The organism is Rhizobium sp. Nf11,1 (genome assembly GCF_050587665.1).
Taxonomy (GTDB): Bacteria; Pseudomonadota; Alphaproteobacteria; order Rhizobiales; family Rhizobiaceae; genus Rhizobium.
In genome coordinates, this window is record NZ_JBOBHU010000001.1 from 1 (window position 1) to 54,100 (window position 54,100).

A 54,100-nucleotide genomic window follows, 5' to 3' on the forward strand; every position below is an offset into this window, starting at 1 on the left:
GCGGCAGCCGGATGAGGGGCGAGTCACAAGGAAAACGTCAATGAGAGGCCCCAAGCCCAAAACCACAACACGAGCGCGATCCCTGCGCCAGTCGGATAACGACGCAGAGGACAAATTGTGGAAGGAACTGCGCGACCGCCGCCTCAACGGAAACAAGTTCGTGCGACAATTTCCGATCGGTCCCTATTTCGCAGATTTCGCCTGTCGTGAATTGCGGCTTGTCGTCGAGATCGACGGCAGCCAGCATGCGGACAGCCGACGGGATGGAATCCGGGATGCCTTCATGACCGGCAATGGCTGGTCGGTGGTTCGTTTCTGGAATGTAGATGTACTGAGCGCGCTGCCATCCGTGCTGGAGACGATCGTTGCGATCTGCGACGGGCGGCTGGTCGAACGCGTCGAGGCAATGGATTTGCGGTTCTTTCCAGCCGTGCGTGAATAACGATGGCGTGCCGTGCGATTGCCCCTCACCCTAACCCTCTCCCCGTAATGACGGGGAGAGAGGACGTGCCCTGTCGAGAGTTTTGGGCGGGACGGAGAGGTCGCGGCATATCCCCTTCTCCCCGTCAAAACGGGGAGAAGGTGCCGGCAGGCGGATGAGGGGCAGATCCCACGGGCGGACCTGAATGAAAGAGCGGGAAGGGCCAGGATGCCTTGCCGCAACCGCCGGGCCACGTGCGGTAAACTTGCAATGCAAGGTCGAGCTCGGATCCAAACTTTCCCGATCGTCGGCACTTTGGAGCGGCATCCATAAAATTTATCGTTATAAAACAGAAGCTTAACCTGTCACAAATGTTTCACGGATTTGACATAAAAGGACGGTGCTTACAGCGTTAAGAGAGTCCCGCCGATGAAAAAAGGCATGCGAGGGCCTCTCTATAGGCCGCACTCACACAAGCCCAATGCGGGAGATTTCTAATGAACACCTTCAAGCTCACCGTTGCCGCGCTCGCTGCAACTGCCGCTTTCGCTGGCGCAGCCGTCGCTCGCGACCAGATCCAGATCGCTGGTTCGTCCACCGTCCTGCCTTACGCCAAGATCGTTGCCGAGTCCTTCGGCGAGACCTTCACCAACTTCAAGACGCCGGTCGTCGAATCCGGCGGCACGGGCGCTGGTCTGAAGGAATTCTGCAAGGGCGTTGGTGAAGACACCATCGACATCGCCAACGCCTCGCGTCCGATCAACAAGAATGAAGCCGAAGCCTGCAAGGCCGCCGGCGTAACCGACATCCAGGAAGTCAAGATCGGTTATGACGGCATCGTCTTCGCAACCGACTCGTCCAACCCGGATGTCGCTTACGTTCCGGCCGACATCTACAAGGCCCTCGCTGCCCAGGTCGTCGTCGACGGCAAGCTCGTCGCCAACCCCTACAAGAAGTGGTCGGAAGTCAACCCGAAGCTCCCGGCCGTTGATATCGCCGCCTATATCCCGGGCGAAAAGCACGGCACCCGCGAAGTCTTCGAACAGAACGTTCTTGCCGCCGGCTGCAAGGCTTCGGGCGCTCTCGACGTTATCGCCAAGGAAATCACCGACAAGGCTGCCCAGACCAAGGCTTGCGTCGCAGTCCGCAAGGACGGCGCTGCAGTCGACATCGACGGCGACTATCCGGAAACCCTCGCACGCATCGCCGCCAACAAGACCGGCGTCGGCGTATTTGGCCTTTCCTTCTATGAAAACAACGCCGACAAGCTCAAGGTCGCCAGCGTGAACGGTATCGTTCCATCCACCGAAACGATCGCCAACGGCACCTATCCGGTTTCCCGCCCGCTGTTCTTCTATGTCAAGAAGGCACATCTCGGCGCCGTTCCGGGCCTGAAGGAATATGTCAACTTCTTCGTATCCGACCAGATGATCGGCCCCGACGGCCCGCTGGCTGAATACGGCCTCGTTGCCGCTCCGGATGCCGAGCGTGATGCGATCCGCAAGGACGTCGAAGCCGGCAAGTCCATGTAATGATTTTGCCGGCGCGGTGCTTCAAAGCCCGCGCCGGCATCGTTAATGTCCCTGCGTGGCGGTCTTTCCGCTGCAGGGTTGAATTCCTTCTCCATGATTGGAAGCCGAAGGCAGGCTGATGAAGCCGCCGCGCTTTTTGGGGGCCACGGGCCTGGGGACGTAACGAATGAGCACATCCGTCATACTTCTGTGCCTTGTGGTGATCGGCGCCGCCGCCTATCTGGTCGCGCGCAGCCGTGCCACGGCCCTTGCCGGAGGCAGGTCCTCCGCACTGCATTCCCGGCCGGCCTATTACGGCGCCTATGCCGCGATCTGGACGGTTCTTCCCGCCCTCATCGTCCTCTGCGTCTGGCTCTCCGTCAGCCCCGGCATCATCCAGTCCTCGGTTCGGGGAGCTTTCCCTGCTGACGTCAAGGCTCAGGCCGCAGTCGAACAGGATCTGAGCTATTCGATGGTGGCGACGGTCGCGCGCGGGCTGACGATGCTGACATCGGACGAAGCCGCCGCGGTGGCAAACGATCCGGCCGCCCTGCAGGCCAAGCTCAGCGAAAAGGGCGTGCCGCTCGCCGGCCAGCCGCAGCCTTACATGGTCGAGGCCGCCAAGACGCTGAATGCCATGAGCATGACGAGCCGCCTCGCCATGACGGCGATTGTCTTCATTCTGGCCGTTGCCGGCGCCCTTTATGCGCTACGCGCCATCGCGCCGCGCTTCCGCGCCCGCAACCGCGTCGAGCGCGTCATGCTCTGGGGCCTGCTGCTCGCCTCCTCGATCGCCATCCTGACGACGGTCGGCATCGTGTTGTCCATGCTGTCGGAAGCCGCCCGCTTCTTTGCCGTCGTTCCCGCCGGCGAATTCTTCTTCGGCACCGTCTGGGATCCGCGCTTTGCCGGCGCCGGCAGCTCCTCCTTCGGCCAGTTCGGCCTGATCCCGCTCCTACTCGGCACGCTCTATATCGGCCTCGTCGCCATGCTGGTCGCGGTTCCGGTCGGCCTCTTCGCCGCCATCTATATGGCCGAATACGCCTCGCCGAAGCTGCGTTCCGTCTCCAAGCCTCTTCTCGAAGTGCTGGCCGGCATCCCGACGATCGTCTACGGCTTCTTCGCGCTCGTCACCGTCGGTCCATTCCTGCGCGATTTCTCCGCACAGATCAGCGGCCTGCTCTCCGGCAGCTACACCAATTTCATCCAGGCGCAGAGCGTTCTGACGGCCGGTATCGTCATGGGCATCATGTTGATCCCCTACGTCTCCTCGCTGTCGGACGACATCATCACCGCCGTGCCGCGGGCACTGCGTGATGGCTCGCTCGGTCTCGGCGCCACACGCTCCGAAACCATCAAGAAGGTGGTCCTGCCGGCCGCGCTTCCCGGCATCGTCGGCGCGCTGCTGATGACCGCCTCGCGCGCCATCGGCGAGACCATGATCGTCGTGTTGGCCGCGGGTGTCGCCGCCCGCATTCAGATCAACCCTTTCGAGCCGATGACCACGGTGACCGTCAAGATCGTCAACCAGCTGACGGGCGACCTTGAGTTCACCTCGCCGCAGACGCTGGTTGCCTTCGCGCTTGGCATCACGCTGTTCTGCATCACGCTTTGCCTCAACATCTATGCGCTCTACATCGTGCGCAAATACCGGGAGCAGTACGAATGACGAATATTGTTTCTCCCGCCATCGGTGCCACCGTTTCCAAAGCGCCGGCCCGCCGTGATATCGGCATCAAGCGCCGCTATGCCGCCGAGCGCCGGTTCCAGGCCTACGGTATCGCCGCCATCGCCTTCGGCCTTATCTTCCTCTTCGTCCTGCTGTGGACGGTGATCGGCAAAGGCTACACCGCCTTCCAGCAGACGACGATCACCCTGCCGATCGAATTCGCCGAAAAGACCATCGATCCGAACAGCAAGCGGGCGACCGATCCTTCGGTGCTGATTGCCGCGAACTATCCGGTTCTGCTGCGCGACGCCATCGTCAAGCAGCTGAACATCAATGCATCGAGCCGTCCGGATGTGCGCGATGCAACCGCCATGCTCTCCAAGAGCGCGCCGATCCAGCTGCGCGATCTGGTGGTCGCCGATCCCTCGATCATCGGCAAGACCGTCAACGTCACCCTGCTCGCCGATGCCAATATCGATAGCGCCAACAAGGGCCAGATCGATCTTTCCGTCGATGAGAAGAACCGCAAGGTCAACGACAAGCAGGTCAACTGGATGAACCAGCTGAAGGCGAGCGGCGCTCTTCAGAAGCAGTTCAACACCGGCCTCTTCGTCAACGGCAATTCCAGCCGTCCGGAAGCCGCCGGTCTCGGCGTCGCCCTCATCGGCTCGCTCTACCTGATGCTGATCGTGCTGGTTCTGTCGCTGCCGATCGGCGTCGCCGCCTCGATCTATCTCGAGGAGTTTGCGCCGAAAAACAGGCTGACGGACCTGATCGAGGTCAACATCAACAACCTCGCAGCCGTCCCGTCGATCGTCTACGGTCTGCTCGGCCTTTCCGTCTTCATCAACTTCATCGGCCTGCCGCGCTCGGCTTCGCTGGTCGGCGGCCTGGTGTTGACGCTGATGACCCTGCCGACGATCATCATCGCCACCCGCGCGGCCCTGCGCGCCGTGCCGCCCTCGATCCGCGCTGCAGCTCTTGGCCTCGGCGCCTCGAAGATGCAGATGGTGTTCCACCATGTCCTGCCGCTTGCCATGCCCGGCATCCTCACCGGCACGATCATCGGCCTGGCGCACGCGCTCGGCGAAACCGCGCCGCTGCTCTTGATCGGCATGGTCGCCTTCGTCGCCAATGCGCCCGCGACACCGCTCGAGCCCTCGACGGCCTTGCCCGTGCAGGTCTATATGTGGGCGAACGAGGCCGAACGTGCCTTCGTGGAGCGTACTTCGGGTGCCATCATCGTCCTGCTCCTGTTCCTGGTCGTCATGAACATGGGCGCCATCCTCTTGCGTCGTCGCTTCGAGCGCCGCTGGTAAACGGAGTCAAACATCATGAACATGCTGACGGAAGCTGCAGTTGAAAAGGCGCTGGATCAGAAGATGAGCAACGTCCCGTATAAAATGATCGGACAGGATGTCTCCGTATACTATGGCGAGAAGCGCGCGCTTTTCGACGTGAACCTGAACATCCGCGAAAACACCGTAACCGCCCTGATCGGCCCCTCGGGCTGCGGCAAGTCGACCTTCCTGCGAAGCCTGAACCGCATGAACGACACGATCGAGGGGTGCCGCGTCACCGGCAAGATCACGCTCGACAGCGACGATATCTATGATCCGGATATCGACGTCGTCGAACTTCGCGCCCGCGTCGGCATGGTTTTCCAGAAGCCGAACCCGTTCCCGAAGTCGATCTATGAAAACGTCTCCTACGGCCCCCGCATCCACGGTCTCGCCAAGTCGAAGGCCGATCTCGACCAGATCGTCGAGAGCAGCCTGCAGCGCGCCGGGCTCTGGAACGAGGTCAAGGACCGCGTGCACGAATCCGGCACGGGCCTCTCCGGCGGTCAGCAGCAGCGCCTGTGCATTGCCCGCGCCGTTGCCGTCAGCCCGGAAGTCATCCTGATGGACGAGCCCTGCTCGGCCCTTGACCCGATCGCCACCGCCAAGGTCGAGGAGCTGATCCACGAACTGCGCGAAAACTATACGATCGTCATCGTCACCCACTCCATGCAGCAGGCCGCGCGCGTCTCGCAGCGCACCGCCATGTTCCACCTCGGCAATCTTGTCGAGGAGAACGACACCGACAAGATGTTCACCAATCCGGACGATCCCCGTACCCAGGACTACATCATGGGTCGCTTCGGCTGATCACGGCCATCCGAAGCCTTCCCCTTATTCGAGGACAAAGCCCCATGGCATCGACACATATTTATTCTGCCTATGATGATGATCTGAAGTTCCTGTCCAGGCGGATTTCCGAAATGGGCGGCCTGGCCGAACAGATGGTCGCCGAATCCGTCCGGGCGCTGGTCAACGGCGATACCGCGCTGGCGCAGAAGGTCATCTCAGACGACGTGATCCTCGATCACACCGAGCGCGAAATCGGCGACAAGGCGATCGTCACCATCGCCCGCCGGCAGCCGATGGCCGCGGACCTGCGCGAAATCATGGGTTCGATCCGCATCGCCGCCGATCTCGAACGCGTCGGCGACCTCGGCAAGAACACCGCCAAGCGCGTCATCGCCGTGCAGAGCACCGGCGTTCCCCGCAAGCTCGCCCGCGGTCTCGAGCATCTCTCCGAGCTGGCGCTTGTCCAGCTCAAGGAAGTGCTCGACGTCTATACGACACGCGCTGCCGACAAGGCGACCGCCATCCGCGAACGCGACAACGAGATCGACGCCATGTACACCTCGCTGTTCCGCGAGCTCTTGACCTACATGATGGAAGATCCGCGCAACATCACGAGCTGCACGCATCTGCTCTTCTGCGCCAAGAACATCGAGCGCATCGGCGACCATGCCACCAACATCGCCGAGACGATCTACTACATGGCGACAGGCGCCCAGCCGGAAGGCGATCGTCCGAAGGATGACAGCGCCAACACCGTTGGCGCCGCGACGGAATAATCCTTCCAAGATTGCGTGCGCGCCCGTTCGGGGCGCGCAAAGAGGTCGCAGCCAATTTCTGAATTTGCGCAGGACGCCTGCTTAGAACCCCGGTTTAAGGCTTGTGCGCGAGGAGACGGACACGCATGATCCCGAGAGTCGCAGTTGTTGAAGACGAGGAAGCCCTCAGCGTGCTCCTTCGCTATAATCTCGAAGCCGAAGGCTTCGAGGTCGATACCATCCTGCGCGGCGACGAGGCCGAAATCAGGCTTCAGGAGCGCACGCCCGACCTGCTCATCCTCGACTGGATGCTGCCCGGCGTCTCCGGCATCGAACTCTGCCGGCGCCTGCGCATGCGGCCGGAAACCGAGCGACTGCCGATCATCATGCTGACGGCGCGCGGCGAGGAGAGCGAGCGTGTGCGCGGACTGTCCACCGGCGCCGACGATTATGTCGTCAAGCCCTTCTCGACCCCCGAGCTCGTCGCCCGCGTCAAGGCGATGCTGCGCCGTGCCCGTCCCGAGGTGCTGTCCTCGGTGCTGAAATGCGGCGATATCGAGCTCGACCGCGAAACCCATCGCGTCCACCGCAAGAGCCGCGAAGTCCGCCTCGGCCCGACCGAATTCCGCCTGCTGGAATTCCTGATGTCGTCGCCGGGCCGGGTCTTTTCCCGCTCGCAGCTGCTCGACGGCGTCTGGGGCCACGACATCTATGTCGACGAGCGCACCGTCGACGTCCATGTCGGCCGCCTGCGCAAGGCGCTGAACTTCTCCAACATGCAGGACGTCATCCGCACCGTCCGTGGCGCCGGCTATTCGATGGAAGCCTGAGGGTTTCTACTGCTGCTAAAGTCAAAGATTTGCCCCTCACCCTAGCCCTCTCCCCGTTCTGACGGGGAGAGGGGACGTGCCCTGCGAAAGGTCGGCGGGGAACGGAGAGGTTGCGGCATGTCCCTTCGCCCCGCGTGCGGGGAGAAGGTGGCGGCAGCCGGATGAGGGGCAACCCCAGCGCTTCCACTCCAATCATAAAAAACGGGCCGCTCGGCCCGTTTTTTATGTCCGGCGATGTCGCCTTCTCAGCTGACCCGTGCCGCGGCCCGGCGCCTTTCGTTGATCGGCTGATAGGCAAGCTTCTGATGATAGCTGCAATAGGGAGAATTGTCGGGGGACTCGCAGCCGCAGAAATGGAAATCTTCCTTGAGCGGGTCGCCGACCGGCCATTTGCAGGTGCGTTCGGTGAGCTCCGTCAGGCCGAGGCGGCGAGAAATCGGCACGACCACATTGCCGGCCGGCACATATTCCATTTCGTCGACGGCATCGACCTCGATCTCTTCCTTCAGCATCGTTGCGCCCTGTTGACGGGTCACGGTGCGGGTGGTGATCCGGGAGGCGTAATTCGGCGCGCGCGGCGCGGACGTCTGGCGCTTCGGCGTGCGCGCCGCGGTGGCCGTGCCGCCGGCTTTGGCGCGGCCGGGAAGGCTGAGCCTGTGCACCTTGCCGATAACGGCGTTTCGGCTGACGCCGCCAAGCTGCGCAGCAATCTGGCTGGCGCTCAGTCCTTCGGCCCAAAGCTTCTTGAGTTTCTCGACCCGCTCGTCTGTCCAGTTCATGCCCTGTCTCCACCTTTTGCGTTGGTGATGGCAGAATCCCTCACCGTTGTCCCGGAAGCCTCCGAAACAAGAAACGCTTGATCAATTTTGGTGACTAGTTCCGCCGCATGCAGTCTAGTAATTGAACTTTAACCTAGTGTGAGGCTGACTCCGTGACAAGAGTCGCGGGAATCCGGATGAATCGAATTTCAAGTTTTCCCCAACTTGCTGCCTCTGCGTGGCATTTCTGCAATAATGCCTGTTGAAGGCCGAAAGTGCCGCTGTACAAGCTTGCTGCATAGGCTAAGGCGGCAGTTTTGTTGACATTGCAGCGCGAAAAGGAAATAGTACCGCTCGCCGCCGAAAGGCGGCATTTTTGATTTTTTGGACCTGGTTTTGTTAGCCGGAGTCCGTGCAAGACAACATTGAACGGGAGACCCGCGCCATGGCTGAAGCCGCGCCGCTTTATGACACCTATTCTCGCGCCCCGCTGCGGTTCGAGCGAGGCGAGGGCGTATGGCTGATCACCGAGAGCGGCGAGCGTTATCTCGATTTCGGCGCCGGTGTCGCCGTCACCTCCGTCGGCCATGGCAACCCGCATGTGGTCGCGGCGCTGAAGGAGCAGGCCGACAAGGTCTGGCACCTCTCCAACATCTATGAGATCCCCGGCCAGGAGCGCCTCGCCAAGCGCCTGACGGACGCTACCTTCGCCGATAAGGTGTTCTTCACCAATTCGGGCGCCGAGGCGCTCGAATGCGCCATCAAGACCGCGCGCCGCTACCAGTTTTCCAAGGGCCATCCCGAGCGGTTCCATATCATCACCTTCGAGGGCGCCTTCCATGGGCGCACGCTCGCGACGATTGCCGCCGGCGGTCAGGAGAAATATCTCGAAGGTTTCGGCCCCAAGGCTCCGGGTTTCGATCAGGTGCCGTTCGGCGACATCGAGGCCGTCCGCGCCGCCATTACCGATGCGACGGCCGCAATCCTGATCGAGCCGGTGCAAGGCGAGGGCGGCGTGCGTCCCGCCACCGGCGAATTCATGAAGGCGCTTCGCCGGATCTGCGACGAAAACGGCCTGCTGCTGATCCTCGACGAGGTCCAGACCGGCGTCGGCCGCACCGGCAAGCTCTTCGCCCATGAATGGTCCGGCATCACGCCCGATATCATGGCCGTTGCCAAGGGCATCGGCGGCGGTTTCCCGCTCGGCGCCTGCCTTGCCACGGCCGAGGCTGCCTCCGGCATGAAGGCCGGCACGCATGGTTCGACCTATGGCGGCAATCCGCTGGCCATGGCGGTCGGCAGTGCCGTGCTCGACGTCATCCTCGCCGATGGCTTCCTTGAGCATGTGCGCGACGTCGCGCTCGTCTTCCGCCAGGGGCTGGCCTCGCTCAAGGATCGGTATCCCGATGTGATCGAGGATATCCGAGGCGAGGGGCTTCTGCTCGGCGTCAAGGCTGCGGTTCCCTCGGCCGAGTTGCTGCAGGCGATCCGCGCCGCGCATCTGCTCGGCGTGCCGGCCGGCGACAACGTCATCCGCCTTCTTCCGCCGCTGGTGGTCACTGCCGAAGAAGCCCGCGAGGGGCTCGTGCGCCTCGAGCGCGCCGCCGAGAGCATCCGCGCCGCCAAGATCAAGAAGACGGCTTGAAGGGATCGCCGCCTTCGGGCGCACGACAGGTAAGAACATGGCTCCTAAACATTTCCTCGATCTTTCGGCCGTCACCTCGGCCGACCTCAGAACTATCATGAACGACGCGCTCGCCCGCAAGCAGGCCTTCAAATCCGGCAAGGGCGACAAGCCGCTCGCCGGCAAGATGCTGGCGATGATCTTCGAGAAGCCGTCGACCCGCACCCGCGTCTCCTTCGACGTCGGCATGCGCCAGCTCGGCGGCGAAACGCTGTTTCTCTCCGGTACTGAAATGCAGCTCGGCCGCGCCGAGACGATCGGCGACACCGCCAAGGTGCTGTCGCGTTATGTCGATGCGATCATGATCCGCACCACCGAGCATTCCAGGCTTTTGGAGCTCGCCGAGCACGCGACCGTGCCTGTGATCAATGCGCTGACGGACGACACCCACCCCTGCCAGATCATGGCCGATATCATGACCTTCGAGGAGCATCGCGGCCCGATCAAGGGCAAGACGATCGCATGGACCGGCGACGGCAACAATGTGCTGCATTCGCTGGTGGAAGGGGCTGCGCGCTTCGGCTACCGCATGAACATGGCCGTGCCTCTTGGTTCCGAGCCCAAGGATCACTATCTGAACTGGGCCCGCAATGAGGGCGCCGAAGTCATGCTCTGCCATGATGCCGACCGTGCGGTCGAAGGTGCCGATTGCGTGGTGACCGATACCTGGGTCTCCATGAATCAGGAACATCGGGCCCGGGGTCACAACGTCTTCCAGCCTTATCAGGTCAATGCGGCCTTGATGGCCAAGGCCGGCAAGGATGCATTGTTCATGCATTGCCTGCCGGCGCATCGCGGTGAGGAAGTGACGGACGAGGTGATCGACGGCCCGCAATCCGTGGCCTTCGATGAAGCGGAAAACCGTCTTCATGCGCAGAAGTCGATTCTTGCTTGGTGCCTGGGCGCGATCTGAACCATAATCGGATGTTGCGAGTCATAAGCTTGCGGCCCGACTGCGCGAGCGCCGGACACTTTGGCCGCCGCTCCAGAAACCAGGAGTAAAGCCATGGCAGAAGCTGCAGCCGCCCTCGGCCAGTTCGATTTCGCCGGCGATGATCATGTCGTCCCCTTTCAGGTGGAGGGTCTGGATGTGCGCGGCCGCGCCGTCCAGCTCGGCCCCATGCTCGATGCGATCCTCGAGCGCCATCATTATCCCGCGCCCGTCGCCCGGCTGCTCGCCGAAGTCGTCGTGCTGACGGTGCTGCTCGGCACCTCGCTGAAGTTCGACGGCAAGTTCACCGTGCAGACCAAGGGCGACGGCCCGGTCGATCTGCTCGTCGCCGATTTCTCGACGCCGGAGAACGTGCGTGCCTATGCCCGTTTCGACCGGGCGCTGCTCGACCAGGCGATTGCCTCAGGCGAGACCGAGCCGGAGCAGCTGCTCGGCAAGGGCGTGCTTGCCTTCACCATCGACCAGGGCAAGTTCGCGCAGCCTTACCAGGGCATTGTCGCCCTCGACGGCACGTCGCTCGAGGAGATCGCCGGCGTCTATTTCCGCCAGTCGGAGCAGATCCCGACGCGCGTGCGCCTGGCTGCGGCCGAACTTTTCGACCGTGACGATACCGGCAAGCCGCGCCATCGTTGGCGGGCAGGCGGCCTCGTCGCCCAGTTCCTGCCGGAGGCACCGGAGCGCATGCGCCAGCCTGATCTCCACGGCGGCGACGGCGATAACGGCGACCGTCCGCATGGCGAGGATGACGCCTGGACCGAAGCGCGCTCGCTGGTCGAGACCATCGATGCCGACGAGCTGACCGATCCGCAGGTCGGCACCGAACGTCTCTTGTTCCGCCTGTTCCACGAGCGCGGCGTGCGCGTCTTCGAGCCCCGCGCCGTCTTCGACCGCTGCAGCTGCTCGCGGGAAAAAATAGGCAACGTGCTGAAGGGGTTCACCGCCGAGGAGATCGAGGCCAGCCAGGAAAACGGCGAGATATCCGTCACCTGTGAATTCTGCTCGACCACCTACCGCTTCGAAGCAGCCGAGCTTCAGCCGGCGGAATAACATTAGTCGCGCTTGGCGCGAAAAAGATGCGCATTGCAGCGGCACAGTGACTCGACTTTTAGTAGTCACTGTGCACCTATTATCCCAACTGGTTCTGGGGGCGGGACGTCAATGCGGCTTTTGTATTTTGTATTCGCATTCATTGCTGCGATGCCACGGATTGTCCTGGCTGATGACGAAACAATCAAATGGAAAGAGGTTGGCGGCTGGACCGTGGCTGTCGACCCGACCTTGGGCAACGGCTGTTTTGTTCTCACTTCATTTGATGACGGCACCGTTTTTCGTCTGGGCTTTAATTTTACAAAAAAGGAGAGCCCTTTTTACATTGTGATCGCAAATCCGAACTGGAAATCCTTGGAAGTGGGAAAGCAATATCCCATCGAACTGTCGTTAGATCGTTCTCAATGGACGGCGAATGCGAGCGCTCTCGATCTTGATGGCTTCAAGGGATTATGGATCGATTTTAAGGATTCCAGTCTGATTGCCGAGTTCGCTCGTAAACTGGGTTTTCGCGCCACCTTCAACGGAAAGCAGATTGTTGCGCTGAGTTTAAAAAATTCCGTCAGGGCAACGGATGAGATGCTCACCTGCCAGAAGGCGGTAAACGCTGCAGTCGCTCAGCGGCCAGCCACGCCCCAATCAAAGGATCCGTTCGAAGCAAAGCCGGATACCCGGACGGCCTCGGATCCTTTTGATCTCTGATGCATGTCATCTGGGGGTGAATCGGGCATATCCACTTTGGGGCCGGCGCTCAGTTCAGCACGCGCAGCAGCCCCGGCGAATCAAGCGAGAAGGCGGGGATGTCGACGTCGAATAGCTCGCCTTCATCCGTTTCCATCTGGTAATGGCCGAACATCAGGCCTGAGGGCGTGTCGAGCGGACAGCCGGAGGAATATTCGTAGGTGTCGCCCGGGCTGAGCCGCGGCTGTTCGCCGACGACGCCGGGGCCGGTCACCTCGTCCACCACCCCGTTCTGGTCGGTGATGTTCCAGTAGCGATTGATGAGGCGAACGGCGACGCCGGAATTGTTGCTGATGACGATCCGGTAACCCCAGACATAGCGATCGTCTTCCGGATCGGATTGCTCCTCCAGATAGAACGGTTCGACCACGACTTCGATATCTCTTGTGAGGGCGCGATACATGCCTTGCACCATAGTCAAGATATGTTACCCGTATCTTATAAAGAGGCCCCGTCCGTCAAGAAACGGAACGTTGATCAGCGGTCAAATGGTGATCATCGTATGGTTTTCGATCGTTAAGCCTAATCGTCAGCGTTAATTTTACTTCGCAACGCCGGCGCGCGGGTACTTGTTCCCGCAGATCGGCGGCCGGCTCCTCATTGAAGTCCGGCCGCTATTCCAGTCGATCAGGCCGAAACCTTGGAAAGCGCCTGCGCGAAATCCTCGATCAGGTCGTCCGTGTCCTCGATGCCGGCCGAAAGCCGCACCGTGCCCGGAGAAATGCCGAGTTCGGCACGCGCCTCTTCCGTCAGGTTCTTGTGCGTCGTCGTTGCCGGATGGGTGATCAGGCTTTTGCTGTCGCCGAGATTGTTGGAGATCTTGATGATCTCAAGCGCGTTCTGCAGCGCGAAGGCCGCCTCCTTGCCGCCCTTCAGCTCGAAGCAGACGAGCGTCGAGCCGCCGGTCATCTGCTTGGCGATGATGTCAGCCTGCGGGTGATCCTTGCGGCCGGGATAGATCACCTTGGCGACCTTGCCCTGCTCTGCCAGGAAATCGGCGATCTTCGCCGCATTCTCAGTCTGCTGCTTGACGCGCAGCGGCAGCGTCTCGATGCCCTTCAGAAGCGTCCAGGCATTGAACGGCGACATGGCCGGGCCGGTATGGCGGAAATAGTCGTGCAGGTTCTCGTCGATCCATGCCTTGTCGGCGAGCACCACGCCGCCGAGGCACCGGCCTTGGCCGTCTATGTGCTTGGTGGCGGAATAGACAACGATATGGGCGCCGAGTTCGAGCGGCTTCTGAAAGAGCGGCGTCGCGAAGACGTTGTCGACGATCAACTTGGCGCCGACCTGGTTGGCGAGCCTGGCGACGCCCGCGATATCGATCACTTCGAGCGTCGGGTTGGTCGGGCTCTCTAGGAAGAATACCTTGGTATTCGGGCGGACCGCCTTTTCCCAGTTGGCGAGATCCCGGCCGTCGACCAGCGTGCACTCGATGCCGTATTTCGGCGCCAGCGTTTCCACGACCCAGCGGCAGGAGCCGAACAGCGCGCGGGCCGCGACGATATGGTCGCCGGCCTTGACCTGGCAAAGGACGGCGGCGGCGACGGCCGCCATGCCGGAGGCGGTGGCGCGGGCATCTTCAGCGCCTTCCAATGCGCACATGCGCTTTTCGAACATGTCGTTGGTCGGGCTGCCGTAGCGGGCATAGATGAAGCCGTCCGTTTCGCCCTTGAAGCGGGCTTCTGCCGCTTCCGACGTGTCATAGACGAAACCCTGGGTGAGATAGATTGCCTCGGATGTTTCGCCATATTGCGAACGCAGCGTGCCGCCATGGACGAGTTGGGTTGCCGGGCGCCAGGTCTTGCTCATGCCATCACCTTCACATAACAAAAAACCGGCCGCAAAAGCAGACCGGTTTCATAACCCGGTCTTTTTAGCCACTTGTTTAACGTGGCTGCAAGCCGACCGGCCAAATCACCACGGGATAATTCTGCAATACTGCTGTTAGCTGCTTGCGTCAATTCCCCGAGTTTGGTTTTGTCGGCGGCAAAATGATGGATGGGGCATGATGGCTCGCGAAACTGGAATTCTGGCGGACCGCGCGATTGCGGCACTGTTCGAAACGGGGCGTCTGAACTCCGAGCGGGAGCTCGACCGCGATCAGATCCAGCCGGCGAGCCTCGACCTGCGTCTAGGAAGCAAGGCCTTTCGTGTGCGCGCTTCCTTCATGCCCGGCCCCTCGCATCTGGTCTCGGACAAGCTCGATCGGCTGAGCCTGCACGTGATCGACCTTTCCCAGGGCGCGGTGCTCGAAACCGGCTGCGTCTATATCGTACCGCTGATGGAGAGCCTGGCGCTGCCTGCCGACATGTCGGCTTCGGCCAATCCGAAGAGCTCGACCGGCAGGCTCGATATCTTCACCCGCGTCATCACCGACTACGCCCAGGAATTCGACAAGATCCCGCCGGGCTATTCCGGCCCGCTCTATCTCGAAATCAGCCCGCGCACCTTCCCGATCGTCGTGCGCCGCGGCTCGCGCCTGTCGCAGATCCGCTTCCGTGTCGGCCAGTCCGTGCTCGGCGAGCCGGAACTTCTGAGGCTGCATGAAAGCGAAACGCTCGTTGCCAGCAAGCAGCCGAACGTCTCGGGCGGCGGCATTGCGCTGTCGATCGATCTCACCGGCGACAAGGACGGCCTGATCGGTTATCGCGGCAAACACCATACCGCCGTCGTCGACGTCGATGAAAAGGACCAGCACGATATTTTTGATTTCTGGGAACCGCTCTACAGCCGCGGCCGTAACGAGCTGATCCTCGATCCCGACGAGTTCTATATCCTTGTCTCGCGTGAAGCCGTGCATGTGCCGCCGGATTATGCGGCCGAGATGACCCCCTTCGATCCGCTGGTCGGCGAATTCCGCGTCCACTATGCCGGCTTCTTCGATCCGGGCTTCGGCCACGCGCCGGCCGGCGGGCGCGGCAGCCGCGCCGTGCTCGAAGTGCGAAGCCACGAAGTGCCCTTCATCCTCGAAGACGGGCAGATCGTCGGCCGCCTGGTCTACGAGCACATGCAGGAAAAACCGGCCAGCCTATACGGCTCCGGCCTCGGCTCCAACTACCAGGCCCAGGGCCTCAAGCTCTCGAAGCACTTCCGGATCTGAAACGCGACTTGACAGCCGCCCCCATCTGTTGGAAATCTCAGCGCATCGCGGGTGTAGCTCAATGGTAGAGCAGCAGCTTCCCAAGCTGAATACGAGGGTTCGATTCCCTTCACCCGCTCCAGCTGCCTTTCCAGCGATGTCCTTCTAATCCCCGAAAAACCGGATCGGCTTATACCGGCGGTGTGCGATGATCAGGCTGCGGTCGGGCTGGATGATGTAGGTTTCCTCCACCTGTCGGCCGTACTGGTCGATAAAATCATGCGGGAAGGAGGAGCCGGGTGGCGATTTGGTGAGCTTGGTGCGCGGCTGGCCTTGATAGGTGATGCTGCCTGGGATGGGTTCGAGGCCCGGGCCGCTGTAGCTGACGGTGTTGCATCCCGCCAGAACGAGTGTGCCGATGAGGCCGATGATTGCCGGTTTCATATCCATCCCTTCCGATGCGCAGAACGTTGCGATCTTACTCCCGATCGCAACAGACGCACCAGATGAAACGGCGTCTCCGCCTTCACTCGTTCGAGAGGTGCTGCCCGGAGCGCAGGAAATCCATGCGTTGCCGAAACCGGCGGTGTCTGCTAGATCGGCAGTGTCGAAAAAGGCAGGATCGGTTGAGGTAAGCCCGATCCCTTCCGTTGGAGCGTCGTGAGCGCTCTCAAGAAGCTCTGCTCCGTGGCCTATGGCACGAGAACCCGCGACGTGATCCGCATCAAGATGCGGGATCCCGGCGGCGTGCGGAGACGGCAAAAGGCAGTCCCGGGATTTTTTCAGACGGAGACTGTCATGCGCCTGAACCATCTCGATTTTCACGTTCCCGATATTACCGCGACGGCGGATTTCTTCATCCGCCACTTCGGCCTGATGCTCAAGGATATGCGGGGCCAGAATGGCCTGGCGATACTGACCGACGACGCCGGCCTCGAAATTGTCCTCAGCCACGCGATCGCCAAATTCGGCACGTCAGACCAGGTCGAATTGCAGCGTCAGACCTATCATATCGGCTTCATTCTGGCCGATAGGGCGCATGTCGATGCTGTCCACGCCGGGCTCGTTGCTTCAGGTGCAGACCTGTCCGGCCCACCGGCCGCCATGCGCGGCGGCTGGCTGTTTTATTGCACGGCTCCTGGAAATATTCTGGTCGAGGTTGGGTGGCGGCCGGAGTAGATGAGATCCTAAAAGGAAGGGTACGGCCCGTAGCCTGCCCCTCATCCGCCTGCCGGCACCTTCTCCCCGCTTGCGGGGCGAAGGGACCGTGCCGCGACCTCTCCGTTCCCCACCAATCTCGCGCTGGGCACGTCCCCTCGCCCCGTTCACGGGGAGAGGGCTAGGGTGAGGGGCAATTTTGGGTGGGAGCTAAACAGTCGTGGCTCAGAACTCCGTCCAGTCGCCATCCTGGCTTTTCGGCGCGCTGCCGGCGCCGAAGGCGTTGGCGAGGGTCAGGCCGAGGGCGCGCGCCGGTGAGGCGGCGGGGCGGGCCGTGCCTTCCTTGGCGACGCGGATCGAGGCTGGCCTGGCGGCCGGGCGCGGGGCAACACGCGGTGCTGCGGCCGGCGGCCGGGTCGAGGCGATCGGTGCGGCGGCGGCAAAGCCGCCGGTGCCGGTCAATCGGAACTGGCCGAGCAGGGTGTTGAGTGCTGCCGCTTCCGTGGCGAGGCTGCGGCTGGCGGCCGTCGATTGCTCGACCATCGCCGCATTCTGCTGCGTGCCCTGGTCCATGGTGTTGACGGCGGTGTTGATCTCCTGCAGCCCGATCGACTGTTCGCGCGAGGCTTCGGCGATCGCGTGGACGTGCTGGTTGATTTCCTGCACCTCGGTGACGATCACATCGAGCGCCTTGCCGGTCTCGCCGACCAGCGTGACGCCGGTCTGCACATGCGTGCCGGAATTGGTGATCAGCGACTTGATCTCCTTGGCGGCATTGGCCGAGCGCTGCGCGAGCTCGCGCACTTCCTGGGCGACGACCGCAAAACCCTTGCCGGCTTCACCGGCGCGCGCGGCTTCGACGCCGGCATTCAAGGCCAAGAGGTTGGTTTGGAAGGCGATGTCGTCGATCACGCCGATGATGTTGGAAATTTCGCCCGAGGACTTTTCGATCTCGTGCATGGCGGAGATGGCCTTGCGGACGATCTCGCCGGATTTTTCGGCGCCGAGACGGGTGCGGGTGACGAGCTGGCTCGCCTCCTCGGCGCGCTTGGCGGCATCGCGCACCGTCGTGGTGATTTCTTCCAGCGCCGCTGCAGTTTCTTCGACGGAGGCCGACTGCTGTTCCGTTCGCCGGGAAAGCTCGTCGGCGGAGGAACGAATCTCGTTGGCGCCGGCGCCGATGGCCCGCGCATTGGCCCCGACCGCCTGCATGGTCTCGTTGAGCTTCTCGACCGAGTGGTTGAAATCTTGGCGCAGCGCGTCGAGATGGGCGACGAAAGGCTCGTCGATATGCGAAGCGAGATCGCCGGCGGCAAGGCGGCGCAGGCCGTCGCCGAGGGCTGCGGCGGCGCGTTCGAGCTCGGCTGCCTCGCGGGCTTTCTGCGCCTCGCGTTCGCGGCGCTCGCCGTCGCTGACGCTGCGGTCTGCCTCGGCGCGCGCCTCGATCTGGCGACGCTCGATCGCGTTGTCGCGGAAGATCGAGACCGCCTTTGCCATCTGGCCGACTTCGTCGCGGCGGTCGAGACCACTGATATCGCTATCGGTGTCGCCCTCGGCAAGGCGCGTCATGCGCAGGCTGAGCTTCGTCATCGGGCCGGCAATGCCTTTCTGCGCCATGGTGACGCCAAAGCCGATTGCGGTGAGAACAGCGGTGCCGATCAGAGTGAGACAGAAGGTGATCCGGCCGTTGACGGATGCTGAGAGGCCGTCGCCGCCATCGTTGAGCATCGCCATCATCGCATCATTGTTGGCGATCATCTTCGGCGTCAGCGCATCGAGCTTGGCATTGATCACGGCGACGTTTGCGAGTGCGCCCGCGCTGTCCTTGCCCTTGCTCTGCTCGATGATCTTATTGGCCAGAGTTTCGATTTCATCGATGCCGGCCTGGATTTCGTCTATCGCTGCCTTGCGGCTCGGAACCAGGGCGAGGGCCTGTTTCATCCGGTCGCGGGCCTGCGGCAGCTTGCTCGGTGTGGCAAGCGCCGTCTGGTATGTCGGCGTATCGGGCTGCATCTCGGCAACCAAGGTGACCTGCAGCACCGAGGCTACGACCGAGGCGCTGGCACGTGCGCTCAGCATCGAGGCCTGCGCCTCATGATCGATAAAGGCGCTATAGGCGGCGTCGGCCCGGCGGAATTCGGAGATGACATAGACCAGCCCCGCCGTCGTGATCAGCCCGAGCAGCGCCACGAGCGATATGATTTTGGTGCGGATTTTCAGATGCTTCAACATGGAAATGTCACCCGATCTGGCCGGGCGCGCCGCGCGTCCGGTGTTTGGAAATCAGTTGTTGCAAACAGAGCGCTGTTCTTAGGAAATGTGGATTGACGTATGCATCATGCAATCGGCTTGGCGGGGTCCGTATCGTCGCAGCAAAATAGAGGCGATATTCTTTAATTCTGCGCTAACGCTCAGGCGCGGACACACCGGTAAATTTGGGGGCAAGAGGTTCGCGCCGACATCCAGGAGAGTCTGCCAATGCCCAAGAGAGCCTCATCCTGAAGTGCCCCGCAGGGGCCTCGAAGGGCGAGGCAGGTGCGCCGGCGTCAGGGGGATGCAAGAAGCAACGTTGCAGCGTGCTTCGAGGCTACGCCCTATGGGCTTCGCACCTCAGCATGAGGGACGTTGGAGGATGCCGCGCTCACAACTGCAGGCGTGGGAGGTGCGGGGCCCTCAAGAGAGCCTCATCCGCTCCCTCGTTCCCATAGATATTCCCCGCCGGGCATCACTCTGTTACATCTCGTCCCCGCAGTGCTTCGCGCTCAAACCGAGACTGGAATCACGATGAAGCTATCCAAGCTGGCATGCCTGACTCTAAAGGGGTTTTTCGCGTTCGGCCTGTTTCTGACAGCGCTGTTTTCGAGCTTTGCGGCATCCGCCCAGCAAGCTGCCCCTTCGCTGCCGTTGCTCTTCGATGCCCGCGAGCGTCTCGCCAGACCGGATCTCTCGTCGCTGGTCCGCCTGCGCTTTCTGACGTCGGTTGATTTCCCGCCGTTTAATTTCACCGATCAGAACGGCAAGCTTTCCGGCTTCAACGTCGATCTCGCCCGCGAAATCTGCGGCGAGCTGGAGATTTCGGATAAGTGCCAGATCCAGGCAATGCCTTTCACCGATCTCAAGGATGCCCTCGCCGCCTCGCAGGGCGATGCCGTCATCGCCGGCCTTGCGGTCACCCCGGAGCTGCGCCGGCAATTTCTCTTCTCCCGGCCATATCTGATGCTGCCGGCGCGCTTCGTGCGCAATCTCGCCGCCCCGCTTGATGGAAAGACCGCTGCTGCGCTCTCCAACCATTCGGTCGGCGTCGTCAAAGGCACGGTGCACGAGGCCATGCTGGCAGCCTTTTTCCCGGCGCTGAAAGCGCAGGCTTTCGACACGAAGGACGCCCTGCTTGCGGCGCTGAAGGAGCGAAAGGTCGATGCTGCCTTCGCCGACGCGCTGCAGCTTTCTTTCTGGGTCTCGTCCCCGGCCTCCGACAAATGCTGCGCGCTGTTCGACGGCCCCTACCTCTCCGAACATTTCCTCGGCGAGGGCATGACGATCATGCTGCGACAGAAGGACAGCGTGCTGACATCCGCCATTGATCATGCGCTGGCGGCGCTGTCGCGCACCGGCCGTCTCCAGGAGATCTATCTGCGCTATTTTCCCTACGGGCTCTACTGAGCCTCAAGGATTATCCCTTGCGGAAACGGGCAATGGCGCTCCGCTCGATCGCCGCGCAGGTGAGCTTATCGAGGCCGAGGCGGTCCCGCAGCAGGCTGAGCAGTCGCAGTTCCTCTGCCTTGACCGAAAGATCGGCGGAGGCCACCTCGACGGCAAGCGCATAAGCGGTGTCATAGAGTTTTGCCGGCAAGGTATCGCGGACCGTTTCAAGGACCACGTCGAGGCCTTCGGGCCCAGCCAGCAGCGCGGCGCAGTCGCGTGCTATCGGAATGAGCTTGTCGTCATCAAAATCCCTGAAAACCGGCAGGAAGCCGATCAGCTGACCGATCCTTTCCATCTCCCTGTCGTTCATGGTGCTGTCAACGGCGGATGCCATCACCATCACGTAGATCAGCGCATCATGGGCGGAAAGCGGCTTGTTCATCTCTGATTCCTTGTTGATCAGCGCAGATTAGGAATTGGCCGCGGCCTTTACAAGAGATCGGCAGCTCTCCCCCGGCGGGCGGCCTGTCAATTGCGGCGCGGATCACCGCCGTAAACGCCTTTCTGCGCCTGTTTAGCCTTGTCGGCGACGGATGCAAGCGGCGAACCCGCCTCTGCTTCCGCCCAGCCGCTTTCGGCAAGCCACGCGCCGAGATCCTGCGTACCGAGCCGACAGGCGGCGATCGCCGTTCCCTTCCATTCGACCGTGTCGAGATCGCAGGTGATGCTGCGGTTGCGCAAGAGCTGGCGCAGCGCCGTCTTCGCCATCATGCCGCAGGGCCATTGCCGGCCTGCCGGCCCGCATATCCTGTCGGCCGGCGTGGGGGCGATGCCGGCAAGCTGGAGCCTGCGCTCCCCGAAGGAAAGAATGCCCGCGTTTTCGACTAGTGGCCGCGGCAGCTCCATGGCCTTTTTCTCGGCCGGCCCTGTCGTTTGGCTGGATGTCGGCGCCGCTTGTTGCGGGATGGTGGCGGCTCTGGGCGCCGCGCCTTCAGTCGCCGCCGCTGGGTGCGGGACCGCCGGTTCCACAGAGCGGGCGATCATTTCGGCACGTTCGTCGGATATTGTCGCTGCCGGTTCGGCGGCCCCGGAGGCAACATTCGGCGCAGCCGCTGCCGTCTCCTCTGTGGCTGCGGTTTCTTCCCCTCCCGTGCCGCCGCGAAGCCTCGCTTCGCCTGCCTTCAGCAGGCCGACCACCACCGCCATCCCCATAATACCTGTAAAGACGGCGGCAGGGCGCATGGAATATCTTCCTACTGGCTGGCCCAGATGATGCGGGCGATCCAATCGACATCGGCAAGATCGAGCGTGCGGTTGGGATGTTCGGGATTAAGCGACATCAGCTCGATCGACCGCGGGCTCTGGCGCAGCAGCACCTTGGCCATTACTTCGCCCGCGCATGTGCGCACGACGACGCGGTCGTTGCGGCGCACCTGCGCCCCGGGCTCGACGATCAGCACGTCGCCGTCGCGATAAAGCGGCATCATGCTTTCGCCCTGCACCTCCAGCGCATAGACGCCGGATCTCTGCGACGGGTTGGCCGGAAACTCCACCACGTCCCAGCCATGACCGGCCGGAAAGCCGCTATCGTCGAAGAAGCCACCGGCGCCGGCCTGGGCGAAGCCGAGCAGAGGAATGGCGCTGCCCGGCGGGGGGCCGGCACGCTCGCCGATCCGCTCTCCGGCGGAACTGGCGGCCGGTTGCATGAAGGCGAGAAACTGCTCCATGCTCGCCCCCGTCGCATCGAGCACCTTGGCGATCGATTCCGTCGATGGCCAGCGCAGCCGCCCATCGGCGGAAAGCCGTTTTGACTTGTTGAACGAGGTGGGGTCGAGCCCGGCGCGGCGTGCAAGACCGGATGGCGTCAGCTCGTGCCGTTCGGCAAGCCTGTCGATCGCCTCCCAGATCTGCTTGTGTGACAGCATATGCGCCCGATTCCGTGCAGCCTGTCTCGGGCCGCGCTTTAGAGCACCGTGCGTCCGCTTCGGACGTATAAAGGAGGCTCTAACACTCTAAGTCTGAACATCTCACCTGCCGAAAAATCGATTCCGATTTTTCGAGCCGATGCTTCAGCGACAGAATACTAGCCGACCGCACGCCGACCGTAAAGGTAAGGAGGAATAAAATCCTGTTATCGACCGGTTTCGGCCGCCCTCAAGCCACCATCGCCATATTGATCTTGCCGAGCTGGATAACCGCCTGTGTGCGGCTGTCGACATCGAGTTTCAGCAGGATTGCCGAGACATGCGCCTTGATCGTCGCTTCGGAGACGCCGAGTTCATAGGCGATCTGCTTGTTCAACAGGCCCTCGGCCAGCATGGTCAGCACCCGGCTCTGCTGCGGCGTCAGCGTGTGCAGGCGGCGGATCAGGTCGGCGACGTCGGGATCCTGCTCCTGGCCGTCGCGATAGCTTTCCGGTGTGGCGATATCGCCGGCAAGCACGGTCTGGATGCCGCGGCGGATGTCTTCGATGCCCGAGGATTTGGAAATGAAGCCGGAAGCGCCGAGCTCCAGGGCCCGGCGGATCGTCGTGGCGTCGTCGCTCGCCGAAACGATGATGATCGGCAGGCTGGCGAATTCGGCGCGCAGCGCCATCAGGCCGGAAAAGCCGCTGACGCCGGGCATGGCGAGATCGAGCAGCATCAGGTCGGCATCTGGATGTGTGCCGGCGGCGGTGCGTGCGGCTGCGAAATCACCGGCCTCGACGATGGTCTGCCGGCCTTCCATGCCGATCACCGCCTGGCGCAGCGCATCGCGAAACAGCGGATGATCGTCCGCGATGATGATGGTCTGTTCCTGCATCGAAAACTCCCTCCCAAGAGTCCGATCATGCCGCATGCGCGCCGTCCCCTCGGCATTGCGTGCAGGCATTCTGAAATGACTATATCAGATCATGTCTTCTGCGGAAGGGGATTGGCTTTTTCGTCAGCCTGGAACTCCTTCACCATCCCCATGAAGCTCTTCATCATCCGCTCCATGATGCTGATCGAGCGGTCGATCTCGGCGTCGCTCGGCAGCGCACGCTGGATGAGGCCGCCCTGTTCCAGCTTGGTCACCCGCTCTGAAAGCCGGTCAAGCTCGTCCTCATAGGCCGCCCGCTCATCGGCCGCCATACGGCAGACGAGGGCGCCGTCCTTGTCCTGGCAGATCGACATGGCGCCGGTCTGGCGGTCGAGCCGGACGAAATGGTCGCCGCTCTTCTCCAGTTGGAATCGGCCCGCGTCGGTCTCGGCCGCTGCGGCGCCAAGCGGCAGGAGAACAGCGCCAAGTGCGAGAACCAAAATCTTCATCGTCTCATCCTCCGGATTTTGCCTGGGCTGGCCCCGCTTTTTGCGTGCCGAGGCGTGGACATCGCCGCCTCTTTCCGGCAAAGCGCTCATGACCCAAGGATCAGCAATCGCGAGGCCATGATGACCGTGACACCGACCCTTTACAAGATCGTGACGGAAACGCTCTGGCAGCAAGCCAGACAAAGCGGTGTTTTTCATGGCGCCGGCATCGATCTCAAGGACGGCTTCATCCATTTCTCCACGGCCGACCAGGTGAAGCAGACCGCGGCCCTGCATTTTGCCGGCCAGTCCGGCCTGGTGCTGGTCGCCGTCGATGGCCGCGGTTTCGGTGACAAGCTCCTCTTCGAACCCTCCCGCGGCGGCGATCTCTTCCCGCATCTCTACGCCGATCTGCCGCTTGCGGCCGTGCTCTGGGAGGCGCCGCTGCCGCTCGATGAGAACAGCGTTCATATCTTCCCGGAGCTGCAGCCATGATCGATCCCTTCAAGCGCATCGCCCGCAAGGGCCTTTTCCTGTTCGACCCAGAAACGGCGCACGGCATGTCGATCGCCGCGCTGAAGTCTGGCCTCGTGCCCGCCTGCCGGATCACTCCCGATCCGCGCCTGCGCCAGACCATCGCCGGCCTCACTTTCGAAAACCCGCTCGGCATGGCGGCCGGCTACGACAAGAATGCCGAGGTGCCGGAAGCGCTCTTGAAGCTCGGCTTCGGCTTTACCGAGATCGGCACCGTGACGCCGAAGCCGCAGGCTGGCAATCCGCGCCCGCGCATCTTCCGCCTGGTCGAGGATGAAGCCGTCATCAACCGCCTCGGTTTCAACAATGAGGGCCATGACGCCGCTTTCGGACGTCTCTCAAGGCTGGCGGGCGGCGGCATGATCGGCGTCAATATCGGCGCCAATAAGGATAGCGAAGATCGCATCGCCGATTATGTCGCCGGCATCCGCCGCTTCTATTCCGTCGCGCGTTATTTCACCGCCAATATCTCCTCGCCGAATACGCCCGGCCTGCGCGACCTGCAGGCACGCGAAAGCCTCGCGGCGCTGCTGTCGACCGTGCTTTCGGCGCGCGACGAGATGGCGCAGAAATCCGGCCGGAAGATCCCGGTCTTTCTGAAGATCGCCCCTGACCTGACCGAGGAAGGCATGGACGATATTGCGGCGGAAGCGCTCGCGCATCCGCTGGATGGACTGATCGTCTCCAACACCACGCTGTCTCGCGACGGTCTCAAGGACCAGCGCCAGGCGAAGGAGGCCGGCGGTCTTTCCGGCGTGCCGCTGTTCGAAAAGTCGACGGCGGTGCTTGCCCGGATGCGCAAGCGCGTCGGCCCTGATCTGCCGATCATCGGCGTCGGCGGCGTCTCCTCGGCCGAAACAGCGCTGGAGAAAATCAGGGCGGGTGCCGATCTCGTCCAGCTCTATTCATGCATGGTCTATGAAGGCCCCAGCCTGCCCGGCGATATCGTCCGCGGTCTTTCGGCGCTGCTCGACCGCGAAAAGGCCGGCTCGATCCGCGCGCTGCGGGACAGCAGGCTGGATTACTGGGCGGCGCGGAAGGTCTGATCGGCCCGCGGCCCGACCAGCATGGCGAGGAAGAAGCCGCGGAACAGCAGGAAGGCGTTCATGCCAAGCCACAAACCGTGATTGCCGAAGAGCGGCACGAAGACGGCGAGCATAAGGAGGTAGCCGGCAAAGGACATCAGCATCCGGTTGCGCATGTCGACCGACCATGTCGCGCCGATGAAGACGCCGTCCATCAGAAAGGCGAGCGCCCCCGTTAGTCCGGTAATCGCAGCCCAGGGCAGATAGGTTTCGGCCGCCTGCCGCACCTCCGGCGAGGTGGTCAGCACCGAGATCAGCCACGGGCCGGCGAGGAAGAAAAAGGCGGAAGCGAATGCGGCCAGTCCGAACGACCAGATGGTTGTCAGCTTCAGCCCGCGGTCGAAGGCCGGCCTGTACCGCGCGCCGATCGCCCGGCCGGTGATCTGCTCGGCGGCATTGGCAAGCCCGTCGAGATAATAACCTGACAGCAGGAAGAAATTCATCAGTACGGCATTGGCGGCCAGTGTCACCGCCCCGAAGCCGGTGCCGATCCGCGTCATGATCGTGAAGGCGCCGATCAGCACGAAGGTGCGGATCAGGATGTCGCGGTTGAGTGCGAAAAGCTCCGCCAGCCGGTGCCGGGAAAAGATCTCGGCCCATGCCGGACGCTCGGCCCTGCCGAAATCTTTGAGCACGATGAAAAGCCCGGCGAATGCGCCGGCTGTTTCACCGGCCGTGGTTGCCCAGGCGACTCCGGCCACGCCCCAGCCGAGCGACAGGCCGAGATAGATGGATAGCAGAATATTGATGCCGTTGATCAGCGCCTGCAGCAGCAGGCCGACACTGCCCTGTCCGCGCCCGAGCACGAAGCCGAGAATGGCGTAATTCGCCAGCGCCGCCGGTGCCGCCAGCATGCGGATCGCGAAATAGGTGCCGGTCGCCTCGGCGATCGCCCCTTCCGCGCCCATCAGCCGCAATCCCGCCGTCTCGAGCATCGGCGAAAGACAGAGCAATGCCAGCCCGCAGCCGAGCGCTGAGATCAGCGCTCGCCAGAAGACAGCCTGCTGTTCGTGCCCGTCGCGCCGGCCATAGGCCTGCGCCGTCAGTCCCGTCGTCGAGGCGCGCAGGAAGTTGAAACTGCCGAGGATCAGATCGAAGAGCATCGCGCCGATCGCCAGCCCCGCCAGCGCTTCCGCGTTACCCATATGACCGACGACGGCGGTGCTCGTCAGCCCGAGCAGCGGCGTCGTCATGAAGCCGAGCGTCATCGGAATAGCGATCGAAAGCACCAACCGGTGCGTCACCTCGAAAGCGAGAGTGTTGTTGTTGCTGCGCGTATCCATGACCTGCCTTAGATCGAGGCAGAATCGCCTCGGCTGGAAAGCACCATGGCCCAGTAGGGCAGGTTCCTGGAAGACGTATTATGGGCGACTGCGACGCCGAGGCCGTCATAACGCCCGAGCATGTTTTCCAGATGATGCGGCGAATTGATCCAGGCAGTCACAACGGCGTCGACGCTCTGCTGGCCGGAAGCGATGTTCTCGGCCGCCGGCAGCCGCACGCCGCTCGCCTTGACGCGGGCGCCGAAGCTGTCCGTCATGCCCATGAGGTGCGCCATCTTGCCGGCGCTCGCCATGCGCTTCGCCTGGAAGAGGGCCGCCGTCTGCGCCGCCGGATCGACCTCAAGCGGCGGCAGGCCGTTCTTCGCCCTCAACTGATTGACGAGCGGCAGCACACTCGTCGTCTCGTCCTCGCCGTTCGAGGGCGTGCCGGCAATTCGCGGGGTCGTGGTGCAGCCGGCGATGCCGGCGGCGAGTGCAAGTCCGGAAAGAGTGAGCAGGCTGCGCCTGGAAAGATCGATTGATATCATGTTATCGGCGATAGCTGAAAAGGCGAAGGATGACGAAGAGCGGGATGACGATCGTCGCCCCGAGGAGGAGATAGTCGCCGACGCGCCCGAGCGCGGCAAAGCCCCGGTGCCAGAGTTCCAGGATGAAGTCGCGGAACCCATAGATGATGTTCCACGGCGTCAGGCCAAAAACGGTCATGACGAATCCGACAATCAGCGACACCACGATGAGTTTAATCAATGTGCGGCCGAGTGAATCGCCGAGGAACCTGTTCACCTGATCGGACATGCGCCATCTCCTGTTTGCCCCTGGAATAAGGTCGCGGCGCACCGCCCGCAAGCCCTTTCCGGAATTGGCCGCTTCGCCTCTGAAATAGGACTTGAGTTTTTTTGTGGCCGCCGGCAAATGCCAGCGAAACGATAGGTTCGTCATGCAGTCCCACCAGCTTTCCTCAGGCGATGTCATCGCCGACCGCCGCGCCGATTATGCCAGGATGCTCGAAGAAGGCGGCGAGGCGGAGGCAGCGGCCGAGCTGATGGAGCAGGCGCTGGAGCTCGTGCCTGCCTGGGCCGCCGGCTGGTATCGGCTCGCCACCTATCTGGAAAAGGCGGGCAGGGGGGAAGCCGCGATCGAGGCCTATCGCCGGACGATCGCCCTCGATCCCGAGGATATATTCGGCGCCACCCTCAAGCTTGCCCTTCTCGGCGACTCTGCGATCCCCGACCGGCCGCCGAGCCGCTACGTCGAGCGCCTGTTCGACGATTATGCCGATCGATTCGACACCGCCCTCGTCGAAAAACTCGATTACAGCGTCCCGCAGAAGCTCGCAGACCTCATCGCCTCCACCGGCAGGCGTTACGAATGCGCCGTCGATCTCGGCTGCGGCACCGGCCTGCTCGGCCCGGAGATCCGCGCCCGCGCCCGCCGCCTCGAAGGCTTCGACCTCTCGCAGAACATGCTGGCCAAGGCCGCGGAGAAACGAGCCTATGATCATCTCGCCCGAGCCGATCTGTCGCTTGCGCCCGAGCGCTCCGGCCTGTTCGACGATGCCGGGCACTGGCGGGCCGACCTCGTGAGCGCAGCCGACGTGCTGATGTATCTCGGCAACCTCGAGAGCGTCTTTGCGATCGTCGGTGAACTCGCCGCCGCCGGTGCGGATTTCGCCTTCTCCGTCGAGGATGCGGGCGACGGAGAGGCTTTCCAACTCGCCCCGTCGTTGCGTTACGCCCATTCGGAAGCCTATGTGAGGCAGCTGCTTTCCCGCCACGGCTTCGAAATCCTCAAGATCGTCAAGACGGTCATTCGCAAAGATGGCGGAAAACCGGTTTCCGGCATTCTGTTCCTTACGCGCAACGCTGCGTAAGCGAACTTTTCTTGCTATTTTTTAATAGGTCAGCATTACTTACCTATTTTGCTTGATTGCAACGGCAGAAGACTGATATTTCACTGATATCGCCAAGAGCGGCGATATCGACCGCGCCCCGCCGGCTCATTTCACATTGCAAAAAACGTCACCGCCTTCAGGAGTTCCTCGGAGGCTTTCGCGAACCTGTCTGCCGTGGAGACTGGAATATGACACAGCGCATCAATGCCCTTGGCGTCTGGAATACCAGCGCGACCCGCCATACGCCGATCGAAGATGTGCAAGGTATCTTCTCCGGCAGTCTGATTGCCGCTCTCGGCATTTATGTGCTCGCCAGTGCCGGCCTTCTCACCGGCAGCACCGCCGGTGTCGCCTTCCTGCTGCACTATGCCTTCGGCGTCAATTTCGGCCTCGCCTTCTTCCTGCTCAACCTGCCGTTCTTCTATCTCTCGTGGAGGCGCCTCGGCATGGCCTTCACGATCAAGACCTTCATTGCCATCGGCCTGACCTCGGTGCTATCAGACGTGCAGTCGCGCTTCTTTTCGATTTCGAGCATCCACCCGGCCTGGGCTGCCCTTCTCGGCGGCCTGCTGCTCGGCTTCGGCCTGCTGGCGCTTTATCGCCACCGCGCCAGCCTCGGCGGCGTCGGCATTCTCGGCATCTACCTGCAAGAACGCTTCGGCATCCGCGCCGGCCTCGTCCAGCTCGCTATCGACATGTGCGTCCTCGCCGCCGCTTTCTTCGTCACCACGCCGTCCGTCGTCTTCTATTCGGTGCTCGGCGCCATTGTCCTCAACCTCTTCGTTGCCATCAACCACCGCGCCGATCGTTACATTGCGTTGTAGGGGTGGCTGCCCCCTTATCCGTCTGCCGGCATCGACCGAGGCCGAACCACAGGTCTCGACCCGTCCTTCGGACCCCGCACGCGAGGCGAAGGGATATGCCGCGACCTCTCCGTTCCTCGCACACCTTTCGCAGGGCACGTCCCCTCTCCCCGTAAAACGGTGAGAGGGGACGTGCCCTAATCGGACCTTCACCGATAACGGACTAACCTTACAAATCGGTAACCCATTCTAAACAAATCGTAACTTGCCTCAGGTCGGCCTCGGAGCGACACTCCTGTCGCGCCGGATTTGATGAGGTGAACCATGTCAGATTTGGAAAAACTCGTAAGACGCCGCATGCAGGAAGAATACGCCAAGGGCGCTTCCGCAGAGGAAATTACCAAGGTCGTCCGCGACATATTCAACAGCATCGACCTCTCCGACAACAGCGCTGACGCCGTTGCCGCGCGCGCCGCTGCCGATCGCGATTAACCTGATATTCGACCGACCCGAGATCTTCGGGTCGGTTTCCCGTCAATATCGATCATGCGGCTTTCGTCACCTGATCGATCGGGTGCTGCGAGCGGAAGCCGACGGCAAGCCGGTTCCAGATATTGATCGCGCCGATCGCCACCGTAATCTCGGTCATCTCCTTCTCGGAGAAATGCGCCTTCAGCGCCTCGTAGTCTGCGTCCGGCGCGCCTGTCTTGGCGATATTGGTCACTGCGTCGACCCATCCGAGCAGGGCCCTTTCGCGCGCGTCATAGACCGGCGATTCCCGCCAGACGCACATCAGGTTGATCCATTGTTCACTGAGCCCGTCATGGCGGGCTTCCTTCACATGCATATCGACGCAGTAGGCGCAGCCGTTGATCTGCGAGGCGCGCAGCTTGATCAAATGGATGAAGCGGCGCTCCAGTCCGGAAGACTGGACATATTGTTCGAGTGCGACGACCGCCTTGTAGGCATCGGGAGCGGCTTTGGCGAAGTTGAAACGCGGTTGCATGTCTTTCTCCTTTGATATGGCTCAACGAGCCGTCTTGCGTTCATGGATTTCAAGGAAGGCGCAGCCTCGGGCTGCGATCGATCCGTCGTCGAGGGCAGCGAGTTCGATGCTGAGATCGGCAATGCTGGTCTTGGCGAGTTCGGCCCGATAGACCCGCTCGGCCCGCAGCATCGCCGCGCTAATGTTGCAGGGCTTGGAAAAGAAGTGGCCGGAGACCGGGCTCGGTCCGCGCTGGCGGATTTCGGCGCAGCGGAAGGCCGGGGCCGGTCCCTCCACAGCAAGCAATATGTCGAGCAGCGAAATCTCCTCCGGCGCCTTCGCCAGCCGATAACCGCCCTTCGGCCCGGGCACGGTATCGAGGATGCCGGCGCCCGACAGTGCCTGCAGATGTTTGAGCAGATAGCTTGTCGACACGCCGTGGAATTCCGCCAGCGCAGCCGCCGAAAGGACACCGCCTTCGGAGAGGCCGGAGAGCATGGCGACGCTGTGAATGGCCTGCTCGACTCCATCGCTCATTTTCATCGACGCCGTCTCCTGGATTCGTGGATAAGATATATCCATGATTATGTGGGCTGTCAACGGCGTCTCGCTGGGCACTTGTCTTTATCCCTGCGCCGGATAGAAAACAGCAAAGCCGACAGGGGAACATCATGGCATCCAACGCCTTCACAGGCCTTCTGAATTCCAGCGCGGATCGGCATTCGCTGTTCGACGACGCGCAGGGCATCGTCGCCGGCAGCATGCTCGCCGTGCTCGGCGTCACACTTCTTTCCGGCGCCGGCCTGCTCGCCGGCGGCACCGCGGGCCTTGCCTTCCTCGCCCACTATGCCACCGGGATCAGTTTCGGCCTGTGCTTCTTTGCCGTGAACCTGCCCTTCTATTATCTCGCTTTCCGCCGTCTGGGCCCGGCCTTCACCATCAAGACCTTCGTCGCAATCGGGCTGACCTCGGTCCTGTCCGAATTCGTGCCCGGCTTCATCGGCGTTACGCATGTCCATCCGGTTGCCGGAGCGCTCTTCGGCGGCCTCGTCATTGCCGCCGGCATGCTGGCGCTCTTCCGCCACCGCGCCAGCCTCGGCGGCATCGGCATTCTCGCCCTCTATATCCAGGATCGCTTCGGCTGGCGCGCCGGCCTCGTCCAGCTCGGCTTTGACGGCATCGTGCTGGCGCTCTCCTTCTTCGTCGCCAGCCCCTTCATCATCGCCTGCTCGGTGCTCGGCGCCGTCGTGCTCAACCTGACGCTCGCCATCAATCACCGCAAGGACCGCTATATCGCGATGTAAGCGGCGTCCCAGCTCTTCTTTTTCGCCCGCTTTTCACTACCTTCAGGGCGTGGACCAGATCGATTCCGACACCTTGCTTCCTGCCGCCTTTACCCGCTGGTTTGCGGAAAAGGGCTGGCGGCCGCGCGCCCATCAGCTGGAACTGCTCGCCCGCGCCGAGGCGGGCCAGAGCACACTGCTGATTGCGCCGACCGGCGCCGGCAAGACGCTGGCCGGCTTCCTGCCCTCGCTCACCGATCTCACCCGCCGCGGCCGCATTCCGCCAGGCTCCGCCTTTACCGGCATCCACACGCTCTATGTCTCGCCGCTGAAGGCGCTGGCGATCGATATCGAGCGCAACCTGATGAAGCCGGTCAAAGAGATGGGCCTGCCCGTCACGATCGAAAACCGCACCGGCGATACGCCGATTGCCAAGCGCCAGCGGCAGAAGCTCAATCCGCCGGATATTCTGCTGACGACGCCGGAGCAGGTTGCCCTGCTGCTGGCGAACCGCGAGGCGGAGCGCTTCTTCAAGGACCTGAAATATGTCGTGCTCGACGAGCTTCATTCGCTCGTCACCTCCAAGCGCGGCCATATGCTGTCGCTCGGCCTTGCGCGCCTCCGCCGCCTTGCCCCCGGCCTGAAGACCATCGGCCTGTCGGCGACCGTCGCCGAGCCGATGGACTTGCAGAAATGGCTGGTCGCCCAGGAGGAGGGGAGGGAACGTCACGCTGGTCTTGTCGTCGTCGAAGGCGGCGCCAAACCCAATATCTCGATCCTGTCGACCGAAGAGCGCATTCCTTGGGCCGGTCATGCCGCCCGCTATGCCATTCCCGATGTCTACAAGCAGCTCCTCGAACACCAGACGACGCTGCTGTTCGTCAATACCCGCAGCCAGGCCGAGATGCTGTTTCAGGAACTCTGGACGATCAATGACGACAACCTGCCGATCGCCCTCCACCACGGCTCGCTCGATGTCGCCCAGCGCCGCAAGGTCGAGGCGGCGATGGCCGAAAACCGCTTGCGCGCCGTCGTCGCCACCTCAACGCTCGATCTCGGCATCGACTGGGGCGATGTCGATCTCGTCATCCATGTCGGAGCGCCGAAGGGCGCCTCACGCCTTGCCCAGCGCATCGGCCGCGCCAACCACCGCATGGACGAGCCTTCGAAGGCGATCCTCGTGCCGGCCAATCGCTTTGAAGTCATGGAGTGCCAGGCAGCCCTCGACGCCAATTATATCGGCGCCCAGGACACGCCGCCCGTCGGCCGCGGCGCTCTCGACGTGCTCGCCCAGCACGTACTCGGCATGGCCTGCGCCGAACCCTTCGACATGCTGGAGCTCTATGACGAGGTCACCAGCGCCTCGCCCTATGCCGATCTTAGCTGGGAGACCTTCGAGCGCGTCGTCGATTTCGTCGCGACCGGCGGTTATGCGCTTAGGACCTACGAGCGTTACGCTCGCATCCGCAAGACCAAGGAGGGCCGCTGGCGCGTCTCCAATCCGGCGGTCGCCCAGCAATACCGTCTCAATCTCGGCACCATCGTCGAAAGCCCGATGCTGAACATCCGCATGGTCAAGCGCGGCGAGGGCGGCCGGCTCGGTCGCGGCGGCGCCACGCTGGGCAAGGTCGAGGAATATTTCCTCGAGCAATTGTCGCCGGGCGACACCTTCGTGTTTTCGGGCAAGGTGCTGCGTTTCGAAGGCATACGCGAAAATGAATGCCTGGCGTCGCAGGCCTTTTCGCTCGATCCGAAGATCCCCGCCTATAATGGCGGCAAGTTTCCGCTGTCGACCTATCTCGCCGAGCAGGTGCGGGCGATGATCGCCGATCCCGATCGCTGGCGCCACTTGCCGGATCAGGTGCGCGACTGGCTGTCGCTGCAGACCGACAAGTCGATGCTGCCGAAGCGCGACGAGTTCCTGATCGAAACCTTCCCGCGCGGCAGCCGCGGCTATATGGTCGCCTATCCCTTCGAAGGCCGTCTTGCCCACCAGACGCTCGGCATGCTGCTGACCCGCCGGCTGGAGCGAGCGGGCGCCAAGCCGCTCGGCTTCGTCGCCACCGATTATTCGCTCGCCGTCTGGGGTCTCGAGGATATGGGGCTGATGATCGCCAATGGCCGGTTGAGCCTCTCCGACCTCTTCGATGAGGATATGCTCGGCGACGATCTCGAGGCTTGGCTCGCCGAATCTTTCTTGTTGAAGCGCACCTTCCGCAATTGCGCCGTGATTGCGGGCTTGATCGAGCGCCGCCATCCGGGCAAGGAAAAGAGCGGCCGCCAGATCACCGTCTCGGCCGACCTGATCTACGACGTGCTGCGCAGCCATGAGCCGGATCACATCCTGCTGCAGGCAACGCGACAGGACGCGGCGACGGGGCTTTTGGATATAAGCCGTCTTGGCGATATGCTGATGCGAATCAGGGGCCACATCACCCACCGCCCGCTCGACCATATTTCCCCGCTCGCCGTGCCGGTGATGCTGGAAATCGGCCGGGAGGCGGTGCCGGGCGAGGCCCATGATGCGCTATTGGCCGAGGCGGCGGACGATCTGATCGCCGAAGCTCTGGCATGATGATGACTGGGAAAAATAAGACTGTGATGAACCGCCTGGCGCTGGCGCGCGACATTTCCGGATTGGCTGCGATCCCCGGCATCGAGACATCGGTGAACGGCATTGCCGCCGTCTGCGATCCGCTCGGCGCCCTCTATCTGCCGGATGCCGGACTGCTCGTCGTCTCCGACCTGCATCTCGAAAAAGGCGCAGCCTTCGCGCGCCGTGGCATGATGCTGCCGCCCTATGACACGCTGGCGACGCTGACCGTGCTTGCCGCCGTCATTTCCCGCTATGATCCGAAGCTCGTCATCTCGCTCGGCGACAATTTTCACGACCGCATCGGTTCGAAGCATCTGCCGGAAAATTTTCGCGCGCTGATCGTCGGCATGGCGCGCGGCCGCGAATGGATCTGGATCAACGGCAACCATGATCCCGACGGCATCGTCGATCTGCCCGGCGCTTGCGCCGACGAGGTGCATTATGCCGGCCTGACCTTCCGCCACGAGCCGAGGAACGGCTTGCAGAGCGGCGAAATCGCCGGCCACCTGCATCCTTCGGCGACCGTGCGCCGGCGCGAACGATCAATCCGCCGCCCCTGCTTCGCCACGGACGGCGCTCGCCTCCTCATGCCGGCCTTTGGGGTGATGAGCGGCGGCCTCGATCTCGGCCATCAGGCGATGAAGGGCTTGTTCGAAAAGGAATCGCTGATCGCGCATCTGTTGGGACGCGATCGGATCTATTCGGTCAGGTATGGGAATTTGCGGGGGTAGCGTCTGTCCTCGATGTGTGCCGTGGGCGGTGCCACACTGCACGCCTTTGAACTTAATCACACCCCTGCAATTGCTGCTGATACGTCCCCGCCATTCGCGCGAACTTCTGCGCCGTCTGCTGCAATTGCCCGTTCGAGCGCCAGTCGCCGCGCTTATATCCCGTCGGCCCCGAATAATAGGCGAGATAGAGATTATAAGCATCGTTGAGCGGAATACCGGTCTCCACACTGTTCTGGTAATGATACCAGCCGATGAAATCGATCGCGTCGGCGAAGTTCGTGCGCCGCGCCGCCCAGTTCCCCGTCTGCGACTGATAGTGATCCCATGTGCCGTCGAGCGCCTGCGAATAGCCGTAGGCGGTCGACGGCCGGGTCCAGGGAATGAAGCCGAAGAGCTTGGTGCGCGGCGGCCGCGCATAGGGCTGGAAGCCGGATTCGGTGTACATCGTCGCCATCAGGATCGGCACGGGCACGCCGTATTTCTTCTCCGTCCGCTCTGCCGCCCTCTGCCAGCTGGAGAAAAGACCTTCGCGCTGGTCGAAGACGGCGCAGATGTTCCTCGTCTGCTTCGGCGCCGTCGCGCAGCCGGCAAGCAACGCGAGACCCACGGCGGTCAGAACGATACGAGTACGCATGACAGAACCTCTCGTTTCCGAGAGATTACTAACTCGTAAATGTTAAAAACCGGTTTTTAGTCGAATACGAGCTTTTCTGAAGGCAGCGGAGTGCCATTTCCGTCGCGGAGGCCCGGTGAGATCAGCCGCCCGTCTGTCTGCCGGCACCAATCGGAATCGAGACAGTGGCTCGGCCATGACTAGGCTCAGGGTAGGGGCAGCGAGCCGAATCCGTCGTGTCCCACTGCCCGCTACGCCCTGACCGGCTCGTAGCGCAGGATCACTGCGCCACTTTGCGTGGTCGAGGATTCAATAAGCCTCAGCGGCACCTGGGCCGCGTTCGCTTTGAAAAGCGGATTGCCGCCGCCGAGAATGACCGGCACCACGCAAACCCGGATCTCATCGATAAGGCCCGCCTTCAGCAGGCTGTCGGCAAGCGCGGCGCTGCCGAAGATCAAGATCGTCTTGCCGTCCTCCTGCTTCAGCCTCGTCAATTCGGGGATCGGATCGCTGACAATGCGCGCATTGTTCCAGCCGGGATCGGTCATTGTTCGAGAGACGGCGATCTTGGCGATGCCGTTCATATAGGCCTTGATCTTGTCTTCGTCCTCGGCAGTCGGCCAGTAGGCGGCCATGCCCTCATAGGTCTTGCGGCCGAAGACCAGGAGGTCACCTTCCTCGCCAAACTGCTCGGCATAGCGCTTGATCTCCGGTCCCCAGGCGAGATTGTGGAAGTCGATCTCCCACGGTTTCGTTCCCTCGAAATAGCCATCGAGCGTCATCAGGTTCCAGACGACAAGCTTCCGCATTTCATCCTCCTCAAACCGCTTTTAATAAGCAACTGGTTCACAGTAATTCAACTGATTGCGATACGCAAGCGGTCCTGGAGGTCGCCGACAAGAAGTTCCGGCGCTTGACTCTTCTAGGTCAATTGTCCTAATGCCTAGGTCAATTGACCTACGAATCGTAGCTTCGCGGACAGAAAGGGAGAATGAAAATGGTCGCTGCGGCCACCCGGCAGCAAATTGTCGAAGCAGCCGACAGGCTTTTCTACGAGAGAGGCTTTGAAGCAACGTCCTTTGCCGACATTGCAGGTACAGTCGGACTCTCGCGAGGCAATTTTTATTATCACTTCAAGACGAAGGACGAGCTTCTCGATGCGGTGATCACCCATCGCCTCCTCAAAACCAGGTCAATGCTCGATGAGTGGGAAGCACAGGCCGAGGCACCTGACGAGCGCATTCTCAGCTTCGTCAATCTCCTCATCGTGAATCAGACGAAAATCATGGCCCACGGTTGCCCGGTCGGCACGCTTTGCGCCGAACTCGCCAAGCTCGATCACATTGCGAAGAGCCGTGCTGCCGAACTTTTCGATCTGTTTCGCCATTGGCTCTCGCGTCAATTTCGTGCGTTTGGCCGCGAGGCTGAAGCCGATGCGCTTGCCATGCACATTCTGATGCGAAGCCAGGGCGTTGCGACGCTTGCGGCCGCCAATCGCGACGAAATCTTTGTTCAAAACGAGGTGGAAAATATGCGCGCGTGGCTGGCGGAGCAGCGGCCAGAAACACCCGCCTTTCCCGATCCCCTTTCACGACAGCATTCCTGAAGGAGCCCCTGGATGTTTTTCATTACTCTGAAGTTTTCTGATGGCAGGGCCAAAGCACCGGTTCTGATGGAAGCGCATAATGCCTGGCTCAAACGAGGCTTCGACGACGGGATTTTTCTTCTCGCCGGCGGCCTTCAGCCGAGCGCAGGTGGAGCAGTCGTCGCTCACAACACCTCGCGCGCCGAACTCGAAACCAGGATTCAGCAGGATCCTTTCGTAGCGGAAGGCGTCGTCAGCGCCGATATTCTGGAAATTGCCCCCGCACGCGTCGACGAGCGGCTCGCCTTCCTAAAGACATGAGACACGAGCGCGACGGTTCGCGGCGCCGGATCACTCCTTGCGGAAGATCAGGCTGGCGCTCCAGCCGGTGACGACGGCGAGCGCCACGGCCGCAAATCCGTAGAGGATCGGCTGATCATGGGCCGCATCGGTGATCGTCTGTTCGATGCCCGTCTTGATGACGCGCAGCGGCAGCGATTTATCGGTGATGAGATTGCCGCTCTTGAAGAGATAGGCGCGCACCGTGTGCACCCCGTTCGGAATATTTGCCGGCAGGCGCAGGCTCGCCTTGAAGAGGTTCGATGAAACGAACCGCACGCCGCTCGGGTTCCTGTCGTAAAGCGCGCCCACCTGCTGCAGCCGCAGGAAAGCCTGACGGAACTCGCCGAGATTGCTGCCGTCGCCGACGAAGCCGACCGGCGTCAGCGGAATGTGGTCGATGCCGATTCCCTGGTCGGTGAGTTCCAGCGGCGTCGTCAGATCGTCGATCATGCGCGAGCTCGACATCGAATAGGAATGCGGCACCGCCTCGAAAGTCATCGAGCGCCTGTTCACCCAGATGCCGAAGACGCGCTCCTTCTTGCGCACCGTCGCATCCTCGCGCGGGCCTTCCAGCACCACCACCACGTCATACTGACCAATGGCGAGCAGCAGCTGGTCGGTGTTCGAGAGCGCCCCGAAGATCGTCAGATCGGCACCGTGGAAATCCGAAGTGATGGCGATTTCGCTGGTCGATGTGCCGATCTCCAGCCCCTCCCGCACCGCTTCCGTTGCCTGTCCCGGCAGCCATTGCGCCCCGGCAACCGCCGGCAGCAGACACAGGAGCAGGAGGATCGAGGCAAGCAGGCGCATCAGTTGCCGGTCCCCATCACCACCGAGTAGACGTCGGCAGGGGTCACGACCAGCGCGATCGCCAGACGCAGGCCGACGGCCAGAACCAGCAGGCCGAGCAGGGCGCGCAGCTGCTCGCCGCGAAGCTTCTGGCCGACGCGCACGCCGTATTGCGCCCCGACGACACCCGCTACCATCAGGATGAAGGCAAGCACGATGTCGACAGAGAAGTTCGTCGCCGCCTGCACGATCGTCGTATAGGCGGTCACGAAAATGATCTGATAAAGCGAGGTACCGACCACGACATTGGTCGGGATGCGCAGCAGGTAGATCATTGCCGGCACCATGATGAAGCCGCCGCCGACACCCATGATCGAGGTCAGGATGCCGATCGCAAAGCCGAGCGCAATGATCGGAATGACGCTGAGGAAAATCTTCGATTTCTTGAAGCGCACCTTGAGCGGCAGCTTGTGCACCCAATGCTGGTGGCCCGGCTTGCGCGGCGCGGGCGGCTCGTTGCGTGCGGCGCGGCGCATGGCATTGATGCTTTCGAGCAGCATCAGCCCGCCGACCGCTCCGAGGAAGATGACATACATCAGCGAGATGATCAGGTCGAGCTGGCCGACGGCGCGCAGCAGCGAGAAGATCCAGATGCCGACGGTCGCCCCTGTAAGACCGCCGACCAGGAGCACTGTGCCGAGCTTGACGTCGAGCGTGCCGCGCCGGAAATGGGTGATCGCACCCGAAATCGACGACGCCACGACCTGGTTGGCGCCGGTGGCGACGGCGACGACGGGAGGGATATTGTAGAAGATCAATAGCGGGGTGATGAGAAAACCGCCGCCGACGCCGAACATTCCGGACAGGAATCCGACGGCCGCCCCCATGCCGAGAATGATGAAGATGTTCACCGACAATTCTGCGATGGGCAGATAAATTGTCACAACCGACCCCGAATGATGACCGCCCCTGCCGGGCGGTTCCTGTCACGTCCCCGTTCGAATGCGCACCATACTGTGAAATCGTTGCCAGAGGCTTTCGATCGGCCCCGATTGATAGAGATCGATGGCGGGAGATTCGGCGATGCGCGGATCGATATGTCCGGCATAATCGGGCTTTTTTCAGGTTTTGTGACGAGGGTGGGAAAAATTCGGAAAAGCTTGCGGCTTAGTGCCGCAAGGCCTGCGAAGACCCTCCCCAAGGGGAGGGCTATGCGCGGCATCACCCCACAGCAACATCAACGTTTCCGCGGGTGAATCCGTGAAAGAGATAACGTCGGCGCGGCATGCAAGCCCCTCCCCCTTGTGGGGCAGGGTCTTCCCCGGCGGCTCGACCTCCGTAGACGCACCTTAGATCGCCTTGGCGACCTGCTTGTTGCGTTCGAGCAGCGCCTTCACGGTCGCGTCGCTCACCTTGCCGTCCGGCTCCTGGCCGATCGACTTCTGGAAGCTCTTGATCGCGGCGACGGTTTTCGCCCCCATTTCGCCGTCGGGCACGCCGGCGTCGAAACCGTTATTGTTGAGGATCGCCTGGATGTTGCGGATCGCCTTCTTCATGTCGACGGTTGCCGTCTTCATGCCTGTGCCCGCCCATTCGTCGGGGATGTCGATGCCGTTGGCGCGATGGTCGAGCGGTTCCGGCTTCCAGAGGTCGGCCTTGGCGCGCGCCCGTTCGAGCTGGTCAGGCTTCATGGCGTTGGCCACTTCATCGCGCTTCTGTGCTGCATCCTTGTCGCCGGCCTTGGCGGCGATCGCGAACCACTTATAGGATTCTTCGAGATCCGCCGGAACGCCGTTGCCCCTGGCGCAGAGGATCGCCAGGTTGAACTGGCTGTCGGTGATGCCGAGATTGGCGGCCTTGGTGAACCACGAGGCCGCCGTCGCATAATCCTGCTGGCCGAGCGCGCCGGAGGCGTAGAGAACGGCGAGATTGTGCATGGCGCTGGCATTGCCCCGGTTCGCCGCCTGCTCGTAGAAGCCCTTCGCCTTGGCGATGTCGCGTTCGACGCCGTTGCCCTTCTCATACATGCTGCCGAGCCGGTATTGTGCCGGCGCAAAACCCCTGTCGGCCGAAAGCTGGTACCAGCCTGCGGCCTGTTTCTGATCGACGGTCATGCCGTTGCGGCCGTCCGAATAGCGTGCGCCGATCTCGAACAGCGCCAGGGAGTCGCCGCCCTGTGCCGCATCGGCAAGTGATTTCGGCTGCACGGTGTCGGGGATGGTGATCGCTGCCTGCGGCGCGGCCGCCGCTGCGGTCGGGCTGTTCGGAGTGAAGCTCGATGTTTCCTGCATTGTCGCGGACGAACCGGCGGGGGCCAAAGTTGCAGCCCCTTCGCCATCGAGCGGCGTTGCATCGGTCAGATGATCGCCTGCGGCCGGCGAGGCTGTTTCCGGTTGCGCCTGATCGGCGGCCGGTGCGCTCGCCGCTGCAGGGACGTTCAGATCGGCAGCGCCGGTGTCCGGCTGGGCGGGTGTCGCCTCAGGCGGAACCGGCTGCGAATTTTCCGTCGCTCCCGTCAGCGCAGAGACCTCCGCCGGCGGCTGCGGTGCGGGTTCGCCGCTCGTCAACGTCCGCGCCAGCGGAAAGGCCATGATGGCGAGCAAGACAGCGCCGACGGCAAGAAGGATCGGTCGGCGGTAGCGCGAAAAGGCGCTGGGCTTGCCCGCCTTGTCGGTCTTGCTCGTCTTGTCGGCATTTGCGGCCTTCTTGTCGGCCTTGGTTGCCGCCTGCTTTGGATTGGCGTCCACTTCCATTGCGGCAGCCTGCGCCGCCCGGCGCGCAGCCGCGATGTAGTCGGCCCGATCCGTCTCGATGGCAGGCTTGCCGCGTTGGGCACTCTGGCTGGCGCGCACCCGTTCAAGAATCTTCTTGACGTCGGGCGCGCCCGAACCAGGCTCGAGCAGTTCGTTCGCCGCATCCGTCGGGACCACGTCGGCGGGATCGATCGACGGCGCAGGGTCGATCACCGGCCGTTCCTTCGCCTGCGCCTCGGCTTTTTTGCCGGGCCGCAGCCGCTTGCCAAGGCTGGCGAACAGGCTGGTTTTTGCCGGCGCCGGTGTCGGGGTCTCCGGCGGCCGCGTCGCGGCTTCGATGGCGATTGCGCTTGTTGCGCTCATGCTCGCGGCCTGGGCGGGGGCGGCAGGTTCCGCCGCGACCTCAGCCGTGCGGATGACCGGAGAGGCTTTCGCTGCCGGGGGCACGTCCGCCGTTTGGGCGGCTTCAGCCACCATCAGCGCATAGGGGTCGACATCGAAATCGACGTCGGCCATCGGCATCTGAGCGATCGGCCGTCCGCGCTCTTCCATGCCGTCGAGCCGGTCGGCGATGTGGACCAACGTCTCGTGCAGCGCCTTGAAGGTCTTGTGCGTGCGCTCCTCGCTGTCGCGGCTGATATCCTCGAGATGGCGCAGATCCTCGGCCAGCGCCGTCAGCGCCGACATGTCGGCGGCGGGCACGCCGCCCTGCAGGCCGCCATTGCGCGAATAGGCCTCGACGACGGCCTCCGCCGCTTGGCGCGCCGCCTCGATGATATATTCGTCGCTTGTCGCCATATAATCTTCGATCGCGCCCATGCGCCGGTCGAGGTCGGCCGGGATCGCGGCACTTTCGCGCGGCTCGCTCATCAGCGCCGAAAGGTTGGCAATCTGGTCTTCGAGGTTCTTCAGCGCTTGCGGATCGGTCGGCGGCGCCGCCGTTGTTTCTTCCAGCCGGGCGGCGATGTCGCTCAGCCGACCTTCGAGACGCTGGAAAGCTCTGTCATCGATCGCCACGGCAGGCGCGGGCTGCTGAAAGGCCATCTCGTCGATCCGCCGGGCGAGATAATCGAGCCGCTGCGCCAGCACGTCATTGACCGCTCCATTCTCGAGCGCATCGATCTTGCGGGAGATGTCGGAAAGCGGGCCGGTGAGGTCGGGTTGCGCGGCCGCCTTCTGCGTGCGCTCCAGCAGGTAGGATAGATGTTCCAGCCGCTCGTCGAGCCGGGACGTTGCTTCCGCCTTGGCCAGCTCCTCGACGCGCTCCGTCAGCGCTTCCAGCCGCATCGCCAGCTCGTCGGCTGGGGTTGCCCGGCTGGCCGCGTCGTGGCTCATCAGGTCGATCTGGTCGGCGAGCGACGACAGGCGGCTTTCCAGCCGCTGCATCAGCGTCGGATCGTTGGCGGCAGCTGCGCGGCCGCTTGCCGCAATCGCCCGGCTGATCTCGTCGAGGCGCATATCCATGGCGGCAAACTGCTCGGACATGACCCGGTCATGCGGCTGGATCATGTTGCCGAACTGCTCCATCGCCGTGGCGATGGCGATGAGCTTGTCTTCCAGCGCCCGGACCGCGGGGCTTTCGCCCATGCCGCCGAGATGGCGCTTGATATCGTCGAGCCGGTAGGCCAGCGAAACGAGCTCTTCCTGCAGCCCCTCGGTATCGAGTGCGGCAAGCCGGCTCTCGACGCCGTCCCAGCGGTTTTCCATATGGCGCAGCGATTCCTCGCGCGCCAGCCCGTCCATCAGCGATCGCAGCTCCTCGAAATCCTCGCGCAGGCCGACGGCCTCCGGGCCGCTCGAGCGGCCGGTCAACTGGCTGATGCTCTGGGCCAGGCGGTTCATGTCGGCGCGAATGTCGTCGGCGAAGCGGCTGTCTCCGGCGGTCGCCTTGATCTCGCGCAGTTCGGCGCGCAGTGCGCTCATCTCGCGGGTCACACCCTCGGAAATATCGCGCTTCAAGTCCTGCCTCAGGTTGACGAGCGCCTGGGCGATCTCGGTCATCGTGTCGTCGCCGGCGCGCAAGGCAGAGGCGGCCAGTGGCGCGGCGGCGCGCGGTGCGGGGTCGCGCAGCTGGCTGGCCTGCTCGCGCCCATAGGAGCGTTCGCGGCCCGCTTCCAATGCGCGCTGGCGCTGGCGAATTTCCGCCAGCGGATCCGGCCGCGGCTCGACCGGCGCTCGTGTGGGGCGCGGCGCATTGGAGGCCGCATAAGGATCGCGCTCGGCCGTTGGCGTGCGCGTCCGCTGATCGCGTCCGCTGCCCATCAGCCCTTCGATGCGCGCCTCCAGCCCTTCGATCGTGCGGTTCAGCGCATCGAGCGAGGTCCTGTCGGACTGTCGGGAAGGATTTGATCGCGATCCGTTCATCTTCTTGCTCGCTTCGACTGCTCGACCTCTCGTCAGAGCTCGATCCGTGGCTTCTTCGTCTGCTGCCCACGTCTTCACGCGGACCGGAGCGCATCATCCATAAGAAGATAGTCAATTAGACTTTCCTCAGGCTGAACGATGTAGCGGCATTCTTTAGGAACGCGGGACTGGGAAAAGGAATGCGGATCACTACGGCTCAATCCGCACCTTTCACGAAACGTGGTAAACAAGCCGTTAAGATAGATGAGAATTTTTTAACGTTTGCAGCCGAAAGGCTTCTTTAGGCGGCAATTGCCGTTAAATTCGCCGGATCGGATAGACATCGCCAGGCCGGAATTTCAGTGCGCGGCATCGATCGAATAGGCGCTGATGCGCGAGAGGTGGATGAAGGAAAGGCCGGTCTCGGCGGCCCAGTCGTTGAAGGCCTGCTGGATCAGCTGCTGGTCCTTCTTCGTCGTGCCGGAGGAGAGCGGCACGCCGGCCGATCTCAGGCAGGCGAGCACGTCGAGCGTGGCGACGAAGCTGTCGCGGCCGATGCCGCGCAGGAAATACTGGGCGGTCATGCCGCCGAGCCGGCTGCCGCGTTTGCTCATCAGCTCGAGGAGGCCGATCTGGTCCTCCCGCGGCCAGTCGGCGAAGAAGGCGCCGACGCTGCCATATTCCCTCGCCAGCTCTCTGACGAAGGCGGCATTGGCGCGAACCGACATGATCTTCGCGCCGTTGCGGATGATCCGCTCGTCCGATGTCAGTTCATGCCAGTAATCGTCGGGCGCGATATTCAGCGCCGCCGGATCGAAGCCGGAAAACGCCGCCTCGAAGCCCGGCCATTTCGCATCGATCACCTTCTGCACGAAGCCGCTGTAGAAGATGCGGCGGGTCATGTCGGCCAGGATGCGGTCATCCGGCATGGCGCGCAACCGGTCGTGATCCGGCTGGTGCTTCTCGAGCATTGCCTGCAGCGCGGCCGCACCCCCTTTTCGCTCTTCCGCACGCTGCCTTATCGCCTCGAAACTGATCATGCCGCGGTTCCCCCTGAAGCATTGCGATTTGCGGATTGAAAGACGCCTCCGCTTATACGCCGTTCAGCGATGGACAAGGAAGGGGAGTTGACGTCTCCTCATGGGGCGCAGATGCACAGGATCAGATTTTTTTTTCACAAAAGCGAGCGCAGTTGCAGGATTTGACGTTTACGCAAACGTCAATATTTTGTAAGACAGTGCCCAAGGTCGATGCGATCCAGTTATTTGAATGGGAGGAATTTGAGAGATGCCAGTCTACAAGGCCCCGGTGAACGATACGCTTTTCGTTCTGAATGACGTGCTGGGCCTCGAACGCTACAACAATCTTCCCGGTTTTGCAGACGCGACGCCTGATATGATCGAGGCGATCCTCGGCGAGGCAGCCAAGGTGGCCGAAGAAGTTCTTTTTCCGGTAAATTATTCCGGCGACCAGGAAGGCTGCAGACGTCAGGACGACGCCAGTGTCTCGACGCCGAAGGGCTTCAAGGAAGCCTATAATGCCTATCGCGAAGGCGGCTGGATCGGCCTTGCCGTGCCGGAAGAATTCGGCGGCCAGGGGCTTCCCTATACGCTGCATGCCGCCGTCGGCGAATATACCTCCGCCGCCAACATGTCGCTGATGATGTATCCGGGCCTGACGCAGGGTGCGATCGCCGCGATCCTCGTCCATGGCACGCAGGAGCAGAAGGAAACTTATCTGCCGAACATGGTCGACGGTTCCTGGTCGGGGACGATGAACCTGACCGAGCCGCATTGCGGCACCGATCTCGGCATGCTGCGCACCCGGGCGGTGCCGCAGGCGGACGGCAGCTACAAAATTTCAGGCCAGAAGATCTTCATCTCTGCCGGCGAGCACGATCTGACCGACAACATCGTCCATCTGGTTCTGGCTCGCATCGAGGGGGCCCCAGAGGGCACCAAGGGCATCTCGCTCTTCATCGTCCCGAAATACCTGGTCGGCAAGGACGGCGCTCTTGGCGACCGCAATGCCGTGTCCTGCGGTGCGATCGAGCACAAGATGGGCATCCACGGCAACGCCACCTGCGTCATGAATTACGACGAGGCGACCGGCTTCCTGATTGGCGCTGAAAACCGCGGCCTCAATGCCATGTTCGTGATGATGAACGAGGCGCGCCTGATGGTCGGCCTGCAGGGCATCGCCATTTCCGAAATCGCCTATCAGAATGCCGCGAATTATGCCCGCGACCGCATCCAGGGCCGCTCGCTCTCCGGCGTCAAGGCGCCGGATAAGAAGGCCGATCCGATCATCGTCCATCCCGATATCCGCCGGACTCTGATGACCATTCGCGCCTTCAACGAGGCCGGCCGCGCCTTTTTGCTCTGGACCGCGCTGAAGTCCGATATCGCCCACCGCGCCACCGACGAGAAGGAGCGCCAGACCGCTGACGACATTCTCGGCCTCGTCACCCCGATCCTCAAGGGTGTGATGACCGACAGGGGCTTCGACCACGCCGTCATGGCCCAGCAGGTCTTCGGCGGCCACGGCTATATCGAAGAGCACGGCATGAGCCAGTATGTGCGCGATGCCCGCATCGCCATGATCTACGAAGGCGCCAACGGCATTCAGGCGCTCGATCTCGTCGGGCGCAAGCTCGCGCTCAACGGCGGCCGCGCCGCCATGGCGCTGTTCAAGGAAATCGGCGATTTCTGCGAGGAGAACCGCAGCGACGAAAAGCTCTCCTTCTTCACCAAGCATCTGAAGAAGGGCTTGAACGACGTCCAGGCCGCGACCATGTGGTTCATGCAGAACGCCATGGCCAAGCCCGACAATGCCGGCGCCGGTTCGACCGATTACATGCATCTCTTCGGTCTCGTCGTTCTCGGCTATATGTGGGCGAAGATGGCGAAGGCCGCCGAGGACGGCCTTGCCTCGGGCGATGCCGCCCGCGAGGATTACCTGAAGAACAAGTTGACCACGGCGAAATTCTTCATGGAGCGGATCATGCCGGAAACCGCCCTTCGCAAGACCCGCATCGAAGCCGGCGCCGACACGATGATGGCGCTGGCCGCGGAAGCGTTTTGAGCCGGTTCTCCCTCCCCTTGTGGGGAGGGTTGGGGGTGAGAAAGCGGTCGGCGCAGCCGACGAAACGATCCGGTGAATCGTTTCGAGCGCCGAACGCCCTGAGCTTAAAACGAAGGGCTATTTGGTCTTCGCAGAATTCAAAGGCGCGTCTGCGCCATCAGGGAGACGAGACAATGACCGAGGTTTTCATTTACGATCACGTCCGCACGCCGCGCGGCCGCGGCAAGAAGGACGGCGCCCTGCATGAGGTGCCTTCCGTCCGCCTCGCCGCCAAGACGCTGGAAGCGATCCGCGACCGCAACGGGCTCGACACGACAACCGTCGACGACATCATCATGGGCTGCGTCGACCCGGTCATGGATGCCGGCGCCGTCATCCCCAAGGCTGCCGCCTTCGAAGCCGGTTATTCCACCCGTGCGCCCGGCATGCAGATCTCTCGCTTCTGCGCCTCCGGCCTCGATGCCGTCAATTTCGCCGCCGGTAAGATCGCCCAGGGCGCCGACGACATCGTCATCGCAGGCGGTGTGGAAAGCATGTCGCGCGTCGGCCTGGGCATGTCGGGCGGCGCCTGGTTCATGGATCCGTCGGTGAATTTCCCGGCCTATTTTATGCCGCAGGGCGTCTCGGCCGATCTCATCGCCACCAAATACGGCTTCAGCAGAACCGATGTCGATGCCTACGCCGTCGAGAGCCAGAAGCGCGCCGCCCATGCCTGGCAGCAGGGCTGGTTCGACAAGTCGGTGATCCCGGTCAAGGACCAGAACGGCCTGAGGATCCTGGACAAGGACGAGCACATGCGCCCCGGCACCGATATGCAGGCGCTTGCCTCTCTCAACCCCTCCTTCCAGATGCCCGGCGAGATGGGTGGCTTCGAAGCCGTCGGCATCCAGGCCCATCCCGAGATCGAGCGGATCAACTACGTCCACCATGCCGGCAATTCCTCCGGCATCGTCGATGGCGCCGCTGCGGTGCTCCTGGGATCGAAGGCTGGCGGTGAGAGCATGGGGCTGAAGCCGCGTGGCCGCATCAAGGCTTTCGCCAATATCGGCTCCGATCCGGCGCTGATGTTGACCGGCCCCGTCGACGTGACCGAAAAGCTGCTGAAGCGGACCGGCATGAGCCTGTCGGACATCGACCTCTTTGAGTTGAACGAGGCCTTCGCCGCCGTGGTGCTGCGCTACATGCAGGCCTTCGACATCGATCACGACAGCATCAACGTCAATGGCGGTGCCATCGCCATGGGCCATCCGCTCGGCGCCACCGGCGCGATGATCCTCGGAACCGTGCTCGACGAGCTGGAGCGCCGCGACCTCAACACCGCGCTGGTGACGCTCTGCATCGGCGCCGGCATGGGCACGGCAACGGTTATCGAACGCGTCTGATGGGATCGCGACCCTCTCCACAAGGGGAGGGCTTCACCGCAAGAGAATTCAGGGAGAGGAATTCCCAATGAGCAGCTACACCAATTTCACGCTCGAAACCGACGCCGACGGCATCGCTCTCGTCAAATGGGACATGCCCGGGAAATCGATGAATGTCTTCACCGCCGAGGTGATGGAGGAGCTCAACGCCATCATCGACGCGACGACCGCTGACGTCGCCGTCAAGGGCGTCGTATTCACCTCAGGCAAATCCTCCTTCTCCGGCGGCGCTGATCTTTCGATGATCAAGTCGATGTTCAGCTCCTACCAGGAGGAGAAAGCCAAGAGCCCGGAGACGGCGGTGCAGACGCTGTTTGGTCTGGTCGGCCGGATGAGCGGCCTGTTCCGCAAGCTCGAAACCTCCGGCAAGCCCTGGGTGTCGGCGATCAACGGCACCTGCATGGGCGGCGCCTTCGAACTGTCGCTTGCCTGCCACGGCCGCGTCGCTTCCAATGCCAAGAGCGTCAAGATCGCGCTGCCCGAGGTCAAGGTCGGGATCTTCCCCGGCGCCGGCGGCACCCAACGCGTGCCGCGCCTCGCCAATGCCCAGGACGCGCTGCAGATGATGACGACAGGCCAGTCGTTGAGCGGCTCGCGCGCCAAGGCGATGAACCTCGTGCATCAGGTGGTCGAGCCGGATCAGCTGATCCCCGCCGCCAAGCAGATGATCAGGGATGGCCTGAAGCCGGTCGCGCCGTGGGACGAGAAAGGCTTCAAGCTGCCGGGCGGCGGCATCTGGACGCCGGCCTCCGCGCAGCTCTGGCCGGCCGCGCCGGCGATCCTGCGCCGCGAGACCTCGGGCAATTATCCGGCAGCTCTTGCCATCCTGAAATGCGTCTATGAAGGCCTGCAGGTGCCGTTCGACACCGGTCTGAAGATCGAGCAGCGTTATTTCACCGAGGTGCTGCAGACCCGGGAAGCTTTCTCGATGATCCGCTCGTTGTTCATCTCCATGCAGGAGCTCGGCAAGGGCGCACGCCGCCCGGCCGGTATCCCGAAGACGGAGCTGAAACATGTCGGCGTCGTTGGCGCCGGCTTCATGGGCGCCTCGATCGCCTATGTCACCGCCGCCGCCGGCATTCCGGTGACCCTGATCGACCGCGATATGGAAGCGGCCGCCAAGGGCAAGGCCGTTTCTGAAGGCCTGGTCAAGGATTCCGTCGGTAAGGGAAGATTTACGCAGGATGAGGCGGCGGCCCTGCTCTCCCGCATCACGCCTTCGGCCGATTATGCCGATCTCGCCAATGCCGACCTCGTTATCGAGGCCGTGTTCGAGGATCGCGAAGTCAAGAAGGCTGTTATCGAGGCGGTCGAAGCAGTGCTGCCCGAGCGCGCGATCTTCGCCTCCAATACCTCGACGCTGCCGATCACGGGCCTTGCGAAGAATTCGAAACGCCCCGCCGACTTCATCGGCATTCACTTCTTCTCGCCGGTCGAAAAGATGATGCTGACGGAGCTGATCCTCGGAGGCGAAACCGGCGACAAGGCGCAGGCCGTCGCACTCGATTATGTGGCGGCGATCAAGAAGACGCCGATCGTCGTCAACGACACCCGCGGCTTCTTCGTCAATCGCTGTGTGCTGCGCTACATGTCGGAAAGCTACGACATGCTGATCGAGGGCGTGCCGCCCGCCATGATCGAAAATGCCGCCAAGATGGCCGGCATGCCGGTGGGACCGCTGGCTTTGAATGACGAGGTGGCGATCGATCTGTCGCTGAAGATCCTCAAGGCGACGGTCGCCGATCTCGGCGAAAGGGCTGTCGATCCCAGGCACATGGAGCTGATCTCCCGCATGGTCGAAAAGGAGGGACGCTTCGGCCGCAAGAATTCCAAGGGCTTCTATGACTATCCGCCGAAACCGGCGAAGAAGTCGCTCTGGCCGGAGCTGAAGAGCTTCTATCCGCAGAAAAGCCCGGACGAGGTCGACGTCGCCATCCTCAAGCAACGTTTCCTCGTTACCATCGCGCTCGAAGCCGCCCGGACGGTCGAGGAAGGCATCGTCACTGATCCGCGCGAAGCCGATGTCGGCTCGATCCTCGGCTTTGGCTTCGCGCCCTACACCGGCGGGGCGCTGAGCTATATTGATGGGATGGGCGTAAAGGCATTCGTGGAACTGGCAGAAAAGTTAGCGTCAGCTTACGGAGAGCATTTCAAGCCGACGCCGCTGTTGAAGGATATGGCCGCCAAGGGCGAGACATTTTATGGGCGGTTCGATCCCTATGCAGGCGCGAAGGCGGCGGCGTAATCTGTTTTTGCTATCGTTTCCGCCAAACGTAGCCACCCTCTGCCGGGCAGGGCAGAGGGATGCTAGGTCATGGCGCAAAAGAATCCTGCTTTCTCCAGTTCGCCGAATTCCACTTTTCCTTGCCGACGCCTTGCCGCGGACACAATTTCCGATTACACCCGTGCACATCGATCTTGCTAGATGAACTTTGAAACGGCGCTCGCGTCGTTCCTGACGACCTTCCTCCAAAATCGGTTTTCATCGCCGCTCGGGCCTCTGTCCGGGCTGCAATCTTCTATGAGCGATTCGAAAGGATATCGTCATGAACACAGGTACCGTAAAGTGGTTCAACGCAACCAAGGGCTTCGGCTTCATTCAGCCGGATGACGGCGCTGCCGACGTTTTCGTCCACATCTCGGCCGTTGAACGCGCCGGCATGCGTGACCTCAAGGATGGCCAGAAGCTGTCCTACGATCTCGTGCGTGACAACAAGTCCGGCAAGATGTCGGCAGACCGCCTCCAGGCGGCCTGAGCCTCCGAGGCTTGAATATCATCTCCGGATCGTGACCACGGATGTACTGGCACGGTTCGTCGAGATGGCAGGGAAGGTCGGGTTAGCCCGGCCTTTTTTCGTTTTCAGTCCACGGCGGGCGCATCACCGCGGGGCGAATTGCTCAACCGCCGGACGCCTCGTCCACCTCCATCGCCTCCATTGCCCGCGCCATGATAGCCCGCGCCACATCGAGCTCGGCTGAGGTAAACGCGGCGCCGAGCTTGTTTGCCCATCCTGCCTGCGCCACCTCGATCGCCCCGAGCCGTGCCGCCCCGTCCGCCGTCAGTCGCACCAGCTTGGCGCGCTGATGCTGCGGGTTGTCGGCATAGGCGATCAGCCCTTCGCTCTCCAGCACGTCGGCCAGCCGCTGAACGCCCTGACGAGCGAGGCCGAGCGCGCGGGCGATCTGCGCCACCGACAGGTCGCCGCGCCTTGCCGCGGCGAGCACCTGCCAGCGCGCACTGGTCTGTCCTGCAGGCTTCGCCAACCGGTCGCCGGCCGCCGTCAGGTGAGCGGCCAGACGCAGGACCGTGATCGCGAAAGCGGAAAAGGCATCCCCTTCCACCGTTCGCTCCGGCCGATTCTGTTTGACAACATGTTGTCTATTCTGTATCTCATTCATAATGACAACACATTGTCATATTGACATGCTGAAAGCAACGCCGATGGGGAGGTCGCCATGAAGAAGACTTACAAGGGAAGCTGCCATTGTGGCAAAGTGCACTACGAGGTGGATATCGACCTCGAAGCCGGCACCGGCCGCTGCAATTGCTCGATCTGTGCCAAGCGGCGCTATTGGGGCGCCAACGTCAAGCCCGAGGATTTCCGGCTGATGTCCGACCCGGCGGAGACATCCGATTACCAGTTCAACACGATGAGCGGCCATCACCGCTTCTGCCGCACCTGCGGGGTGCCGGCCTATGGCGACGGTTATGTCGAGGCGATCGGCGGCGCCTATGTCTCGATCAACATCGCCTGCCTGGATAATATTACGCCGGAGGAACTGGCGGGGCTGCCGGTTCGTTACGCCGATGGCAGGCACGATGCCTGGTGGAACGAGCCCGCAGTGACGAGTTATCTCTGAAGTAATTCCGGTAGAATGCAGCGATCTTGCATCCGAAATTGCCGAGAGTGAAATGCATCATTGTCGGATTGTTCTCCTGCCGCTCGTCCTCTGTCCATAGCGGAAAGGAGAACGGCCGTGAAAGACGAAGCAAATGTTAGGCACGAGGAAGAGGCGGTCATCGCCATGCTGATGATGCGGGCCAAGGCGCTGGGGGAAAAGAACGCCGAGGAGGCGCTTTCCTACGAGGCCGAAGATTCCGTGGAATTTTCCCTGGCGCCGCCGCTGGTCATCAACGGCAAGGACAAGGCAGGCCTGCAGGCCTGGTTCGACACCTGGGAAGGCCCGATTGGCGGCGAGGTGCGCGATGCCAAACTGACGGTCGGCGAGGGTGTCGCTTTCTGGAGTGGCCTCACGCGGATGACCGGGACGAAGACCGATGGCACCGAAGTCGATCTCTGGTTCCGTCAGACCCTCGGCCTCGTCAAGCAGGATGGCCGCTGGCTGGTCGCCCACCAGCACGCCTCGGTGCCTTTCGCCATGGATGGCAGCGGCCGGGCACTGCTGGATCTCCAGCCGTGAACACTCCCTCCGGAATTAGGCCGCATTCTCCGCAGTCTTTCCTCGGCCGGCGCGAAGGGCCACGATGCCGACGCCCAGCAACAGCAGGATCGCCGTCGCATAAATGTCCGTCGTCACTTGATAGCCGGCGGATTTCGCCAGGAAGCCTGCCAATATCGCCGGCAGGCTGAAGGCGAGGTAGCTCTGCACGTAGAAGGCCGACAGCAGTCCGGCCCGCTCGTCCGCTTTGGCGAGCGGCATGATGCTGCCGAGCGAGCCCAGGAAATTGGTGCCGAAACCGGCGCCGGTAAGAATAGTGCCGATCAACAGCAGCGGCACATTGGCGAGATGCACGCCGGCGACGACCGTCAGGATGCCGAGCGTCTTTGCCGATACGCCGAAGCCGAGATTGGCCGTGGCCGTCCTGCCGCGCCTGAGATAGACGGCGATCGCGCCGCTCGCCGTCAAAGCGGCGACGACTGCTCCGCCCGTCAGCGGTGCGGCGCTGCCGGTCGTGGTAGCGACTAGGGAGGGGACCAGAGAAAGGTAGAAACCGCCGACCGTCCAATTGGCGATATTGATCGGCGTCACCAGCGAGAGCGGCCGCCTCGCCTGCGGCGGAATGGAAACGCGCGGGACCAGCGAGCCGAAAACGCCGGGGCGCGTGCCGCCGCTCTCGGGGATCAGCCAGATGGCGGCCGCCTGCAACGCGAAGGCGACGAGCAGCAGCGCATAGACGAGATGCATCGGGAAGGGGCCGTACTGAATCAGGGCGCTGGTGCCGACCGCACCCAGCGCCATGCCGGAAAGCGGCGCGATCGAATTGACGATCTGTCCCTTCGCCCGGTCGACATCGACAAGGGCTGCTCCGAGAGAGGCGCCAGCGATGCCGGTGGCAATGCCCTGGACGATCCGCGCCGCGATCAGCCAGCCGGGGCCGCTGGCGACGACGAATAGGATCATGGCAACGATTTCGAGCAGCAGGGCGGAAAAGATTACCGGCCTGCGGCCGAGATGATCTGAGATCGAGCCGGCTGTCAGCAGCGCCGCCAAGAGCGCGAAGGCATAGACGGCGAAAATAACGGTGATCAGCACCGGCGAGATCGCGAAATTCTCCTGATAGATCCGGTAGAGCGGCGTCGGCACCGAGGAGGCGCCGAAGAAGGTGGCGAGCGTCAGCGCATGGAAACCGATCGAGGGGCGCGGCGCATTCTCTGTGGATTTGGCTGCGGCGAACATATATAAACCCCTTAAAGCTAACCTGTTGCGTTAGCTCGATGTAGGGTGGATGCGTCGCAAAGGCAAATTATTTGCGTTTATGCTCCTGTCAAAGATTTTGAACCATCGATGTCAGGATGAAGGTCGGGTTGCAGGCATGGCAGTGAAAGAGAATCTCCGTCCGGGCGGCAGAAGCGCCCGGGTCCAGGCGTCGGTGCACAAGGCGGCACGAGATCTGTTGGCCGAGATGAACCGCGCCGAGGTGACGATCCCGCTGATCGCCGCCAGGGCAGGCGTGACGCCGTCGACCATCTATCGCCGCTGGGGCGACCTGCAGGAGCTTCTCGCCGATGTCGCCGTCGAGCGGCTGCGGCCCGATATGCAGCCGGTCGACGCCGGCAGCGGCACGGCCGATCTTCAGGCCTGGGCCGAGCAATATGCCGATGAAATGTCCTCCGGGCCGGGCCGCGAGATGATCCGCGACGTGTTGGCGGCGCAGGCCGGCGCCAACGCCAGCAAATGCTGCGAATATACGCGACAGCAGATCGTCGTCATCGCCGACAGGGCAAAGGCGCGGGGCGAAACCTTCCCGGACGTCGATCTTGTGATGGATCAGGTTGTGGCGCCGATCATGTACCGCATCCTGTTTGGCGAGGTGCCGGATACTGCGCGTGTACGGGATCTCGTCTCTCGCGTCATCAGCCCGGCC

General features: G+C 62.5%; 54 protein-coding genes, 1 tRNA gene and 1 riboswitch (1 of these 56 cut by a window edge). Of the genes, 32 read left to right on the forward strand and 23 right to left on the reverse strand.

Translation table 11 applies throughout. The features are described from left to right. The first annotated feature begins 40 nt into the window (after nucleotides 1-40). The 7 genes from ACQ7C1_RS00005 to phoB all read left to right on the forward strand — a co-directional run bounded on the left by ACQ7C1_RS00005 (nucleotide 41) and on the right by phoB (nucleotide 7,318). Complete coding sequence (locus ACQ7C1_RS00005; RefSeq protein ID WP_430956876.1) at nucleotides 41-442, forward strand: endonuclease domain-containing protein; 402 nt, start codon at nucleotides 41-43, stop codon at nucleotides 440-442. A gap of 476 nt (nucleotides 443-918) precedes the next feature. Beyond that, entirely contained in the window at nucleotides 919-1,953 is a 1,035-nt protein-coding gene (locus ACQ7C1_RS00010; protein WP_183706011.1) for a substrate-binding domain-containing protein, read from the forward strand. A 166-nt stretch (nucleotides 1,954-2,119) separates the two neighbouring features. Then, nucleotides 2,120-3,601, forward strand: a complete 1,482-nt coding sequence (pstC, locus tag ACQ7C1_RS00015) for a phosphate ABC transporter permease subunit PstC (RefSeq protein ID WP_430956877.1) — start codon at nucleotides 2,120-2,122, stop codon at nucleotides 3,599-3,601. After that, a complete protein-coding gene (gene pstA / locus ACQ7C1_RS00020) occupies nucleotides 3,598-4,920 on the forward strand; it encodes a phosphate ABC transporter permease PstA (RefSeq protein ID WP_221113046.1) in 1,323 nt (440 codons plus the stop codon). Before pstC ends, pstA begins: the two co-directional genes overlap by 4 nt. 15 nt (nucleotides 4,921-4,935) lie before the next feature. Beyond that, on the forward strand, nucleotides 4,936-5,751 hold the full coding sequence (gene pstB, locus ACQ7C1_RS00025) for a phosphate ABC transporter ATP-binding protein PstB (RefSeq protein WP_085776826.1): 816 nt from the start codon (nucleotides 4,936-4,938) through the stop codon (nucleotides 5,749-5,751). A gap of 44 nt (nucleotides 5,752-5,795) precedes the next feature. After that, nucleotides 5,796-6,509 (forward strand): phosphate signaling complex protein PhoU, encoded by a 714-nt coding sequence (gene phoU, locus ACQ7C1_RS00030; protein ID WP_004672769.1) that lies wholly within the window; start codon nucleotides 5,796-5,798, stop codon nucleotides 6,507-6,509. A gap of 125 nt (nucleotides 6,510-6,634) precedes the next feature. Continuing rightward, the gene (gene phoB / locus ACQ7C1_RS00035; protein ID WP_004672768.1) at nucleotides 6,635-7,318 is read left to right on the forward strand and encodes a phosphate regulon transcriptional regulator PhoB; all 684 of its coding nucleotides are present in this window, start codon (nucleotides 6,635-6,637) and stop codon (nucleotides 7,316-7,318) included. Nucleotides 7,319-7,563: 245 nt separating this feature from the next. On the opposite strand, the gene ACQ7C1_RS00040 is transcribed toward phoB, so the two are convergent. Beyond that, nucleotides 7,564-8,097: a GcrA family cell cycle regulator gene (locus tag ACQ7C1_RS00040; protein ID WP_430956878.1), complete on the reverse strand. Its 534-nt coding sequence runs from the start codon at nucleotides 8,095-8,097 to the stop codon at nucleotides 7,564-7,566. Nucleotides 8,098-8,521: 424 nt separating this feature from the next. Between ACQ7C1_RS00040 and ACQ7C1_RS00045 the strand changes: the two genes are divergently transcribed. The 4 genes from ACQ7C1_RS00045 to ACQ7C1_RS00060 all read left to right on the forward strand — a co-directional run bounded on the left by ACQ7C1_RS00045 (nucleotide 8,522) and on the right by ACQ7C1_RS00060 (nucleotide 12,461). Further along, nucleotides 8,522-9,721, forward strand: a complete 1,200-nt coding sequence (locus ACQ7C1_RS00045; RefSeq protein ID WP_085776828.1) for an aspartate aminotransferase family protein — start codon at nucleotides 8,522-8,524, stop codon at nucleotides 9,719-9,721. Nucleotides 9,722-9,758: 37 nt separating this feature from the next. After that, the gene (gene argF, locus ACQ7C1_RS00050) at nucleotides 9,759-10,673 is read left to right on the forward strand and encodes an ornithine carbamoyltransferase (RefSeq protein ID WP_430956879.1); all 915 of its coding nucleotides are present in this window, start codon (nucleotides 9,759-9,761) and stop codon (nucleotides 10,671-10,673) included. A 93-nt stretch (nucleotides 10,674-10,766) separates the two neighbouring features. Beyond that, nucleotides 10,767-11,759 carry an Hsp33 family molecular chaperone gene (locus ACQ7C1_RS00055; protein WP_183706001.1) on the forward strand — a complete coding sequence of 331 codons (993 nt, stop codon included), beginning with the start codon at nucleotides 10,767-10,769 and terminating at the stop codon, nucleotides 11,757-11,759. 111 nt (nucleotides 11,760-11,870) lie between these two features. Next, nucleotides 11,871-12,461 carry a hypothetical protein gene (locus ACQ7C1_RS00060; RefSeq protein WP_085776831.1) on the forward strand — a complete coding sequence of 197 codons (591 nt, stop codon included), beginning with the start codon at nucleotides 11,871-11,873 and terminating at the stop codon, nucleotides 12,459-12,461. Nucleotides 12,462-12,510: 49 nt separating this feature from the next. Here ACQ7C1_RS00060 and apaG read toward each other — a convergent pair whose 3' ends face one another. Both apaG and ACQ7C1_RS00070 read right to left on the reverse strand, forming a co-directional pair. Further along, nucleotides 12,511-12,903, reverse strand: a complete 393-nt coding sequence (gene apaG, locus ACQ7C1_RS00065) for a Co2+/Mg2+ efflux protein ApaG (protein WP_010029240.1) — start codon at nucleotides 12,901-12,903, stop codon at nucleotides 12,511-12,513. Between the two features lie 224 nt (nucleotides 12,904-13,127). Next, a complete protein-coding gene (locus ACQ7C1_RS00070) occupies nucleotides 13,128-14,312 on the reverse strand; it encodes an O-succinylhomoserine sulfhydrylase (RefSeq protein WP_430956880.1) in 1,185 nt (394 codons plus the stop codon). 43 nt (nucleotides 14,313-14,355) lie between these two features. Further along, a riboswitch (SAM riboswitch) is annotated at nucleotides 14,356-14,434 on the reverse strand. Nucleotides 14,435-14,508: 74 nt separating this feature from the next. On the opposite strand from ACQ7C1_RS00070, the gene ACQ7C1_RS00075 reads away from it, so the two are divergent. Together ACQ7C1_RS00075 and ACQ7C1_RS00080 are read left to right on the forward strand one after the other, a co-directional pair. Then, complete coding sequence (locus ACQ7C1_RS00075) at nucleotides 14,509-15,603, forward strand: 2'-deoxycytidine 5'-triphosphate deaminase (RefSeq protein WP_085776833.1); 1,095 nt, start codon at nucleotides 14,509-14,511, stop codon at nucleotides 15,601-15,603. Nucleotides 15,604-15,650: 47 nt separating this feature from the next. Continuing rightward, a tRNA-Gly gene (locus tag ACQ7C1_RS00080) sits at nucleotides 15,651-15,724 on the forward strand. A gap of 23 nt (nucleotides 15,725-15,747) precedes the next feature. Here the strand turns inward: ACQ7C1_RS00080 and ACQ7C1_RS00085 are convergent. Continuing rightward, nucleotides 15,748-16,026 carry a hypothetical protein gene (locus tag ACQ7C1_RS00085; protein ID WP_430956881.1) on the reverse strand — a complete coding sequence of 93 codons (279 nt, stop codon included), beginning with the start codon at nucleotides 16,024-16,026 and terminating at the stop codon, nucleotides 15,748-15,750. A gap of 354 nt (nucleotides 16,027-16,380) precedes the next feature. Here ACQ7C1_RS00085 and ACQ7C1_RS00090 point away from each other — a divergent pair, with 354 nt between their 5' ends. After that, a complete protein-coding gene (locus tag ACQ7C1_RS00090) occupies nucleotides 16,381-16,761 on the forward strand; it encodes a VOC family protein (protein WP_430957239.1) in 381 nt (126 codons plus the stop codon). Nucleotides 16,762-16,965: 204 nt separating this feature from the next. Here the strand turns inward: ACQ7C1_RS00090 and ACQ7C1_RS00095 are convergent, their stop codons facing one another. Next, a complete protein-coding gene (locus tag ACQ7C1_RS00095) occupies nucleotides 16,966-18,972 on the reverse strand; it encodes a methyl-accepting chemotaxis protein (protein ID WP_430956882.1) in 2,007 nt (668 codons plus the stop codon). 552 nt (nucleotides 18,973-19,524) lie between these two features. Here ACQ7C1_RS00095 and ACQ7C1_RS00100 point away from each other — a divergent pair. Continuing rightward, nucleotides 19,525-20,400: a transporter substrate-binding domain-containing protein gene (locus tag ACQ7C1_RS00100; protein ID WP_430956883.1), complete on the forward strand. Its 876-nt coding sequence runs from the start codon at nucleotides 19,525-19,527 to the stop codon at nucleotides 20,398-20,400. A gap of 10 nt (nucleotides 20,401-20,410) precedes the next feature. On the opposite strand, the gene ACQ7C1_RS00105 is transcribed toward ACQ7C1_RS00100, so the two are convergent. The 5 genes from ACQ7C1_RS00105 to ACQ7C1_RS00125 all read right to left on the reverse strand — a co-directional run bounded on the left by ACQ7C1_RS00105 (nucleotide 20,411) and on the right by ACQ7C1_RS00125 (nucleotide 23,672). After that, nucleotides 20,411-20,824 (reverse strand): tellurite resistance TerB family protein, encoded by a 414-nt coding sequence (locus ACQ7C1_RS00105; RefSeq protein ID WP_011423905.1) that lies wholly within the window; start codon nucleotides 20,822-20,824, stop codon nucleotides 20,411-20,413. Between the two features lie 86 nt (nucleotides 20,825-20,910). Continuing rightward, on the reverse strand, nucleotides 20,911-21,624 hold the full coding sequence (locus tag ACQ7C1_RS00110) for a thermonuclease family protein (RefSeq protein ID WP_430956884.1): 714 nt from the start codon (nucleotides 21,622-21,624) through the stop codon (nucleotides 20,911-20,913). An 11-nt stretch (nucleotides 21,625-21,635) separates the two neighbouring features. Beyond that, nucleotides 21,636-22,307 (reverse strand): S24 family peptidase, encoded by a 672-nt coding sequence (locus ACQ7C1_RS00115; RefSeq protein WP_285193349.1) that lies wholly within the window; start codon nucleotides 22,305-22,307, stop codon nucleotides 21,636-21,638. A gap of 229 nt (nucleotides 22,308-22,536) precedes the next feature. Further along, nucleotides 22,537-23,184: a response regulator gene (locus ACQ7C1_RS00120; protein WP_085776838.1), complete on the reverse strand. Its 648-nt coding sequence runs from the start codon at nucleotides 23,182-23,184 to the stop codon at nucleotides 22,537-22,539. An 89-nt stretch (nucleotides 23,185-23,273) separates the two neighbouring features. Further along, nucleotides 23,274-23,672, reverse strand: coding sequence for a hypothetical protein (locus ACQ7C1_RS00125; protein ID WP_097601587.1), 399 nt, complete (start codon nucleotides 23,670-23,672; stop codon nucleotides 23,274-23,276). Nucleotides 23,673-23,792: 120 nt separating this feature from the next. On the opposite strand from ACQ7C1_RS00125, the gene ACQ7C1_RS00130 reads away from it, so the two are divergent. Further along, entirely contained in the window at nucleotides 23,793-24,146 is a 354-nt protein-coding gene (locus tag ACQ7C1_RS00130) for a DUF952 domain-containing protein (RefSeq protein ID WP_430957240.1), read from the forward strand. Continuing rightward, entirely contained in the window at nucleotides 24,143-25,231 is a 1,089-nt protein-coding gene (locus tag ACQ7C1_RS00135; RefSeq protein WP_430956885.1) for a quinone-dependent dihydroorotate dehydrogenase, read from the forward strand. The genes ACQ7C1_RS00130 and ACQ7C1_RS00135 overlap by 4 nt, the downstream gene beginning before the upstream one ends. Here ACQ7C1_RS00135 and ACQ7C1_RS00140 read toward each other — a convergent pair. From ACQ7C1_RS00140 to ACQ7C1_RS00150, 3 genes are read right to left on the reverse strand one after another with little or no spacing between them, the layout of a single operon-like run. Continuing rightward, complete coding sequence (locus ACQ7C1_RS00140) at nucleotides 25,207-26,553, reverse strand: MATE family efflux transporter (protein ID WP_430956886.1); 1,347 nt, start codon at nucleotides 26,551-26,553, stop codon at nucleotides 25,207-25,209. The two genes, ACQ7C1_RS00135 and ACQ7C1_RS00140, sit on opposite strands and share 25 nt — an antisense overlap. A gap of 8 nt (nucleotides 26,554-26,561) precedes the next feature. After that, nucleotides 26,562-27,080 (reverse strand): CAP domain-containing protein, encoded by a 519-nt coding sequence (locus ACQ7C1_RS00145; protein WP_097601590.1) that lies wholly within the window; start codon nucleotides 27,078-27,080, stop codon nucleotides 26,562-26,564. Nucleotide 27,081: 1 nt separating this feature from the next. Beyond that, complete coding sequence (locus ACQ7C1_RS00150) at nucleotides 27,082-27,348, reverse strand: DUF6460 domain-containing protein (RefSeq protein WP_085779950.1); 267 nt, start codon at nucleotides 27,346-27,348, stop codon at nucleotides 27,082-27,084. A gap of 142 nt (nucleotides 27,349-27,490) precedes the next feature. Here ACQ7C1_RS00150 and ACQ7C1_RS00155 point away from each other — a divergent pair, with 142 nt between their 5' ends. From ACQ7C1_RS00155 to ACQ7C1_RS00165, 3 genes are all read left to right on the forward strand, one after another. After that, a complete protein-coding gene (locus tag ACQ7C1_RS00155; protein ID WP_183705978.1) occupies nucleotides 27,491-28,423 on the forward strand; it encodes a class I SAM-dependent DNA methyltransferase in 933 nt (310 codons plus the stop codon). 209 nt (nucleotides 28,424-28,632) lie between these two features. Beyond that, on the forward strand, nucleotides 28,633-29,268 hold the full coding sequence (locus ACQ7C1_RS00160) for a YitT family protein (RefSeq protein WP_430956887.1): 636 nt from the start codon (nucleotides 28,633-28,635) through the stop codon (nucleotides 29,266-29,268). 303 nt (nucleotides 29,269-29,571) lie between these two features. After that, complete coding sequence (locus ACQ7C1_RS00165; RefSeq protein WP_430957254.1) at nucleotides 29,572-29,739, forward strand: hypothetical protein; 168 nt, start codon at nucleotides 29,572-29,574, stop codon at nucleotides 29,737-29,739. A 52-nt stretch (nucleotides 29,740-29,791) separates the two neighbouring features. On the opposite strand, the gene ACQ7C1_RS00170 is transcribed toward ACQ7C1_RS00165, so the two are convergent. Both ACQ7C1_RS00170 and ACQ7C1_RS00175 read right to left on the reverse strand, forming a co-directional pair. After that, nucleotides 29,792-30,253, reverse strand: a complete 462-nt coding sequence (locus tag ACQ7C1_RS00170; protein ID WP_184459338.1) for a carboxymuconolactone decarboxylase family protein — start codon at nucleotides 30,251-30,253, stop codon at nucleotides 29,792-29,794. 21 nt (nucleotides 30,254-30,274) lie between these two features. Further along, nucleotides 30,275-30,775 carry an RrF2 family transcriptional regulator gene (locus ACQ7C1_RS00175; protein WP_430956888.1) on the reverse strand — a complete coding sequence of 167 codons (501 nt, stop codon included), beginning with the start codon at nucleotides 30,773-30,775 and terminating at the stop codon, nucleotides 30,275-30,277. A 128-nt stretch (nucleotides 30,776-30,903) separates the two neighbouring features. Between ACQ7C1_RS00175 and ACQ7C1_RS00180 the strand changes: the two genes are divergently transcribed. Genes ACQ7C1_RS00180 through pdeM form a run of 3 tightly spaced genes read left to right on the forward strand, consistent with a single transcriptional unit; the run spans nucleotide 30,904 to nucleotide 34,842 of the window. Further along, nucleotides 30,904-31,536, forward strand: coding sequence for a YitT family protein (locus ACQ7C1_RS00180; protein ID WP_097601595.1), 633 nt, complete (start codon nucleotides 30,904-30,906; stop codon nucleotides 31,534-31,536). Nucleotides 31,537-31,585: 49 nt separating this feature from the next. Then, entirely contained in the window at nucleotides 31,586-34,090 is a 2,505-nt protein-coding gene (locus ACQ7C1_RS00185; RefSeq protein ID WP_430956889.1) for a ligase-associated DNA damage response DEXH box helicase, read from the forward strand. A 26-nt stretch (nucleotides 34,091-34,116) separates the two neighbouring features. Beyond that, complete coding sequence (gene pdeM, locus ACQ7C1_RS00190; protein WP_085776846.1) at nucleotides 34,117-34,842, forward strand: ligase-associated DNA damage response endonuclease PdeM; 726 nt, start codon at nucleotides 34,117-34,119, stop codon at nucleotides 34,840-34,842. 52 nt (nucleotides 34,843-34,894) lie between these two features. Here pdeM and ACQ7C1_RS00195 read toward each other — a convergent pair whose 3' ends face one another. Next, the gene (locus tag ACQ7C1_RS00195; RefSeq protein WP_221113057.1) at nucleotides 34,895-35,476 is read right to left on the reverse strand and encodes a transglycosylase SLT domain-containing protein; all 582 of its coding nucleotides are present in this window, start codon (nucleotides 35,474-35,476) and stop codon (nucleotides 34,895-34,897) included. Between the two features lie 230 nt (nucleotides 35,477-35,706). After that, nucleotides 35,707-36,264: a dihydrofolate reductase family protein gene (locus ACQ7C1_RS00200; RefSeq protein ID WP_430956890.1), complete on the reverse strand. Its 558-nt coding sequence runs from the start codon at nucleotides 36,262-36,264 to the stop codon at nucleotides 35,707-35,709. 188 nt (nucleotides 36,265-36,452) lie between these two features. Here ACQ7C1_RS00200 and ACQ7C1_RS00205 point away from each other — a divergent pair, with 188 nt between their 5' ends. After that, a complete protein-coding gene (locus ACQ7C1_RS00205) occupies nucleotides 36,453-37,061 on the forward strand; it encodes a TetR/AcrR family transcriptional regulator (RefSeq protein WP_430956891.1) in 609 nt (202 codons plus the stop codon). A gap of 12 nt (nucleotides 37,062-37,073) precedes the next feature. Continuing rightward, entirely contained in the window at nucleotides 37,074-37,361 is a 288-nt protein-coding gene (locus ACQ7C1_RS00210; protein WP_430956892.1) for a YciI family protein, read from the forward strand. Between the two features lie 30 nt (nucleotides 37,362-37,391). On the opposite strand, the gene ACQ7C1_RS00215 is transcribed toward ACQ7C1_RS00210, so the two are convergent. From ACQ7C1_RS00215 to ACQ7C1_RS00230, 4 genes are all read right to left on the reverse strand, one after another. Further along, complete coding sequence (locus ACQ7C1_RS00215) at nucleotides 37,392-38,192, reverse strand: TIGR02186 family protein (protein WP_085776851.1); 801 nt, start codon at nucleotides 38,190-38,192, stop codon at nucleotides 37,392-37,394. Then, complete coding sequence (locus tag ACQ7C1_RS00220; RefSeq protein ID WP_430956893.1) at nucleotides 38,192-39,115, reverse strand: sulfite exporter TauE/SafE family protein; 924 nt, start codon at nucleotides 39,113-39,115, stop codon at nucleotides 38,192-38,194. Before ACQ7C1_RS00220 ends, ACQ7C1_RS00215 begins: the two co-directional genes overlap by 1 nt. A 405-nt stretch (nucleotides 39,116-39,520) precedes the next feature. Beyond that, nucleotides 39,521-43,288 (reverse strand): peptidoglycan-binding protein, encoded by a 3,768-nt coding sequence (locus ACQ7C1_RS00225; protein ID WP_430956894.1) that lies wholly within the window; start codon nucleotides 43,286-43,288, stop codon nucleotides 39,521-39,523. A gap of 338 nt (nucleotides 43,289-43,626) precedes the next feature. Continuing rightward, nucleotides 43,627-44,307: a DNA-3-methyladenine glycosylase I gene (locus ACQ7C1_RS00230; protein WP_430956895.1), complete on the reverse strand. Its 681-nt coding sequence runs from the start codon at nucleotides 44,305-44,307 to the stop codon at nucleotides 43,627-43,629. Nucleotides 44,308-44,554: 247 nt separating this feature from the next. Between ACQ7C1_RS00230 and ACQ7C1_RS00235 the strand changes: the two genes are divergently transcribed. From ACQ7C1_RS00235 to ACQ7C1_RS00250, 4 genes are all read left to right on the forward strand, one after another. After that, on the forward strand, nucleotides 44,555-46,351 hold the full coding sequence (locus ACQ7C1_RS00235; RefSeq protein WP_430956896.1) for an acyl-CoA dehydrogenase C-terminal domain-containing protein: 1,797 nt from the start codon (nucleotides 44,555-44,557) through the stop codon (nucleotides 46,349-46,351). Nucleotides 46,352-46,524: 173 nt separating this feature from the next. Beyond that, a complete protein-coding gene (locus ACQ7C1_RS00240; RefSeq protein WP_430956897.1) occupies nucleotides 46,525-47,733 on the forward strand; it encodes an acetyl-CoA C-acetyltransferase in 1,209 nt (402 codons plus the stop codon). Between the two features lie 67 nt (nucleotides 47,734-47,800). Then, a complete protein-coding gene (locus ACQ7C1_RS00245) occupies nucleotides 47,801-50,017 on the forward strand; it encodes a 3-hydroxyacyl-CoA dehydrogenase NAD-binding domain-containing protein (protein WP_430956898.1) in 2,217 nt (738 codons plus the stop codon). Nucleotides 50,018-50,318: 301 nt separating this feature from the next. Then, a complete protein-coding gene (locus ACQ7C1_RS00250; protein WP_011423929.1) occupies nucleotides 50,319-50,528 on the forward strand; it encodes a cold-shock protein in 210 nt (69 codons plus the stop codon). 142 nt (nucleotides 50,529-50,670) lie between these two features. Here ACQ7C1_RS00250 and ACQ7C1_RS00255 read toward each other — a convergent pair whose 3' ends face one another. Further along, complete coding sequence (locus ACQ7C1_RS00255; protein ID WP_430956899.1) at nucleotides 50,671-51,171, reverse strand: MarR family winged helix-turn-helix transcriptional regulator; 501 nt, start codon at nucleotides 51,169-51,171, stop codon at nucleotides 50,671-50,673. Nucleotides 51,172-51,228: 57 nt separating this feature from the next. Between ACQ7C1_RS00255 and ACQ7C1_RS00260 the strand changes: the two genes are divergently transcribed. Both ACQ7C1_RS00260 and ACQ7C1_RS00265 read left to right on the forward strand, forming a co-directional pair. Next, complete coding sequence (locus tag ACQ7C1_RS00260) at nucleotides 51,229-51,633, forward strand: GFA family protein (RefSeq protein WP_097601609.1); 405 nt, start codon at nucleotides 51,229-51,231, stop codon at nucleotides 51,631-51,633. A gap of 117 nt (nucleotides 51,634-51,750) precedes the next feature. After that, a complete protein-coding gene (locus tag ACQ7C1_RS00265) occupies nucleotides 51,751-52,194 on the forward strand; it encodes a YybH family protein (protein WP_221113062.1) in 444 nt (147 codons plus the stop codon). Nucleotides 52,195-52,209: 15 nt separating this feature from the next. Here ACQ7C1_RS00265 and ACQ7C1_RS00270 read toward each other — a convergent pair whose 3' ends face one another. After that, nucleotides 52,210-53,412, reverse strand: a complete 1,203-nt coding sequence (locus ACQ7C1_RS00270; protein ID WP_430956900.1) for an MFS transporter — start codon at nucleotides 53,410-53,412, stop codon at nucleotides 52,210-52,212. Nucleotides 53,413-53,548: 136 nt separating this feature from the next. On the opposite strand from ACQ7C1_RS00270, the gene ACQ7C1_RS00275 reads away from it, so the two are divergent. After that, a protein-coding gene (locus tag ACQ7C1_RS00275; protein WP_183705953.1) for a TetR/AcrR family transcriptional regulator crosses the window boundary here: on the forward strand, nucleotides 53,549-54,100 show its 5' portion. It continues 6 nt past the right edge of the window; the window shows 552 of its 558 coding nt (coding positions 1-552); the start codon lies at nucleotides 53,549-53,551; its stop codon lies beyond the right edge, outside the window.

Excerpts from the sequence above, each read along its gene's own strand:
- ACQ7C1_RS00170 (WP_184459338.1), bottom strand. The coding sequence starts at position 30,253 with ATGCAACCGCGTTTCAACTTCGCCAAAGCCGCTCCCGATGCCTACAAG.
- ACQ7C1_RS00145 (WP_097601590.1), bottom strand. The coding sequence starts at position 27,080 with ATGATATCAATCGATCTTTCCAGGCGCAGCCTGCTCACTCTTTCCGGA.
- pstA (WP_221113046.1), top strand. The coding sequence starts at position 3,598 with ATGACGAATATTGTTTCTCCCGCCATCGGTGCCACCGTTTCCAAAGCG.
- ACQ7C1_RS00125 (WP_097601587.1), bottom strand. The coding sequence starts at position 23,672 with ATGAAGATTTTGGTTCTCGCACTTGGCGCTGTTCTCCTGCCGCTTGGC.
- ACQ7C1_RS00200 (WP_430956890.1), bottom strand. The coding sequence starts at position 36,264 with ATGCGGAAGCTTGTCGTCTGGAACCTGATGACGCTCGATGGCTATTTC.
- ACQ7C1_RS00070 (WP_430956880.1), bottom strand. The coding sequence starts at position 14,312 with ATGAGCAAGACCTGGCGCCCGGCAACCCAACTCGTCCATGGCGGCACG.
- ACQ7C1_RS00260 (WP_097601609.1), top strand. The coding sequence starts at position 51,229 with ATGAAGAAGACTTACAAGGGAAGCTGCCATTGTGGCAAAGTGCACTAC.
- ACQ7C1_RS00270 (WP_430956900.1), bottom strand. The coding sequence starts at position 53,412 with ATGTTCGCCGCAGCCAAATCCACAGAGAATGCGCCGCGCCCCTCGATC.
- ACQ7C1_RS00150 (WP_085779950.1), bottom strand. The coding sequence starts at position 27,348 with ATGTCCGATCAGGTGAACAGGTTCCTCGGCGATTCACTCGGCCGCACA.
- ACQ7C1_RS00165 (WP_430957254.1), top strand. The coding sequence starts at position 29,572 with ATGTCAGATTTGGAAAAACTCGTAAGACGCCGCATGCAGGAAGAATAC.
- ACQ7C1_RS00215 (WP_085776851.1), bottom strand. The coding sequence starts at position 38,192 with ATGCGCCTGCTTGCCTCGATCCTCCTGCTCCTGTGTCTGCTGCCGGCG.
- apaG (WP_010029240.1), bottom strand. The coding sequence starts at position 12,903 with ATGTATCGCGCCCTCACAAGAGATATCGAAGTCGTGGTCGAACCGTTC.
- ACQ7C1_RS00120 (WP_085776838.1), bottom strand. The coding sequence starts at position 23,184 with ATGCAGGAACAGACCATCATCATCGCGGACGATCATCCGCTGTTTCGC.
- phoB (WP_004672768.1), top strand. The coding sequence starts at position 6,635 with ATGATCCCGAGAGTCGCAGTTGTTGAAGACGAGGAAGCCCTCAGCGTG.
- pstB (WP_085776826.1), top strand. The coding sequence starts at position 4,936 with ATGAACATGCTGACGGAAGCTGCAGTTGAAAAGGCGCTGGATCAGAAG.
- pstC (WP_430956877.1), top strand. The coding sequence starts at position 2,120 with ATGAGCACATCCGTCATACTTCTGTGCCTTGTGGTGATCGGCGCCGCC.
- argF (WP_430956879.1), top strand. The coding sequence starts at position 9,759 with ATGGCTCCTAAACATTTCCTCGATCTTTCGGCCGTCACCTCGGCCGAC.
- ACQ7C1_RS00160 (WP_430956887.1), top strand. The coding sequence starts at position 28,633 with ATGACACAGCGCATCAATGCCCTTGGCGTCTGGAATACCAGCGCGACC.
- ACQ7C1_RS00005 (WP_430956876.1), top strand. The coding sequence starts at position 41 with ATGAGAGGCCCCAAGCCCAAAACCACAACACGAGCGCGATCCCTGCGC.
- ACQ7C1_RS00085 (WP_430956881.1), bottom strand. The coding sequence starts at position 16,026 with ATGAAACCGGCAATCATCGGCCTCATCGGCACACTCGTTCTGGCGGGA.
- phoU (WP_004672769.1), top strand. The coding sequence starts at position 5,796 with ATGGCATCGACACATATTTATTCTGCCTATGATGATGATCTGAAGTTC.
- ACQ7C1_RS00010 (WP_183706011.1), top strand. The coding sequence starts at position 919 with ATGAACACCTTCAAGCTCACCGTTGCCGCGCTCGCTGCAACTGCCGCT.
- ACQ7C1_RS00045 (WP_085776828.1), top strand. The coding sequence starts at position 8,522 with ATGGCTGAAGCCGCGCCGCTTTATGACACCTATTCTCGCGCCCCGCTG.
- ACQ7C1_RS00075 (WP_085776833.1), top strand. The coding sequence starts at position 14,509 with ATGATGGCTCGCGAAACTGGAATTCTGGCGGACCGCGCGATTGCGGCA.
- ACQ7C1_RS00255 (WP_430956899.1), bottom strand. The coding sequence starts at position 51,171 with ATGAATGAGATACAGAATAGACAACATGTTGTCAAACAGAATCGGCCG.
- ACQ7C1_RS00155 (WP_183705978.1), top strand. The coding sequence starts at position 27,491 with ATGCAGTCCCACCAGCTTTCCTCAGGCGATGTCATCGCCGACCGCCGC.
- ACQ7C1_RS00245 (WP_430956898.1), top strand. The coding sequence starts at position 47,801 with ATGAGCAGCTACACCAATTTCACGCTCGAAACCGACGCCGACGGCATC.
- ACQ7C1_RS00205 (WP_430956891.1), top strand. The coding sequence starts at position 36,453 with ATGGTCGCTGCGGCCACCCGGCAGCAAATTGTCGAAGCAGCCGACAGG.
- ACQ7C1_RS00175 (WP_430956888.1), bottom strand. The coding sequence starts at position 30,775 with ATGAAAATGAGCGATGGAGTCGAGCAGGCCATTCACAGCGTCGCCATG.
- ACQ7C1_RS00210 (WP_430956892.1), top strand. The coding sequence starts at position 37,074 with ATGTTTTTCATTACTCTGAAGTTTTCTGATGGCAGGGCCAAAGCACCG.
- ACQ7C1_RS00180 (WP_097601595.1), top strand. The coding sequence starts at position 30,904 with ATGGCATCCAACGCCTTCACAGGCCTTCTGAATTCCAGCGCGGATCGG.
- ACQ7C1_RS00090 (WP_430957239.1), top strand. The coding sequence starts at position 16,381 with ATGCGCCTGAACCATCTCGATTTTCACGTTCCCGATATTACCGCGACG.
- ACQ7C1_RS00230 (WP_430956895.1), bottom strand. The coding sequence starts at position 44,307 with ATGATCAGTTTCGAGGCGATAAGGCAGCGTGCGGAAGAGCGAAAAGGG.
- ACQ7C1_RS00135 (WP_430956885.1), top strand. The coding sequence starts at position 24,143 with ATGATCGATCCCTTCAAGCGCATCGCCCGCAAGGGCCTTTTCCTGTTC.
- ACQ7C1_RS00195 (WP_221113057.1), bottom strand. The coding sequence starts at position 35,476 with ATGCGTACTCGTATCGTTCTGACCGCCGTGGGTCTCGCGTTGCTTGCC.
- ACQ7C1_RS00110 (WP_430956884.1), bottom strand. The coding sequence starts at position 21,624 with ATGCGCCCTGCCGCCGTCTTTACAGGTATTATGGGGATGGCGGTGGTG.
- ACQ7C1_RS00115 (WP_285193349.1), bottom strand. The coding sequence starts at position 22,307 with ATGCTGTCACACAAGCAGATCTGGGAGGCGATCGACAGGCTTGCCGAA.
- ACQ7C1_RS00040 (WP_430956878.1), bottom strand. The coding sequence starts at position 8,097 with ATGAACTGGACAGACGAGCGGGTCGAGAAACTCAAGAAGCTTTGGGCC.
- ACQ7C1_RS00105 (WP_011423905.1), bottom strand. The coding sequence starts at position 20,824 with ATGAACAAGCCGCTTTCCGCCCATGATGCGCTGATCTACGTGATGGTG.
- ACQ7C1_RS00095 (WP_430956882.1), bottom strand. The coding sequence starts at position 18,972 with ATGTTGAAGCATCTGAAAATCCGCACCAAAATCATATCGCTCGTGGCG.
- pdeM (WP_085776846.1), top strand. The coding sequence starts at position 34,117 with ATGAACCGCCTGGCGCTGGCGCGCGACATTTCCGGATTGGCTGCGATC.
- ACQ7C1_RS00130 (WP_430957240.1), top strand. The coding sequence starts at position 23,793 with ATGACCGTGACACCGACCCTTTACAAGATCGTGACGGAAACGCTCTGG.
- ACQ7C1_RS00235 (WP_430956896.1), top strand. The coding sequence starts at position 44,555 with ATGCCAGTCTACAAGGCCCCGGTGAACGATACGCTTTTCGTTCTGAAT.
- ACQ7C1_RS00140 (WP_430956886.1), bottom strand. The coding sequence starts at position 26,553 with ATGGATACGCGCAGCAACAACAACACTCTCGCTTTCGAGGTGACGCAC.
- ACQ7C1_RS00225 (WP_430956894.1), bottom strand. The coding sequence starts at position 43,288 with ATGAACGGATCGCGATCAAATCCTTCCCGACAGTCCGACAGGACCTCG.
- ACQ7C1_RS00055 (WP_183706001.1), top strand. The coding sequence starts at position 10,767 with ATGGCAGAAGCTGCAGCCGCCCTCGGCCAGTTCGATTTCGCCGGCGAT.
- ACQ7C1_RS00240 (WP_430956897.1), top strand. The coding sequence starts at position 46,525 with ATGACCGAGGTTTTCATTTACGATCACGTCCGCACGCCGCGCGGCCGC.
- ACQ7C1_RS00100 (WP_430956883.1), top strand. The coding sequence starts at position 19,525 with ATGAAGCTATCCAAGCTGGCATGCCTGACTCTAAAGGGGTTTTTCGCG.
- ACQ7C1_RS00060 (WP_085776831.1), top strand. The coding sequence starts at position 11,871 with ATGCGGCTTTTGTATTTTGTATTCGCATTCATTGCTGCGATGCCACGG.
- ACQ7C1_RS00250 (WP_011423929.1), top strand. The coding sequence starts at position 50,319 with ATGAACACAGGTACCGTAAAGTGGTTCAACGCAACCAAGGGCTTCGGC.